This is a genomic window from Listeria grandensis FSL F6-0971 (assembly GCF_000525835.1).
In the GTDB taxonomy this organism is placed as follows: domain Bacteria; phylum Bacillota; class Bacilli; order Lactobacillales; family Listeriaceae; genus Listeria_A; species Listeria_A grandensis.
This window is the reverse complement of the sequence record NZ_AODD01000011.1, coordinates 1-57,671: the sequence shown is the minus strand read 5'-3', so window position 1 is coordinate 57,671 and position 57,671 is coordinate 1. Positions and strand designations below refer to the sequence as shown.

The 57,671-nt window shown below is 43.4% G+C and carries 46 protein-coding genes, 6 pseudogenes and 2 CRISPR repeat arrays; of the genes and pseudogenes, 44 read left to right on the top strand and 8 right to left on the bottom strand.

Going from position 1 to position 57,671, the window contains the following annotated elements; translation table 11 throughout:
- The first annotated feature begins 79 nt into the window (after positions 1-79).
- Positions 80-985, top strand: coding sequence for an acetamidase/formamidase family protein (locus PGRAN_RS07995; protein ID WP_036066340.1), 906 nt, complete (start codon positions 80-82; stop codon positions 983-985).
- A gap of 1 nt (position 986) precedes the next feature.
- Entirely contained in the window at positions 987-2,342 is a 1,356-nt protein-coding gene (locus PGRAN_RS07990; protein WP_036066339.1) for an APC family permease, read from the top strand.
- Between the two features lie 23 nt (positions 2,343-2,365).
- Here the strand turns inward: PGRAN_RS07990 and PGRAN_RS07985 are convergent.
- Together PGRAN_RS07985 and PGRAN_RS07980 are read right to left on the bottom strand one after the other, a co-directional pair.
- Positions 2,366-3,818 (bottom strand): annotated as a pseudogene (locus PGRAN_RS07985) (sodium:solute symporter family protein).
- On the bottom strand, positions 3,815-4,027 hold the full coding sequence (locus tag PGRAN_RS07980) for a DUF3311 domain-containing protein (protein ID WP_221644848.1): 213 nt from the start codon (positions 4,025-4,027) through the stop codon (positions 3,815-3,817). The pseudogene PGRAN_RS07985 and the gene PGRAN_RS07980 overlap by 4 nt, the downstream one beginning before the upstream one ends.
- Positions 4,028-4,158: 131 nt before the next feature.
- Here PGRAN_RS07980 and PGRAN_RS07975 point away from each other — a divergent pair, with 131 nt between their 5' ends.
- Complete coding sequence (locus PGRAN_RS07975) at positions 4,159-4,719, top strand: hypothetical protein (protein ID WP_036066337.1); 561 nt, start codon at positions 4,159-4,161, stop codon at positions 4,717-4,719.
- A 129-nt stretch (positions 4,720-4,848) separates the two neighbouring features.
- On the opposite strand, the gene PGRAN_RS07970 is transcribed toward PGRAN_RS07975, so the two are convergent.
- Positions 4,849-5,175, bottom strand: a complete 327-nt coding sequence (locus PGRAN_RS07970) for a DUF898 family protein (protein ID WP_036066335.1) — start codon at positions 5,173-5,175, stop codon at positions 4,849-4,851.
- A gap of 126 nt (positions 5,176-5,301) precedes the next feature.
- On the opposite strand from PGRAN_RS07970, the gene PGRAN_RS07965 reads away from it, so the two are divergent.
- From PGRAN_RS07965 to PGRAN_RS07905, 14 genes are all read left to right on the top strand, one after another.
- The gene (locus tag PGRAN_RS07965) at positions 5,302-5,778 is read left to right on the top strand and encodes a hypothetical protein (RefSeq protein ID WP_036066333.1); all 477 of its coding nucleotides are present in this window, start codon (positions 5,302-5,304) and stop codon (positions 5,776-5,778) included.
- Between the two features lie 75 nt (positions 5,779-5,853).
- Positions 5,854-6,279, top strand: coding sequence for an Ohr family peroxiredoxin (locus PGRAN_RS07960; RefSeq protein ID WP_036066332.1), 426 nt, complete (start codon positions 5,854-5,856; stop codon positions 6,277-6,279).
- A 167-nt stretch (positions 6,280-6,446) separates the two neighbouring features.
- Positions 6,447-7,214 carry an ABC transporter ATP-binding protein gene (locus PGRAN_RS07955; RefSeq protein ID WP_036066330.1) on the top strand — a complete coding sequence of 256 codons (768 nt, stop codon included), beginning with the start codon at positions 6,447-6,449 and terminating at the stop codon, positions 7,212-7,214.
- Positions 7,201-7,455 carry a hypothetical protein gene (locus PGRAN_RS16275; RefSeq protein WP_051998509.1) on the top strand — a complete coding sequence of 85 codons (255 nt, stop codon included), beginning with the start codon at positions 7,201-7,203 and terminating at the stop codon, positions 7,453-7,455. The genes PGRAN_RS07955 and PGRAN_RS16275 overlap by 14 nt, the downstream gene beginning before the upstream one ends.
- Positions 7,418-9,178, top strand: a complete 1,761-nt coding sequence (locus PGRAN_RS07950) for an FtsX-like permease family protein (protein WP_077914632.1) — start codon at positions 7,418-7,420, stop codon at positions 9,176-9,178. Before PGRAN_RS16275 ends, PGRAN_RS07950 begins: the two co-directional genes overlap by 38 nt.
- Positions 9,179-9,235: 57 nt before the next feature.
- Complete coding sequence (locus tag PGRAN_RS07945; protein ID WP_036066329.1) at positions 9,236-9,913, top strand: response regulator transcription factor; 678 nt, start codon at positions 9,236-9,238, stop codon at positions 9,911-9,913.
- Between the two features lie 13 nt (positions 9,914-9,926).
- A complete protein-coding gene (locus PGRAN_RS07940) occupies positions 9,927-10,805 on the top strand; it encodes an NAD-dependent epimerase/dehydratase family protein (protein ID WP_036066328.1) in 879 nt (292 codons plus the stop codon).
- A 201-nt stretch (positions 10,806-11,006) separates the two neighbouring features.
- Positions 11,007-11,477 carry a hypothetical protein gene (locus PGRAN_RS07935; protein WP_241433315.1) on the top strand — a complete coding sequence of 157 codons (471 nt, stop codon included), beginning with the start codon at positions 11,007-11,009 and terminating at the stop codon, positions 11,475-11,477.
- A gap of 38 nt (positions 11,478-11,515) precedes the next feature.
- Positions 11,516-13,246 carry an adenine deaminase gene (gene ade, locus PGRAN_RS07930; protein ID WP_036066327.1) on the top strand — a complete coding sequence of 577 codons (1,731 nt, stop codon included), beginning with the start codon at positions 11,516-11,518 and terminating at the stop codon, positions 13,244-13,246.
- Between the two features lies 1 nt (position 13,247).
- The gene (locus tag PGRAN_RS07925) at positions 13,248-14,291 is read left to right on the top strand and encodes a sensor histidine kinase (protein ID WP_036066326.1); all 1,044 of its coding nucleotides are present in this window, start codon (positions 13,248-13,250) and stop codon (positions 14,289-14,291) included.
- A 6-nt stretch (positions 14,292-14,297) separates the two neighbouring features.
- Positions 14,298-15,401: an iron-containing alcohol dehydrogenase family protein gene (locus PGRAN_RS07920; protein WP_036066325.1), complete on the top strand. Its 1,104-nt coding sequence runs from the start codon at positions 14,298-14,300 to the stop codon at positions 15,399-15,401.
- A gap of 2 nt (positions 15,402-15,403) precedes the next feature.
- Positions 15,404-15,901, top strand: coding sequence for a GNAT family N-acetyltransferase (locus PGRAN_RS07915; RefSeq protein ID WP_036066324.1), 498 nt, complete (start codon positions 15,404-15,406; stop codon positions 15,899-15,901).
- An 18-nt stretch (positions 15,902-15,919) separates the two neighbouring features.
- A complete protein-coding gene (locus PGRAN_RS07910) occupies positions 15,920-16,576 on the top strand; it encodes a DNA alkylation repair protein (RefSeq protein ID WP_036066323.1) in 657 nt (218 codons plus the stop codon).
- 275 nt (positions 16,577-16,851) lie between these two features.
- Positions 16,852-17,313 (top strand): VanZ family protein, encoded by a 462-nt coding sequence (locus PGRAN_RS07905; RefSeq protein WP_051998507.1) that lies wholly within the window; start codon positions 16,852-16,854, stop codon positions 17,311-17,313.
- 651 nt (positions 17,314-17,964) lie between these two features.
- Here the strand turns inward: PGRAN_RS07905 and PGRAN_RS07900 are convergent.
- Positions 17,965-18,354 (bottom strand): RloB domain-containing protein, encoded by a 390-nt coding sequence (locus tag PGRAN_RS07900; RefSeq protein WP_036066321.1) that lies wholly within the window; start codon positions 18,352-18,354, stop codon positions 17,965-17,967.
- Complete coding sequence (locus PGRAN_RS07895) at positions 18,355-19,692, bottom strand: AAA family ATPase (RefSeq protein WP_036066319.1); 1,338 nt, start codon at positions 19,690-19,692, stop codon at positions 18,355-18,357. It abuts the gene before it with no gap.
- 233 nt (positions 19,693-19,925) lie between these two features.
- Here PGRAN_RS07895 and PGRAN_RS07890 point away from each other — a divergent pair, with 233 nt between their 5' ends.
- From PGRAN_RS07890 to PGRAN_RS07835, 15 genes and pseudogenes are all read left to right on the top strand, one after another.
- Entirely contained in the window at positions 19,926-20,372 is a 447-nt protein-coding gene (locus PGRAN_RS07890) for a hypothetical protein (RefSeq protein WP_036066318.1), read from the top strand.
- Between the two features lie 19 nt (positions 20,373-20,391).
- Positions 20,392-28,797, top strand: coding sequence for an RHS repeat-associated core domain-containing protein (locus PGRAN_RS07885; protein ID WP_241433313.1), 8,406 nt, complete (start codon positions 20,392-20,394; stop codon positions 28,795-28,797).
- 168 nt (positions 28,798-28,965) lie between these two features.
- Positions 28,966-29,787, top strand: a complete 822-nt coding sequence (locus tag PGRAN_RS17285; protein WP_241433312.1) for a hypothetical protein — start codon at positions 28,966-28,968, stop codon at positions 29,785-29,787.
- A 120-nt stretch (positions 29,788-29,907) separates the two neighbouring features.
- On the top strand, positions 29,908-30,552 hold the full coding sequence (locus PGRAN_RS07880) for a hypothetical protein (protein WP_036066317.1): 645 nt from the start codon (positions 29,908-29,910) through the stop codon (positions 30,550-30,552).
- 181 nt (positions 30,553-30,733) lie between these two features.
- Positions 30,734-30,910, top strand: a pseudogene (locus PGRAN_RS17750) (RHS repeat-associated core domain-containing protein); the annotation flags it as partial.
- A gap of 135 nt (positions 30,911-31,045) precedes the next feature.
- Positions 31,046-31,492 carry a hypothetical protein gene (locus PGRAN_RS17280; RefSeq protein ID WP_241433311.1) on the top strand — a complete coding sequence of 149 codons (447 nt, stop codon included), beginning with the start codon at positions 31,046-31,048 and terminating at the stop codon, positions 31,490-31,492.
- Positions 31,493-31,661: 169 nt separating this feature from the next.
- Positions 31,662-32,168, top strand: coding sequence for a hypothetical protein (locus PGRAN_RS07870; protein WP_206537359.1), 507 nt, complete (start codon positions 31,662-31,664; stop codon positions 32,166-32,168).
- Positions 32,158-32,727 carry a hypothetical protein gene (locus PGRAN_RS07865; protein ID WP_036066315.1) on the top strand — a complete coding sequence of 190 codons (570 nt, stop codon included), beginning with the start codon at positions 32,158-32,160 and terminating at the stop codon, positions 32,725-32,727. The genes PGRAN_RS07870 and PGRAN_RS07865 overlap by 11 nt, the downstream gene beginning before the upstream one ends.
- Positions 32,728-32,858: 131 nt before the next feature.
- Positions 32,859-33,446, top strand: a complete 588-nt coding sequence (locus PGRAN_RS07860) for a hypothetical protein (RefSeq protein WP_036066314.1) — start codon at positions 32,859-32,861, stop codon at positions 33,444-33,446.
- Between the two features lie 17 nt (positions 33,447-33,463).
- Positions 33,464-33,817: a hypothetical protein gene (locus PGRAN_RS07855; protein WP_036066313.1), complete on the top strand. Its 354-nt coding sequence runs from the start codon at positions 33,464-33,466 to the stop codon at positions 33,815-33,817.
- Between the two features lie 258 nt (positions 33,818-34,075).
- Positions 34,076-34,624, top strand: a complete 549-nt coding sequence (locus PGRAN_RS17275; RefSeq protein ID WP_036066312.1) for a hypothetical protein — start codon at positions 34,076-34,078, stop codon at positions 34,622-34,624.
- Positions 34,625-34,669: 45 nt separating this feature from the next.
- Positions 34,670-34,894, top strand: coding sequence for a hypothetical protein (locus tag PGRAN_RS16780; protein ID WP_159101124.1), 225 nt, complete (start codon positions 34,670-34,672; stop codon positions 34,892-34,894).
- Positions 34,895-34,932: 38 nt separating this feature from the next.
- Positions 34,933-35,478, top strand: coding sequence for a hypothetical protein (locus tag PGRAN_RS07845; protein ID WP_036066310.1), 546 nt, complete (start codon positions 34,933-34,935; stop codon positions 35,476-35,478).
- Between the two features lie 57 nt (positions 35,479-35,535).
- Positions 35,536-35,994 carry a DUF2247 family protein gene (locus tag PGRAN_RS07840; protein ID WP_206537358.1) on the top strand — a complete coding sequence of 153 codons (459 nt, stop codon included), beginning with the start codon at positions 35,536-35,538 and terminating at the stop codon, positions 35,992-35,994.
- Between the two features lie 601 nt (positions 35,995-36,595).
- Positions 36,596-37,894: pseudogene (locus tag PGRAN_RS07835) on the top strand (type I restriction enzyme endonuclease domain-containing protein); the annotation flags it as partial.
- Positions 37,895-38,063: 169 nt separating this feature from the next.
- Here PGRAN_RS07835 and PGRAN_RS07830 read toward each other — a convergent pair.
- Positions 38,064-39,008 (bottom strand): amidohydrolase family protein, encoded by a 945-nt coding sequence (locus PGRAN_RS07830; protein WP_036066309.1) that lies wholly within the window; start codon positions 39,006-39,008, stop codon positions 38,064-38,066.
- Between the two features lie 15 nt (positions 39,009-39,023).
- On the bottom strand, positions 39,024-39,860 hold the full coding sequence (locus PGRAN_RS07825) for an alpha/beta hydrolase (protein WP_036066308.1): 837 nt from the start codon (positions 39,858-39,860) through the stop codon (positions 39,024-39,026).
- A gap of 135 nt (positions 39,861-39,995) precedes the next feature.
- Here PGRAN_RS07825 and PGRAN_RS15650 point away from each other — a divergent pair, with 135 nt between their 5' ends.
- The 3 genes from PGRAN_RS15650 (at position 39,996) to PGRAN_RS16265 (ending at position 41,398) form a co-directional block, all read left to right on the top strand.
- Entirely contained in the window at positions 39,996-40,556 is a 561-nt protein-coding gene (locus tag PGRAN_RS15650) for a TetR/AcrR family transcriptional regulator (RefSeq protein WP_051998503.1), read from the top strand.
- Positions 40,557-40,733: 177 nt separating this feature from the next.
- A complete protein-coding gene (locus PGRAN_RS16270; protein ID WP_051998502.1) occupies positions 40,734-41,123 on the top strand; it encodes a hypothetical protein in 390 nt (129 codons plus the stop codon).
- Entirely contained in the window at positions 41,120-41,398 is a 279-nt protein-coding gene (locus PGRAN_RS16265; protein ID WP_051998501.1) for a hypothetical protein, read from the top strand. Before PGRAN_RS16270 ends, PGRAN_RS16265 begins: the two co-directional genes overlap by 4 nt.
- A gap of 280 nt (positions 41,399-41,678) precedes the next feature.
- Here PGRAN_RS16265 and PGRAN_RS07810 read toward each other — a convergent pair whose 3' ends face one another.
- A complete protein-coding gene (locus PGRAN_RS07810) occupies positions 41,679-42,572 on the bottom strand; it encodes a LysR family transcriptional regulator (protein ID WP_036066306.1) in 894 nt (297 codons plus the stop codon).
- 224 nt (positions 42,573-42,796) lie between these two features.
- Between PGRAN_RS07810 and gltB the strand changes: the two are divergent.
- From gltB to PGRAN_RS07765, 9 genes and pseudogenes are all read left to right on the top strand, one after another.
- A pseudogene (gene gltB, locus PGRAN_RS07805) lies at positions 42,797-47,391 on the top strand (glutamate synthase large subunit).
- Between the two features lie 177 nt (positions 47,392-47,568).
- Positions 47,569-49,038, top strand: a complete 1,470-nt coding sequence (locus tag PGRAN_RS07800; RefSeq protein WP_036066304.1) for a glutamate synthase subunit beta — start codon at positions 47,569-47,571, stop codon at positions 49,036-49,038.
- Positions 49,039-49,248: 210 nt separating this feature from the next.
- Positions 49,249-49,598: direct repeats of the CRISPR family, unit length 29 nt.
- Positions 49,599-50,233: 635 nt separating this feature from the next.
- Positions 50,234-50,586: a CRISPR direct-repeat array (repeat unit 29 nt; unit sequence GTTTTATCTAAGTATTGTGTAATGTAAAT).
- A gap of 240 nt (positions 50,587-50,826) precedes the next feature.
- Entirely contained in the window at positions 50,827-51,129 is a 303-nt protein-coding gene (locus PGRAN_RS07795) for a carboxymuconolactone decarboxylase family protein (RefSeq protein ID WP_036066303.1), read from the top strand.
- A 1-nt stretch (position 51,130) separates the two neighbouring features.
- Positions 51,131-51,709 carry a histidine phosphatase family protein gene (locus PGRAN_RS07790; protein WP_036066302.1) on the top strand — a complete coding sequence of 193 codons (579 nt, stop codon included), beginning with the start codon at positions 51,131-51,133 and terminating at the stop codon, positions 51,707-51,709.
- 73 nt (positions 51,710-51,782) lie between these two features.
- Positions 51,783-52,766, top strand: coding sequence for a Gfo/Idh/MocA family protein (locus PGRAN_RS07785; RefSeq protein ID WP_036066378.1), 984 nt, complete (start codon positions 51,783-51,785; stop codon positions 52,764-52,766).
- A 98-nt stretch (positions 52,767-52,864) separates the two neighbouring features.
- Positions 52,865-54,002 (top strand): annotated as a pseudogene (locus PGRAN_RS07780) (DEAD/DEAH box helicase).
- Positions 54,003-54,207: 205 nt separating this feature from the next.
- Complete coding sequence (locus PGRAN_RS07775) at positions 54,208-56,889, top strand: sigma-54-dependent transcriptional regulator (RefSeq protein WP_036066300.1); 2,682 nt, start codon at positions 54,208-54,210, stop codon at positions 56,887-56,889.
- A 166-nt stretch (positions 56,890-57,055) separates the two neighbouring features.
- Positions 57,056-57,364, top strand: a complete 309-nt coding sequence (locus PGRAN_RS07770) for a PTS sugar transporter subunit IIB (protein WP_077914631.1) — start codon at positions 57,056-57,058, stop codon at positions 57,362-57,364.
- A gap of 77 nt (positions 57,365-57,441) precedes the next feature.
- Positions 57,442-57,671, top strand: a pseudogene (locus PGRAN_RS07765) (PTS sugar transporter subunit IIC); the annotation flags it as partial.

The following is a 57,671-nucleotide window of genomic DNA, read 5'->3' as shown; positions in this document are numbered from 1 at the left end:
AAATTGTCAAAAATCTACATTGACAAATGCGCCGTTTAGCTATAAGATAAATGCATCCAAAAAGAAAGGGTGAGGCAAAATGGTACATATTATAAAAAAAGGCGCGCCGATTTATGCCATGGATAAAAGGAATAAACCAGTGGCAACTGCAAAAGACGGAGATCGGCTTATTTTTGAGGCGTATGATTGTTTTGAGGATCAGATCACAGATGAAGCTGGTGCTTTTGAGAAGCTGGACTGGAATCGGATTAATCCGGCGACTGGGCCTGTTTTTGTGGAGGGCGCTGAGGTTGGTGATATTTTAGCGGTCACGATTGAGAAATTGGATATTGGGGATACAGCGACATTATTCACAGGTCCTGATGCTGGCGTGATGGGTGATGAGCTAACAGAAAATACAATTCGTCGTCTTCCTATCAAAAACGGAGCGATTAAATTTTCAGAAAAAATTGATTTGCCACTGAATAAGATGATTGGTGTGATTGGTACAGCGCCAGCAGGCGAGCCGGTTTCGTGTGGAACGCCCGATGCTCATGGTGGAAACATGGACTGCAAGGAAATAGGGGAGGGAACGACATTGTTTCTACCGGTGAACGTAGCTGGAGCCTTACTTGCGATGGGGGATTGTCACGCTGCAATGGGCGACGGGGAAGTCTCGGTTTGTGGAGCGGAAGTGCCATGTGATATCACCGTTACGATTAACGTTTTCAAAAATAAAGATTGGCCAACGCCGTTTTTAGTTCGTGATGGGAAGTTAAGTACGATTGCATCTGCAAAAACGTTAGATACAGCAAGCGTTATGGCAACGAAGCAAATGGTTCATTTTGTGGAGCGCTATACGGATTTGACAAAAGGTGAGGCGATTCATTTATTGTCGCTAACAGGTGATTTACGGGTGTGCCAAATTGTTGATCCAAATAAAACGGCACGGATGGAATTACCACTCACATACCTTACAAAATGGAGCACAGAGGAGCTGAATTAACATGGGTCAACCAGAAAAAGGGAGTTTGGAGTCATTTGGCTACAAACAAGAATTAAAGAGAACATTAACACTGAAGGATTTAGTCATTTACGGACTTATATTTATGGTTCCGATTGCTCCGTTTGGGATTTACGGGGAAGTGGTAACAGCATCGAAGGGAATGATCGTACTCACATATATGATTGGTATGGTCGCGATGCTGTTTACGGCGCTGAGTTACGGATCGATGTCACGGGCGTTTCCAATCGCAGGATCGGTATATGCTTATGCCCAGCGCGGAATTAACAAAACAGTCGGATTTTTAGCTGGTTGGATGATTTTGTTAGACTATGTCTTTGTGCCCGCTTTGCTTTATGTTGTGTCAGCAAACTCGTTAAAAGCGATTGTTCCTGATGTGCCAGTTTGGATTTGGCTCGTTATTTTCATTCTCGTGAACAGTTGGATTAACATTCGAGGTATTGCCTTTACGGCGCGCGCGAATATCATCTTCCTTGTCGGTGAATTGATCGTGTTGGCGATTTTTATTGCAGTTGGTGTCGTTGCGATTTCCAATGGCGTTGGTGATGGCGTGACGATCAAACCGATTTATAATGCGGTCGATTTCAATTTACCATTCGTGATGACGGCGGTTTCGGTGGCGGTGCTTAGTTTCCTAGGATTTGATGGCATTAGTACGCTGGCCGAGGAGACGAAAGGTGGAAATAAAACGGTCGGCAAAGCGATTTTATGGGCGCTGATGCTGGTCGGTTTCTTGTTCATTATTCAAACGTATATTGCCGCGTTGATTCATCCGGATTATCTAAACTTTGACAATATCGATACAGCTTTTTATCAAATTGCAGGTGAAGCTGGTGGTCCGTTCTTGAAAAATATAACGATCATCGCGACGATTCTTTCGTGGGGATTTGCCAATGCGCTCGCAGCTCAAGCGGCTATTTCACGAATTCTGTTCGGGATGGCCCGTGATCAAAACTTACCGCAGTTCCTTGCAAAAGTCCATCCGCGCTTTCAGACACCGTATTTGAGCACGCTCATGGTTGGCTTTGTATCGCTTGTTGTAGGGCTTGTGTTCGTGAACGATATCGGGATTTTGTCATCGATCGTAAATTGCGGTGCGTTAACGGCGTTCCTAGTCATACACGTTTCGGTCGTTTACCATTACATCATTAAAATGAAATCGAAAAATTATTTGCTACATCTTGTCGTACCAGTGATTGGATTCTTGATTATTCTGTACGTGATGATTAATTTAGATAATTTGGCGAAGATTATTGGGATTTCATGGCTTGCAGTCGGGGTTGTATATTATGTGATCCTACGCTTGACAAGAAGAAAAACGACGATTGATATGGATTGAAAATAAAAACTCAGACGCCTTTTTTAGGCCGCCTGAGTTTTTTTGCGTGTGATGAAACTGATGATGAATGTCACGATTATATTTGCGATTAATGGTAAGAAGCCGATATTGATATCGCTAATTGCAGTTGGAACGCCGGGTAGTAGCGTTGCGAGTGTCATACTATAGTTACTGATGAAAATCGTGATTAATATACCGACAACGATACCAGCCAGCGCGCCTTGTTTTGTGACAGGGTTGCGCTTCATCAAGCTGGCAAATAGGGATGGGCATAGTTGAACGATCAAGCTATAGCCGACTTGTAAAATCGCTGCGAGTGCATTTCCGCCTTGAAAAACGAACAAGCAGGAAATAATCGCGAGGATTGGGACGAAAAACTTAGAAAGATTCGCAATTTTTTGTTCTGGGGTGTCTGGCTTATAGCTGTAAATAATGTTTTTCGTCAGCAGTGTGGCTGCGCTCATGAGGAGCATCGAGCCGGGAACAAGGGCAGTTAGCATTCCTGCTGCGCCAATAATGCCAACGAACCATGGATCAAACGTCTTCATTGCGAGTTGCAAAAGCGCGAGATCGCTTGCGTCGCCTTCTAAGCCTGGAATTTGTAAAACAGCGGCAAGTCCAATAAAAATCACGAATAGGAGCATCAACGTGTAAATAGGGCTAATAATCGCGTTTTTACGGAAGGTCTTGGCGTTTTTCGCGGTGAATGTCGAGGCGAAAACTTGCGGCCACATGTAGAAGCCCAACACGTAAAATAGGACGGTGGAGATGAACCAGGTAACGGTGTATGTCGTGTGTGGAAATGTGAGTAGCTCTGGTTTTACCGCGGCGATTTGTTCGAACATCTGCCCGATGCCGCCATAATAATGAATGGGTAGGTAGATTCCCATAAAGACGATGACCGCGAGAATCATGAAATCTTTTAGAACGGCAATCCATGCAATGCCGCGAATCCCAGAAATAACGGAATAAATAATGATAGCGATGGTGCCAACCACGACGGCAACTTTCATCGGGATCGCGCCGTAAGATGTAAGTGAAACGATGATGCCGAGTCCTTTTAATTGGATGACAACGATTGGAATAATCGCGATCACACCAACGAGAGCCACCACAACACCGAGCAAGTTACTATCGTACTTTTTAGCGAAAAAGTCAGATTGGGAAACGAGACGATGTTCGTGCGCGTACTTCCAGATGAGTGGCAATAGGAAATAGGATGTAACGTAGGATAACGCGATATAGACCATGACGTAGACGGCGGATATTCCTTTGGAGTAGGCCCAACCGCTTCCGCCGAGAAAGGAGAAGGTGGTGTAGACTTCGCCTGCTGTGAGCAAGAATACGAAAACGGTATTGAAACTTCGTCCACCGACTGCCCAGTTCTCAAGGTTCATTTTTTTGCTTTTGACGGGCGCGAATTCCGATAGCTAACGTCAGCAGGAAAAAGGCGGTTAAGATGATGAGTGCGGTCATTGTTTTTCCTCCTTATTTTGCTTATCGAAATGGTAAACAATGGCTAGGATGCAAGTGGAGAGTAAGATGCCCGCAGCAACCCAGAATAAATTGAATGGCATGCCGAGTACCATTGGATGAATACGATTTGCGAAAGGCATTCCGGCCAATATAAATATAAATGGAACGATAAGCAACAGCTTGACCATGACAATCCCTCTTTTCTTCATTCGAAAGCTGCTTTCATCTTACAACACTGGGCAGTTTTTTTCAATCGGGAAAGAGCTTTTGTTTTCAAGTGAGGTTTGGTAGAATAGATTTGTGCATACAATCACAAATTTAAAGAAAAGGAGATAAACGAATGGCTATTGACATGTATTTTGATAATCAAGAAGTTGGACCGGATCGTAAGACGAGTCACCCACATTTTGTGTCACATTTTAAATCGGATTTTTATTTGGATTGTTCGGATGAGGAAGCTCCATTTGGAAGTGAGGAAGGTGCGGATACACTCGCGGCTTTGGAGGCGTTTTTTCAAGACAAGGCAGTAGAAGGGATTAGTTTGTCTAATTTTCCTCGACATATCGTGGAGGAGCAGTGGGACATGACGTATTTTCCACCGAAAGATATGGATGAGGTCTCGCTGGCGAAGCTTGTGGCGGATAGTGAGGAGGCTGTCTGGTTGTCGGATCAAGTCGTTTTGGCAACAGCATTTGGACAGATAAAGATTACGGGGTATATTATTCCGGAGCTACGGGATATGGCGCATGATGCACTGGGTCGGATGAAAGCGATGAATGATTTGCGGGGACGCGAGGATGAATTCGGGTATTATGACAAAATGTTATATGATTTGATGACGTTTGAGAAGACCTATATATCGGTGTTACCAGATTTTTGGTGTAAAAGGTGCCAAATGTAGCATAGCAATTGCTCAGTAAATAGGCAGGCTTAAAAAATCAACGAGCCTTATTCGTTTACGAGAAACAGTCGAGGTTTAAGAAGCCCTGTCTCTTTGTTATCCAACTAGAGATGGGCTTCCTATTTTTAATTAGCTTGCAAATGTTGTATTTCGTGCTTTCCAATCTTCTAGTTTAATAAACACCCAGAAGGAATAGATACCAAGCGTAATGATAATCAGTAGTAGCCATTTAATCCAATTTCCGAATAGGCCAAATGCGGATCCATGGAATTGCATGCGACGGCCTTCAATCACGGTATGGTTTATTTTCCAACCATAAATCATTGTCAGCGCCCACGGATAACAAATGCCTGCTGTTAATACGGTCACAAGAATTCCTAAAATACTCCAACCGATAAATTGTAATAAGCCACCATCAAAAAATGAAGTTCTGCCGTTTTTCATTTCATTAGTCATTGTTGAACCACCTTTCATTTGTTTCATTGTACCTTGAAAAATAATATATTGTCGAGAATGACCTATCTTTCTGCTTTTATTCAAGGTACAATAAAGGTAAGTCTAAATTTAAATGAGGTTTTTATAGTGACAGAAAATTTTGCAGAAAAGATTGAAAATGGTGAAAAGGCGCAGTTTAAAGTGAATCCGACGCTCGTGATTTCGAGTAGTTTGCTTTGGATTGCAATTGGGATATTGCTTTATGTTATGTTTGATCATATTAAAGCGGTTAATGGGACGGAAAAACTGATTTTATTGATTTTTATTGGATTTGTTGTGATCCGGCCATTATTCCGCTTGCTTAATTTGTCGCCAACATTGGAACTTTCCGCGGAGGGGATCGCTTATCGGGGGGACTTCCAAACTTGGGATAATATTGTAGAAGTGAAAATTACGGAACCTTCTTTCAAGCTTTTTTCACAAGGTCGGATGTTGGTGTATACAAAGATTAAGGATCAGCGCGAAATGGCGTGGGACATCGTGGCGGCGGATGTCAATTTACCGCTGGCTGATTTGGAAGAGCTGATGGCAGAATGTATGGAGCGTTATCAGACCGGAGATTAATGTTTTTAACTACTCTTTAAGGGAATAAAAGAAGGATAGCGAACTAGAAAAAATCTTTTTAAGGAGGTTATTTCTGTGGGAAAAACATTTTTTACGACGAGTGCAACGGGCGTTGGTGGTCGGACTGGAACGGTGAGTTCTAATGATAGTGATTTATCGTTTAAGCTGAGTCGACCGAAGTCTTTTAACGGTGAAGGTGGCAGTGGTACAAATCCAGAAGAATTGTTTGCGCTCGGCTATGCGGGCTGTTTTGGTAGCGCGTTTCAATCGGTGGCACGCAAAGAGAAGTCGGATGCGAAGGCTGCGATTACGGTTGCAGTTTCTATGAATGAGGATGATGCGCTTGGCGGCTACAAGCTTAGCATTGCCATTTTGGCAGAGGTTGCTGATGTCGGCCGTGATGAAGCGGAAAAAATAGTAGCATTAGCGCACGAAATGTGTCCGTATTCGAAGGCGACTCGTGATAATGTGAAGGTAACGCTTGATGTGAAAATAAAATAGTAATGCATAAGTGGGACGCGTTGCATTTTTTTGATGGTTTTTGAACTGTTAAGAAAATGCAACGGGTCTCCTTTTTGTTTTTCTAGGTCTCAAGGTCAGGTGGGCAGGCGCAGGCTTTTAGTGTACAATGGATGCAGTAGAGTGTTTTGGAGCGGAGGAATGGATAGATGAGTGTTATTTTAAAGGCAAAGAATGTGAGAAAAGTTTATGGCTCGAAAAGTACGCTGTTTCCTGCGCTAAATAGTGTGAGTTTAGAGGTACATAAGGGTGAATTTGTTGGTGTAATGGGGCCGAGTGGTGCTGGGAAATCCACATTATTGAATGTACTTTCGACGATTGATAAGGCAACGTCGGGAAGCATTGAGATCGATGGGAAACCATTTGAAGATATGCGAGCGAAGGAGATGGCGGTTTTCAGGCGGGATAAGTTAGGCTTTATTTTTCAGGATTATAATTTATTGGATACGATGACGATTAAGGATAACATCGCATTGCCATTATCGCTTTCTAAGGTGAAAACGGCGGATGTGGAGGCTCGTGTGGGGGAGGTTATGCGGCAGTTTGGGATTCTAGAGCTTGCAGATAAATACCCAAGTCAGATATCGGGCGGCCAGAAGCAACGCACGGCGGTGAGTCGGGCAATGGTTACCAATCCGGCATTGATTTTCGCAGATGAGCCGACGGGGGCGCTTGATTCGAAAGCGGCGACGAACCTGTTGGAGAGCTTGGTTCAAGCGCGCGAGGCACGGAATGCGACGATTATGATGGTAACGCATGACGCTTTTGCGGCGAGTTTTTGTGAGCGGATTTTATTTATCAAGGATGGGGAGTTGTTTACGGAAATATATCGCGGGACGGCGACTAGAAAACAGTTTTTTCAGAAGATTTTAGATGTGCTAGCAATGCTTGGTGGTGGAATGAATGACTCTATTTAAAATTGCTTTTACAAATGTTCGCAAAAATTTTGGCCAGTTTTCGATGTATTTAGGATCGCTGATTTTGAGTGTGTTGATTTATTTTACGTTCGTATCACTGGCTTATAATAAGAGTATTGGAACCATCTTTAAGAAATGGGAACTTGGTGCGCAAGGTGTCTTTTTAGCGGCTTCGATTGTGATTATTTTATTTGTAGCCTTTTTTGTTTTTTTATTCGAGCAATTATTTTACGCGAAGTAGGAAGCGAGAGCTGGGGCTCTATTCGTTGCTCGGTTTGCGCAAGGGGCAGATTGGACGCATTATTTTTTATGAGAATTTGATGATGCATGTGATGGCCGTGGTTTCGGGAATTCTGATTGGTATCTTTTTTTCGAAGTTCTTTTCGATGTTGCTGTTTCGAATTATGGACTTATCGATTCCAAGTGGCTTTACCTTTTCATGGTCAGCGATTGGTTCGACGATTTTCGTTTTTGGGATTATTTTGATCGTGACATCGGCAAATAGCTATTGGATCGTGTATCGGCATAATATGATTGAGTTGTTTAAAGCAGATGTACGGGAGAAGAATCCAGCGAAGGGTTCGCTTACGTTATCAATTATCGGAGTGCTTTTAATTGGATTTTGTTATTTTTTAGCGACTAGATCGGTCGAAAATTCAATGTTTTGGTCGAGTAATACTTTTTTTTGGTCGATGTTGTTTGTGTTGTTTGGTGTGATTTTAGGGACATGGTTGTTACTGCGATTCCTGTTTCCGTATGTTGTTTATAAACTGTTTTTGCGCAAGTCGTTTTTCTATCGTGGTACGAATATTTTGACGGTGACGTGGTTGCGTTATCGTATGAAGAAGACGGCGGGGACATTGACGATGATTGCTGTGTTAAGCGCGACGACATTGACGATTATCGGGACGCTTAGTTCTTTTTATACAAACATTATTTCGTTTGCGGAGAGTTCGAATCCGAATAGTTATCAGACGAGTTGGAGTACGCAGACGGAGCGAAATGAGATTTATGCGGCGATTCGTGATAGCAAGACGAATGCGCTGATTTACCATGAAGAGGCTGATGTATATACGGCAGAAGTGATCGACGAAGTAGATGAGAGCAATTCGTATTTGGAGCAAGGGATGGCTCGTTTCTCGGTGATTTCGATGTCGGATTATAATCGCTTGGCGCAAAAGCTGGGTGATAATTGGAAGCAAATAAAGAAGTTGGACAGGGATCAGGCGATTTTCATATCCCCCACGGATGCCTTTGAAAATAGTAACCGAAAGTATGCGTGGATGAAGGGACCGTATAAGCTCGCTTTTAAGAATAATTCGAGACATTACAAGGTGAAAATTATGGATGTGTATGATCATACCATTTTTAATACGGATATGGTCTCGTCGGTGCTTGTTGTTAATGATGCGCTTTATAAGGAAGTAGCACAAAAAACGATGCCGAATCATATTGATATTTTTCAGATAACGAATGAGGATAAGGCGGAGGCGCTTGATCAAAAAATCAAAAATGTGGTCGGAGGGTCAAATTATTGGTGGAACAAGAACATGTCGAGTTTTTATTCCAACTATCACATGCTTAGCACGCTTTTTGGTGTGTTGCTTTATATTGGTATGTTTATGGGCATCGTGTTTTTTGCGGCGACAGGAAGTATTATTTATTTCAAGCAGATCACGGAGGCGGTGGACGAGAAACCGCGCTTTGCTGTGTTGCAGAAAATGGGGATGAGCGAGAAGGAAGTACGCCGCGTCGTTGCCAAACAAGTATTACCTGTGTTTTTGATTCCACTTATTTTAGGGATTTCTCATAGCATTGCGGCAATGATTGGGCTAACGGTGAACTTGATGTATAGTGTAGGCGTGCCGGTGATGATTAGTACGACAGTTTACACGCTATTTTTCATTGTTTATTATTTGGTTTGTGTGTCTACCTATACAAAGATGGTGACGAACGAGGACTAACGATTGAATGGAGGCGTCATTTTCTGTACAATGGGGATGAGGCAAGGAGGTATGGAGATGGTAAAGGTATATATAGTAGAAGATGATATCGTCATTCGTGATACAATTCAAAAACATTTATCAAAATGGGGTTTTGAGGTCAAGGTAGTGGCTGACTATAACAATATTTTAAATGAGTTCTTAGAGGCGGAACCACAGTTGGTCATTTTGGATGTGAACTTGCCGTATTTCGATGGGTTTTATTGGTGTAATCAGATTCGTGAGGTTTCGAATGTACCGATTATTTTCTTGTCGTCGCGGGATTCACGTATGGATCAGATTATGGGGATGAATATGGGTGCGGATTATTATATTGAAAAACCGGTGGATCTCGATGTGTTAATGGCACGGATTAATGCGCTGATTCGTCGTACATATTCGTATGCGGATCTCGAGGAGCCGAATGTGATGGAGCATAAGAATGTTTTTTTGCACATTGATACGAATACACTCACCTATTTGGATGAAAAAATAGATCTGACGAAAAATGAGTTTTTGATTTTGTATGAATTGTTGAAGCAAAAAGGTCGGATTGTGAGTCGCGACGAGATTATGCGCGTGCTTTGGGAAGATGAGAGTTTTGTGGATGATAATACGCTCACGGTGAACGTGGTTCGAATTCGTAAAAAACTGACGGAAATCGGTTTGGCAGACTTTATTACGACTAAAAAAGGTCAGGGATACATGATCGAATAAGGGAGTGTTTGGTTTGAAAATTCTAGTTTTTGGTGGAACGCGATTTTTTGGAAAGAAATTGGTGGAGAGGTTGGTACGTGACGGGCATGATGTGACGATTGCGACGCGTGGTAAAACGGCAGATGATTTTGGCGATACCGTGAAGCGCGTGGTAATGAAACGAGAATCACGAGAAAATCTGTTTTGTTTGGCGCAGGAAAAATGGGATGTTATCTATGATAATATTTGTTTTTCGCCACAAGATGCGTTGAATACCGTCGCGGCTTTCCGTGATAAGGTCGGGAAATATGTGTATACGTCATCGCTTTCGGTGTATCGGATGCGAGATCGGGCATTGGCAGAGGCTGATTTTGATCCATTTCATTATGAGATTGTGACTGGAACGCGTGAGGATTTTGATTATGGAGAAGGGAAGCGTTTGGCAGAGGCTGTTTATTTTCAAAAGGCGGATTTTCCTGTTGTGGCGGTGCGCTTTCCGATTGTGCTGGGTGAGGATGATTATACGGGGCGCTTAGAGTTTCATATCGATCATGTGCTGGCGGGTGAGGAGATTGGTATGCCAAATCAGGATGCGGAAATTGGTTTTATTTCTTCGGATGAGGCGGCGGATTTTCTGAATTGGGTCGGTACGAGGTCGGATTTGGTCGGACCGGTGAACGCGGCGAGTGATTCCGTGTACAGGTTAGAAGAACTCATGGCGTTGATTGAAACGGCGGCGGGAAAAGAGGCGCTGGTGGAAGAAAATACGGACGACAATGACGATTCTCCGTTCGGCATCGAAAAAACGTATTATTTGGATAACACGAAGGCAAAAAAGGCTGGCTTTGTTTTTCAGGATTTAAGAACGTGGTTGCCGAAACTGATTAGATTTGGAATAGTGAAAAGGAATTAAGCAGTCATGCGTCAACTGCGATTGGTGACATAAGCATTAGTACATGAAAAGAAATGGCCTAACTCGTCAAAGTTGGATGGTCATTTCTTTTTGTCATTTTGCTGGTTGATAATGAGAATAACGAATAGCGATGAGGAGTAGTTGTTTTTATTTTTCGCCTTTCGCGGGGGATTTTAGTGTATAATGGAGCAGTGAAGCAAAATGAGAAAAGGATGTGACGAAGGAATGCTTTCCTTTGAAGAAAAGAAGAAAATTATCGATGAATATACAGAACTCGCGGCGCACCCCGTTTCGATGGGACGGATTAATTATCATTTCCCTGAAAGTGTACGTGAAAAAAGAATAGCTGTGAATCATTTACATCCGAATGGGAATGCGTTTGTTTATGCGCCTTATTTGGATGAGGCAGATAAGAATGGCTTTGTGAATATTCGTGAAGCGACTGAAAGTGAGATTAGAGAGTTAGTATCTGGTTCTATCGCATTTTTAAGTACGGATGGGGACGAGTTTGAAGAGGGTTACGAAGAAGCGTTTCGTGATGCGTACCGGACGGTTGTCATTTTACGCTATGAGAATAAGATGTGGGCGATTTATTCAGATGATCATTTGGAGGCCATTTTTCCTACGCGTGAAGCGGCGGATGGTTACTTGGCGGACGAAGGTTTTCAGTGATTGAAAGTTAATTTTTGCGTGAAGGAGGTAAGGTGTGGATGCGAAAGGTGAAGCAGTTACAGGAACGCGTGGCAGTAAGTGATTTGCGTGCTGCGGCAGATGTGATTATTAAGAATGGTCGGATTGTGAACGTGTTCTCTGGTGAGATTATGGAGGGGGACGTCGCGATTAAGAGTGGTTACATTGTTGGCATTGGTGAGTTTAGTGAGGCTGCGGAAATTATTGATGCAAGAAGGCAGTTTATTGTGCCGGGCTTTATCGATGCGCATGTCCACGTCGAAAGTGCGATGGTTCCACCTTCTGAGTTTGCGCGCGTATTGCTGCCAAACGGCGTGACGACGATTGTAACGGATCCTCATGAGATTGCGAATGTGGCAGGCGTAAAAGGGATCGAATTTATGCTAGATGATGCGGCAAAAACACCACTTGACATGTATGTGATGCTACCTTCTTCTGTTCCTGCGACACCGTTTGAACATAATGGTGCGACACTCACAGCAAGTGATTTGCGTGCGCTTTACCAACATGAAAAAGTGATTGGACTCGCAGAAGTGATGGATTTCCCGTCCGTTGCGAGCGGACAATCCGACATTTTGCAAAAGATTGTGGATGCAGAGAAGCACGGTGGCCGGATTGATGGGCATGGCGCTGGACTTTCCAAGGCGGACTTGAACAATTATTTGGCGGTCGGGATTCGGACGGATCATGAGAGCACGACAGCGGTTGAGGCGTTGGATCGTTTGCGTGCTGGTATGTATGTGATGCTTCGTGAAGGAACGGTTGGGCGCGATATGATTCATACGTTGCCTGCTGTGAATCCGAAGAATAGTCATCGTTTTTGCTTTTGCACGGATGATAAATTGATCGATGATTTGCTTGAGGAAGGATCGATTAATTACAATGTGCGGCTTGCGATCGCGAATGATATTGATCCTGTGATGGCGATTCAGATGGCAACAATCAATGCGGCAACGTGTCATAAGTTATCGCATATCGGTGCTGTTGCAGCGGGTTATCAAGCCGATATTTTATTTTTACGTGATTTGGAAACCGTGACGATTACAAAAGTAATGAAGCGTGGACAGGTGGTCGTGGAGGATGGCTTGCGGGATGAGGCGCTGTTTAAGAAAGCAGTGGGTTCTTTTGAATCACCGGCGATCAGACATTCGCTAAAGCGGGAAGATTTGAAGCTAGCAATGATGGGCAACATGGCAAACATTATCGGAATGCAGCCGAATAGTCTGTTTACGGAACATTTGGTGGAGTCGGTGACGGTACAAGATGGCGAATTTCAATCCGCAACAGAAAACGATCAGTTGAAGATGGTTGTCGTTGAACGGCATAAAGGTACGGGGTGCGTTGGTGTTGGGATTGTGAAAGGTTTTGGTATCCAGCATGGTGCAATTGCAACGACGGTGGCGCATGATTCACATAATATCGTTGCTGTCGGCGAATCGGATGAGGATATCTTGCTTGCCATCGCGCGTATTACAGAAATCGGTGGCGGTATCGCGGTCGTAAATAATGGCAAAGTCGCGTCCGAACTGGCATTACCGATCGCAGGCCTTTTGAGTGAAGCGCCGTATGAAGACATTCAGCAACAGCTGGATCATCTCAATGATGCCTTCCGTGGAGTTAGTACGAAGCAAGGTTTTGATCCATTTTTGACGCTATCCTTTTTGACATTGCCGGTGATTCCGAACCTGAAATTGACGGATCAAGGTTTGTTTGATTTTAATGCGTTTGGATTTATCGAAGTGGAGGTGTAAGATGACTTGGTGGAGCTATGTGCGCGATAAGAAATTTTTCTTGTTGTTTTTTGTGGTCGTGATGTTTTTTATTGGCATTTTGCTTGCGGTAGACCCGAATAGTCAGTTGACATTGGGCAATATTATTTACTTGTATGTATTTATGCTACTCTTTTTGATTGCGTATTTGGTGCTTGGTTATTCATTCAAGCGGACGTATTGGAACGCGATGCAGAAGTTGGTGGAGGGCGAGATTGAAGAGAATATTATCGAGTTATTGCCAAAACCACGAACACGTGAGCAGGCGTTTTTCAATGAGTTGATGCGTAAAAAGCACTTGGAGGAGCAACGCGAAATCACGAAATTGCGAGATAAGCAGCAGGAATATCATGATTTTATCTTGTATTGGGTGCATGAGGTGAAGACACCAATTGTGGCGAGCAAGATGTTGATTAATAATCCGGATTTGAATGACCCGACAACGATTTATCGCGGGGTGGAGGCTGAGCTTGATTCGATTGATCGCTTGGTGATGCAGGCGCTTTATTATTCGCGTCTCGACACGTTTGCAAAAGATTATTTCATTCAAGAACTGGCGCTTGGCCCGGTGATTCGTGACTGTGTGAAACGCCATTCGAAGCTCTTTATTTCGAAAAAAATGAAGCTTGATTTGGCAGAAATTAAGATCGAGGTTCGTAGTGATAGCAAGTGGCTTGGTTTTATTTTGGATCAGGTGATGACGAATGCACTGAAATACACCGATGCGGGTGGTGAAATCAAGATTTGGTGCGAGATAAGTGAGTCTGGTAGCAAAACGGAGCTACATATTCGAGATAATGGTATCGGTATTAAGGAAGAGGATTTACCGCGCGTATTTGAGCAAGGCTTTACGGGTATGATTGGACGAACAGAGAAGAAAGCTACCGGAATGGGACTTTATTTAGCCCGTCAAATGTCTGGGAAGTTGGGGCATAAGATTGAGATATCGTCTGAGGATGGCGTTGGCACCGAGATCGTGATGACCTTCCAGCAAAAAGAAGACTACTTATTAATAGCAAAGGATTGAGGGCTTTTGGAGAAAAATTTGATTGTTCGCGGTGCGCCGCAAGAATTTGAATGCAAAATCGGGGCTTGGCAAGCGTTAGGTGAGCATTTAGAGCGTCGCCAGATCCGTCGTGTTTTGGTGGTTCATGGTGATGCTTCATGGGTGAAAGCAAAACGATTTTTCCCAGAGCTTACGGGTGTGGATGTGACGTTTGAGGCGTATCGCGGGGCGTGTACTTTTGAAGAGCGTGACCGGGTATCGGTGATTGCTAAGACGGTCGGTGCTGAAGCGATTATCGGCGTTGGTGGCGGGAAGGTCGCGGATTTAGTGAAGGCGATCGCGGCACATGCGACGCTTGCAGTCGTTATTTTGCCAACGCTTGCGGCGACATGTGCTGCTTGGACGCCACTCAGCGTGATGTATGACGCGCGTGGTGAGATGTTGCAATATGATGTTTTTGCGCGGAGTAATGCACTGGTGTTACTTGATCCTGAGGTGATTCTGGACTCGCCAATCGAACTGATGATTGCCGGAATTGGTGACACACTCGCGAAATGGTATGAGGCGAACGTGATTATTTCACAGCTTGCGGAACGTTCCGTGGAGATCGAGATTTCACATTATACGGCAAAACTTTGTCGGGATATCTTGCTTGCGGCTAGCGAGGAAGCGCTTGATTCGATGCGTGATGGCAAGCTAAGTGAGGCGTTCGTGAAGGTGGTCGAGACGAATATTATGGTGGGCGGTATGGTCGGTGGATTCGGTGACGATTATGGCCGGACCTCAGGTGCGCATTCCATTCATGACGCACTCACGGTTTTGGACGCGACACATCATATATTGCATGGAAATAAGGTCGCGTATGGTGTTTTTGTTCAACTGATGATGGAAGGCCGCTGTGATGAGATCGCGAGCCTGATTCCTTTTTATGAAAAATTAGGGTTGCCGACTTGTTTGCATGATATGGGATTGTCTGATTTGTCTGATTCTGCACTGGGACGAGTCGCTACGCGAGCGACAGCACCAGATGAGACGATTCATTTGATGCCAGGCGTAATAACAGCACACACGGTTCTGGGTGCGATCAAAGATCTAGAAGCATTTATAGTAAAAACGCGAGCGGAGGTCTAGAAATGACGGTAACGATAGAGGTAGCGAAAAAAGAGGATAGAAAGGCCATTCGTGAGGTTTTAGAAGCCAGTTTTCCGACGATCGCGGAGGCTGATTTAGTAGATGCCATCACGGCGTCCAAAGAGTATTTACCGGACCTTGCCCTTGTTGCGCGAGTTCGTGAGGAAGTGGTTGGTTTTAGTTTGCTAAGTGAGTGTTTCGTGGGCAACGAGGTTATCCTTGTTCTTGCGCCAGTTGCTGTAAAACCAGAATGGCAATCGCGCGGTGTTGGTAAACAGTTGATGGAAGCTGGGATCACCAAGGCAAAAGACACGAATTACCGCTGTATCAGTGTTTTGGGACATGAGACATATTATCCGCGGTTTGGTTTTAAGCTAGCGAAAGACTACCAAATCACGGCGCCGTTTGACGTTCCAGATGTGAATTTTATGGTGTATCCGCTCAGGAAAGAGATGCCATCAGGAGTTGTACGTTATCCAGCGAGTTTTGATGTTGTCTGATAGAGGATTTGTATAAAAATGGATAGTAAAACAAACCGCTCTTCAAAAGCAGAAAGTATTTTAGCTCAGATTGACAATCAAACAAAGCTAGGTGATTTACGAAAAATCGCGAAGGACATAAAAAAAGATCATGAGCTAGCGATGGAACTTTGGTCAAGTGAAGCCCTTTTGCCGAGATTATTAGCCATCTTAATTATGGACAAAAAACTTCTCACGCAAGATATTTTAAATAAACTAGATAAAGCTATGCAGACGCACCCTTTCGATGAGCGAAATAATTTAATGGACTGGTTAATGGCGAATCAGCTCGCCAAAGATAAGAGAACAATCGTGTTGATGGAGTCATGGGAGAACAGTTCTTCTGCTCTTCAAAGGCGAACATTTTGGTATTATCAAGCACGGCTTAGATGGACGGGACAAACACCGCCGGATAACACGGAAGACTTGCTATCGGCATTGGAAACTACTATCATGCAGGAAGAGCCAGAAGTAAAATGGGCGATGAATTTTCTGGCTGGTTGGATAGGCGTTTATGATGAAGCGAATCGCGCACGCTGCATGAAATTAGGCGAGAAAACGGGACTGTATAAGGATGAAGTAGTGTCAAAAGGATGTACGCCTAACTATTTGCCGGAGTTTATTACGATGGAAGTTAATAAACGGCAGAATAAATAGGTTCGGCTACGCAAGGTAAGGGCGGAGCAAGTGTGACAGCTACACATCAATATTATGTGGGTAGTTCTTCATCTGATTTTTGTATTAAAGCTGAGAAAATAAGTACTAATTACACTACCAAAGGTGTAGGAACTATTAAAAATAAATAAGGTGGTTTTAGGCTATGTTAACTGCGAAAGATATACTTCTTATTGCACCCATTATTTATTTATTTTTTCTTATTTCAATGGATTAGGAAAAAAGAATCCATCGAGAAGATAGTTTTTAAATCGTTTATGTTTATTTATTTAACAGGTGTTGTTGGATATACTATGTTTCCAATTATGGCAAATAGCATGTTGATTGAAGATACACGTGCACTTAGAGAAGGTGTATCCGGTATTAATGTTGTCCCTTTTGCAACTATTTGGGAAATCTATATTTATAGTGGAGATATGGATGTAAGCCAAGGGATTTTTCAAGTAGTGGCTAATGCTATTATGTTTATACCCTTAGGCTGTTTGTATCCACTTTGCTCAAAATATAAAGTTGGTTGGAAAAGAATGTTTTTGATAGTTATTACATTATCGATGTCTATAGAATTATTGCAGCTGCTACAAAATATTCTTTACCAATCTGCTTTCAAATATGTAGATATAGATGATTTGATATGGAATGTGAGTGGTGGGATGATTGGTTATGGGTTATTTAGGCTCTGTAAACCGATATTTCAAAAGCTTAATGTTTATCATTTTTGATATAATTAAAGTCCAGTGAAATGGGGACTGTCATGCACCCCCTAAAGTTGGAATTAAAAAATCTAACTTTGGAGCGTTTAAGGCTTTATGTAAAATGTTGGGATGGAATAGCCCATGCTTTCTTTAGCCTACAGAAATAGCAAAATCTTTAATAAAATGTTGCGTGAGTATCTTGGCATGTTTTTTTTAGATTCAGAGTATCAAATAAATAGATTAATGGATCCTGAATCAGTAAAAGATTTTTGGTTACGAGTAGATGATTACTAAATAAATTAGATTTGACCACTTTTGGTGGACTCTTTCGCATAGGAGCAGTTTTATGCGAAAGAGTTTTTTTTTGTCACCGAGTAATCAATTGCTATATCTAACTTTATAAGGTTTCTTATCATCGACTCAAATTCTGCAATTCCTTCACCAGCAAATCCACATACGTGAAGGTTTCGCGGGCAATAAAGTAGTCGAGCAGGGCTTCGTCGGTGAAATTTGGGAGTTCTGTTACATAGCGTTTTTGGTCGCGCGAGGCACCGGACAGGATGATGCGCCGGGATTTTTTTGCGTTGGCGCTGGCTGATCGTAAATTGCTGTAGAGTCGTCCGCGTTCTTTGATGTACCAGCGCTCTTTTTTTGTGTAGTCTCGGGCGACGGTTTTGTTTAGGGTGGCTTGGGAGATGAAGGCTTGGTGTAGACGCCGTGATACATGCAAAGCCAGACTTCGAAGCTACGGCCAGAGACGAATAGTTGGGCGTTTTCTCCGAGGGCGGCGAGATTGCGAATTTTTTTCTTGACGTATCGGAGGTTGGAACGGTCTTCTGTGAAATCTAGATCGGTTACTATGAAAAATTTATCATCGGGATGGGCGCTGAATTTCAGCGCTTTTTTGAATTTGGTTTCTTGGGCGTGTGTGTAGATTTTTAATTGATAATTTTTCAGTCGGCGCTGGAAAAGTAGTTTGAAATAGTGGGCCTCGCAGCTGTTTGGTTTGATGCCACCGCTGTCTTCGGGGATGAAGAGGTGGATGATTTTGCGAATTTCGCGGCTCATTTAAAACACCTCCGGAACGGCTCCAAAACGACCGTCTAAATATAGATTCATCCAATTGTGGTTGTTATAGGTTATTTCATGGAATTCCGCCAAGCTAAACACGTCACTCGCCTGTGTATTGCGATCTTTTTGGACAAAAATGACTTGTTCTTTGGCAAAGCGATCGGGATTTAGCAGGAGCGGATTATGTGTGGCAATAATGAATTGGGCTTTTTTGTCGTTGTCTTGATGCACGAATTTGTTCAGTAGTCCTTCCTGGATTTTCGTATGGTATTTGTTATCGAATTCGTCGGTTAGGAATAAGGTCTCGTTCTGCAAAGCATCAAACAGGCGGATCGAACTTTCTAAAAATTTCTTCGTGCCATCGGATTCCATGCTGACGCTCAGCGGATAACTGACATCATCAACTATATGCGAGGTGTTAATTTCAAAGCGGCGGTTCTTCTTGGTGGTTTCGATTAATTGCGCTTTTACTTCATTGGAAAAAGTCGCCTGTTCGATGGATTCCACTAAGTTATCGGTCATATCGGTGACGGAAAAATCATGAATCGCAAAGTCAAAATCGTATAATGTTGCTAGTATTTGCTCTTTGAATGCCTTGTCGTGATCGATCTGTTTGGCGAATGCTTCTAATGAATCGCCTTCTAATTGTTCGCTTAAAAAGCCTTTTGTCACTTGATGGGCAAGGCATTCGACAACTTGATAGGCGGTCGTGCTAGTTTCTTTTTCGAAAAATTCTTTGTTGATGTCATGGATCAGCATGGCGAGTATGGATTTATAGGTGATGTTTTCTTGTTCGATTTTGTTGCACATGGTTTTTATTTGGGCGTTTTTCTCGTTAATTCGTCCTTTTAGGCGTCCGAAAACGGTGATTGGCTTGGATAATGTTGTTTTGAGTATTTTTTGGTAGGTTAGGGATTCTTCTTGTATTTCAAATGTGTAGGCGTCGATCGAGAGGGAATAGGTGTATTTGATGTCTAGGCCTTCTTGGATATTTGTTTCTATGAAGGAGATGGAAAAGGTGCTGATTCTGTTTTGTCGTGCGGAGAATTGGAAGGGGCTAGGCGTTATTTGAAAATCTGCTTTTTCGGTATAGGTGTGGCTTTTGGCTATGAGTTGGCGAAGGAACGTGAAGGCATACAGCAGGTTCGTTTTACCTGAAGCATTGGCGCCGTAAATAATAGCACCGTTTAAGATGCTTCTTTTTTTATTGTTATCGTAGTAGGAATAAAGCGTGTTTTGTTGGAAGGTTTCGGCTGTGCTGTAAGGTTGATCGAGCGATAAACTGATTTTGTCTTGAAATGAGAAAAAGTTGGTGAGGCTTATTTCGGAAAACATGAGATTCAACTCCTCGTTATTTTGCTTTATTATAGCATGGTTGAGGTTATTTATTCCAAGACGGAGAGTTGTGCATTTTTTGCGGTTGTATATATTTGAAGTTGGTTAGGCTAGCATGAGTCATAATTTCGCTCGAAATTGTGACGGAAAACCGACAATTTCCAGATGCTCCTAAAATCGTCCTGTTTTTATGGTATACTGGCCAAGATTGTGGAAAATAGGAGGGTTTATCGATGCAGGAATTGTTAAAAAATAAGAGGTTATGGGTCTTAATCGCCCTGTTCGTTGTGCTTATTGTTATTTTACTGATAGCGCTTCAACAGTGTTCGAAAGAGGCGGATAAGACGCAACCGGTGAAAGTGGCGCAGGATTTTAAGGAGGATTATGCGAAATGGTCGGATTTGAAGTTGAACTGGGACATTTGTCAATCGGCTTATTTGGCGGAGTTGCGGGAGATGGAGACGGGTTTTCGGGCGGTTTATGTGAAAGCCAAGAAGCCGGATGTTTGGGACGGATTGTCGGAGGCGGATCGGAAAATTTATTCGGCTTATGGGGATGTTGGAACGGAGCTGAAAGTCATGAATGATGCGATTGAGGCGCGGGACTATAAGAAGGCGCAGCGGGTCTTGACGGGGATTTTGGAGATAGAGAAGAACGTGAAGAAGGAAATGACATTATAAAGGGAGACGGGGATTACATATGAAAAAGGGATTGAAGATTTTATTGGTGACGCTTTTGCTATTTTCGATGATGCCGTGGCAGTTTGTGCAGGGCGCGATGAGTGTGGAGAGCGAGTTTGGGAATTATTATGGGAAACGGTTGGCGTCGCAGGATAAGGTGACGGTGGCGGATTTGGATAAGGATGCGCAGAAGCAGTTGAAGGATGGGGCGAAGACGGAAAGTGTGACGGTAGCGGAAAATTCGGATACTGTTAATGCGGATGCGTTGCGGTTGTTTGAGGCGGAGGCGCCGAGTGTGACGGAGGGTTTGACGGAGGACGCGAATGCTGCTGGGATGGATGAGGTGGTTGCGGATCGGACGGAGAATACGAAGACGTTTGTGAACAAGGATACTGGTGAGGGCAAGACGTATTATTTTACGGAGCCGGTGCATTTTAAGGATAGCGCGACGGGGAAATGGGAGGATTTTGATACGACGCTGGTGAAGGATGGCGTGAAGGCTTGGACGGCGAGTGAGACGGCACGCCCGATTGTGACACCGAAGACCGTGACGGAAGATGTGATGCCGACGCTTGGTTTGGATGGCGCGGATGTGGCGGTTCGACCGAGTGGGGACGCGGATTTGACGCAGGTCGCGACGCGGGATAACCGGATATTTTATGCGAGTGAGGATGCTAAAACGGATGCTTTTACGATGCAGGCGGATAGTTTTGGGATGGGGCTCGGGCAGTATGTGAAGACGGGAGATGAGACGGCGCAATCGGTGGCGTTTGATTTGACGGTTCCGGATGGCGTGACGCTAAAGGATGATGCGAAGCGTGCGGCGACGTTGATTTATCGTGGCAAAACGTTGATTGGCGCGATTGCGAGTCCTGTTTTGGAAGATGAGAATGGGTCTGTGATCGATACGTTGTCGGCGAAATCGGTGAAGACGGAGGACGGCTATAAGCTAGAGGTTGCGGCGTTTAGTACGGCGAATGTGACGGGAAGCCTTGCTAAAGTTGCGGTTTCGTTTGTGAGTACGAAGATTACGAACGGGATTGAGGCAACGAGTTTGCGCCAGTATCGGGATGATGTCGCGTATTCTTTTCAGCCGTACATGTATATTGGATATGACGATGGGAATAACTCGGGAACGCTTGGTGCCGCCCATTTTATCACGTATGGTGTTGTGAAGGTTCCGGATAGTGAGATTAAAAAAATTGGGACGAACCGCGAAATTGAGTCGGCGGAGCTTTCTCTTTTTAGAAGTGGAACGGAAGGTTTTTGGGGGGATCGTGCGAAGGATGGCAGCGGCAAAATTGTGAAGCGTCAATTCGAGGTGCACGGGATTACGAAGGACGTTGGGGCGATTGACGACCTGACGTATGGCAAATTCCAGAGCCTTGGTTTTCCGTATGGCCCACCGGCGAATCTAGATGGCAACGAGACGTATATTGGCGGGATTGATGATGCGAATCGTCGGGTTTCGTTTGATATTACGACGGTTGCGAAGGATTGGGTCAATGGCGGGAAAAATAATGGCGTGATCGTGAAAACGGCGAAGGTGAATGGGTTTGAATTGCCGTATTCGCAGGCCGATGTGTTTGCTGCGCCGAAATCTGGTGTGACGAGTGAGTCGCCGTATGTGGTGTTTAAGCATCGCGAGCGTCCGCCGATTGATGCGGATATGCCACTGAAGGATACGACGCTGTATTTGCGTCCTTTTGTGAGTGCGAATAATGATGGCATGCTTGATTTTACAGCGCTTGGGATGGACGGGGTTGGTCGTCCGGATGCGAAGATTCATTATAAAATTGTCGATACGTCGGATAAAAATAAGGTGACGTTTAGCGGGACGGATCCGTCGATTGGGCGGGATTATTTGTTCCCGGATTATCCGAAATTGAACAGTTTGACGCAGGAGTATCGCGAGTTGATGAGTAATTGGCAGACGAATACGCTGCTTTTGAAGGGTGCTCTCGCGGAGAATCATTTGTACCAAGTGGAGGCGGAGATTAAGGACGGGAACGAGTCGGCGAGTAAGAAGTATGATACGTTTCAGATTTATCGGGTGACGGGGATGGATTCGTTGCCGCGTTTGTTGAAATTTTACGGGATTTCGAACAAGCGGTCGCAGTTTATGTTGGATAATAATATGAAGGATGAGCTCTTGGTTCAGGGGAACTTGGTGTTTATTCGGAATCCGCAGCAGAATGCGGGGAAGGCGTATCAGACGGGGAATTATTCTTCGGCGGATAAGATGCGACTGGATGCTCTGGCTTTAGGGCGTGGGAAACACTGTACGTTCGGATATGAGCCGATTAATTTTGATAGTGGGAACTTGCTTTATGATATGGAGGACGCGAAGTGGTTTGATTTCGACGGCGAACGCACGATAACGCGGACGTATAACTCGATGGGGCAAGGCAAGGATAGTCCGATGGGGCGGAACTGGACGTTTAATTTGGCGGATCAGCTTGGTTTCCTTTCGGACGGAACGGTGATGTTGACGCGCGCGGATGGCGGAAGTGTGTTTTTTGACAAACAGACGAACGGGACTTTTGTGATTGCGGAGGATGAGCCGCTTGCTTTGACGAAAAAGTTGAGTAAGGATGGTGCGCGGGAGTTTGAGGTCGTGAACTCGGAAGACGGTAGTGTGTCGCTTTTTGCGGCGAATGGGCTGCTTTTGAAAACGACGGATCGTGCGGGTCATGTGACGGTGTATTCGTATAATGCGGATGGTGAGTTGACGAAGATGGTGACGGGCTCTGGGAAAGTGCTGACGTATGCGTGGGATTCGCAAGGGTATTTGAAGGAGATTACGTTACCGGATGGTGGCAAGTTGGCGTATTCGTATGACGCGGACGGGAATTTGACGAAACTTGTGGATCAGACGGGGAAAGTGGTGACGTATCAGTATGATGATGCGCATCACATGACGTCGTATAAGGATCATGACGGGAAACTGTTGATTGAGAACGTGTTTGATGCGGATGGTCGTGTGACGAAGCAGACGGATGGCGAGGGGAATGTCGCGACGCTTGCATACGAGGACGGCAAAACGACGACGACGGATTTTAACGGGAATAAGCAGGTGATTTATTTTAATGAGCGCTTGCAGACGACGAAAATCGAATACGCGGATGGATCGGTGACGGAGAACGTGTATGATGGGAAAAATCAGTTGGTTGCGTCTGTGGATCAGCTGGGAAATAAGACGACGTTTGTGAATGATGCGAACGGGAACGTGACGAAAACGGTTTATCCGGATGGATCGACGGAAACGGCGACTTTTGATGGGAAAAATCAGTTGGTTCGCGAAACGGATAGTCTTGGCGGGGTGACGACGTATGACTATGATGCGGCGGGCAATGTGGTTCGGTCTATTTTGCCGAATGGGGCTGTGGAGAAATACGCGTATAATGCGGATGGACAGCTGATTTCGGAGACGGACGGGAATGGTGTGACGACGAAAACGATGTATGATGCGGATGGAAATCCTGTGCGTGAAACGGATGGTCGTGGGAATGTGACGGTTTATGCGAATGATGCGTTGTCGATGCTCAGCGCGGTGACGGATGCGAATGGCGGTAAGGAGACGTATACGCGAAATGCGCGTGGGGAATTGACGCGGGAAGTGAATGCGCGCGGGGACGTGACGGCGTATGGCTATGACGCGAACGGGAACAAGGTTAGTGAAACGGACGCGAATGGGAATAAGACGGTGTATGTGTATGATGCTTTGGGACGCTTGACGGAAGAGACGAATCCGATGGGTGGCGTGACGAGCTACGCGTATGACGGGAACGGGAATAAAATTAGTGAGACGGATCCGCTTGGAAACAAGGAAAAATTTGCGTATGATACGCTGAACCGGGTTGTGAAAGCGACGGCTGCGGATGGTACGGTGATTCGTTACACGTACGATGCGCTAGGCCAGAAGTTGTCGGAAGAGACGGCGGATGGGCAGAAAACGACGTATGTGTATGACGCGAAATCGGGCTATATGACGACGGAAACGGATCCGAAAGGGAATGTGACGGCGTACGCGTATGATGCGGATGGGAATGTGACGCGGATTACGTATCCGGATGGCACGACGGAAGCCTTTACGTATGACAAAATGGGGAATATTACGCGTTTTGTCGATCAGGAAGGCCATGTGCAGGAGTACGAATTTGATGCGAATGGCAATACGACGAAGCTGAAAGAGGCTGGGCGTGTGTCGACGTATGATTATGATGCGAACGGCAGTGTGGTCGCGGAGCGTGATGCGGCTGGTGGCGTGAAGCAGTATGCGTTTGATAAGGTGGACCAGGTGCAGACGGAGACCGATGAAGTTGGCGCGAAAACTCGCTATGTGTATGATGCAGATGGTAATGTGACGCGGATTACGGATGGAAATGGGCATGCGGTGACGCTGGCTTATGACGGGGAAGCGAATGTGATTCGGGAGACGGATGCGGAAGGTAACGTGACGAAATATACGTATAACGCGCTCGGCTTGGTGGCGACGGAGGTTTCACCGACGGGGGATATTACGCAGTATCGCTATAATAAGAATGGCGATCTGACGGCGGAAATTGATCCTTATGGGAACGAGACGGCGTACGAGTATTCGAAAACGGGCGACGTGACGGCGATTGTGGATGCGCTTGGGAACAAGACGACGTACGCGTATGATGTGCGTGGAAATGTGACGGAGAGCGTGGACCCGATTGGCAGGAAAACAACATACGAATATGATTTGGCGGATAATGTGGTTAAACAGAAAAACGCCGATGGTACGGTTTCTACTTTTGCGTATGATAAAATGGATCGTTTGTTGGAACAAAAAGACAATACGGGACAAAAGGAAAGTTATGCGTACAATAAAATTGGCGATGTGACGCGCGTGGCGGATCGTAAAGGCCGGAGCGAGACGTATGACTATGATGCGTTTGGGAATGTCGTTAGTGAGACGGATGTGCGTGGGAATAAGACGGGTTATGCGTATGATGCGGCGGATCGATTGGTCGCGCAGCAACATCCGGAAGGCACGACGCAGAGCATGGCGTACAATAAACGTGGCGATGTGACGTCGGAAATTCTGCCGAATGGTGGGAAGTATGCGTACACGTATGACGCGGAAGGCAATATGCTGACGGAGACGAATCCGCTCGGCGAGACGACGCGCTATGGCTATAATGGCAACGACGACTTGGTGAAAACGACGGACGCGGCGGGCGCTGTATCGAGCGTGACGTACGACGCGAACGGGAATGTGATAAAAGTTGTCGATGAAAACGGCGGCGTGACCCAGCAGAAATTTGATGCGACGGGGCTTGTGACGAGCCAGACGGATGCGGAAGGAAACAAGACGCAGTTTGGCTATGATCCGCTGGGACGTTTGACGACGGAGATCGACGCGGCTGGCTTTAAATTGCTGAATCGCTATGATGCGGCTGGTCGTTTGACGGCGGAAACGGATAAACGCGGGAACACAACAGTTTACACGTACGACGATGCGGATCAAATTTTGACGGCAAAAGAACCTGCGGGAATTACGTCCAAATTTGAATATGATTTGCGTGGGAATGTGTTGAAAGAAATCGATGCGAATGGCAAGGCGACGAGATATGCGTACGATAAAGACGATTTACTGCTTTCGGAAACGGATGAAATTGGCTATAAGCAGAGTTATGCGTACAACCAGTTCGGCGATTTGACCGAGGAAAGCGACAATCAATCGAAGAAGGCGATCGTGAGCTATACGTACGATAAATTTGGCCAGCAGACGTCTGAAAAAGATGCAAAAGGCAGAATGACACGTTATTCGTATGATAAAACGCAGCGTTTGAAGGCGATTACGTACCCGAATAAACTCGCGGTCGGCTATTCGTATGATAAATTAGACCGCGTGACGGCGATGCGGGATGTCCGCGGCAACGAGTCGAAAGTGCAGTACGACAAGGTTGGCAACGTGACGTCGATGATTGACCCAGGAAATCAGGCGTATCAGTATGCGTATGATAAAAAGGGAAATGTGACGAAGGAAACGGATCCTTTGAAGGCGAGCACCGAGTATCGCTATAACAAAAACGACCAAGTGGTAAGCATGAAGGACCCGACGAATGCGGTGACGACGTATCATTATGACGCGCGCGGTTTGCTGGATTCCGTGAAAGATGCACGCGGCAACGAGTCGAAAATGAAGTATGATGGTAATGAGAACGTGACGGAAACCACCGATGCGAAAGGGCAGAAGGAACAGTTTAAATATGATGCGCTGGATCGGATGACGACGGCGAAAAATCGTTTGGGTCAGACCTCGACGTATACGTATGACAAAGTGGATAATCTGACGGAAATCAAAGATGCCAAAGGTTTCGTGACGAAATACAGCTACAACGACCGCAGCGATATGGTCAAAGAAGTGACACCAGAAGGCAAAACGGAGAAATACGCTTATAGCCTCGACGGTTCGCTCCAATCCGAAACCAAACCAGACGGCAGCAAGACGACGTACAAATACGATGAATTGAACAATCTGGTCGAGCAACAATTCGACGGAGGCGGCTACAAATATACGTATGACGAAAACGACGAAATCAAAACCGCGACATCCAAAGACGGCACAGCGACTTTCAGGTACAACAAATACGGTGATGTAACAGCGGTCAAAGATGCGAATGGCGAAACGTTGCAATACGAATACGATACCATCGGACGGAAAACAGCATTGGTGTATCCAGACGGCAAACGCGTGACCTACCGCTATGACGACACAAACCAGTTAACCGATGTCATCGAAGCAGACGGCAAGAAAACCACCTACGACTACGACGCCAACGGTTTACCACTCGCGATTCACTACAGCAACGGCACCAAAACAACGTACCGGTACTCCGCAATTGGCGAAACCGAACACGTCCAAACCATCAATAAAGCCGGCAAAGCGATCGCAACATTCGATTACGTCTACGATGAAAACGGCAATATCACCAAAGAAACGATCAATCAAAACGGCAGCCAACAAGTCAAAACCCACACCTACGACGCCGACGACCAAATCAAAGACACGACCATCCAAGCAGGCAAAAACACCGAAGTCATCACGTATATATACGACGCCAACGGAAACCGAACCAAACTAAAACGCGTCAAAAACGGCAAAAAAACCATCGAAGCCTACCACTACGATGACGATAATGTCCTCGCGATGATTCAAGCCGATGGAGACGCGGACACGACCTACACCCACGACAAAAACGGAAACATTACCAAAAAAGCACTAAGAAGTGGTAAAGTAGAAACATACACATACAACGGTGAAAACCAACTGATCCAATCCGCCGACAACGAAGGCCACGTAACGACCTACAGCTACGACGCATTCGGCAACCGGATTGGCAAAGAAACCATCACCGACAAAACCAAAGAAGTCACAGGCACACTCAGCGAATGGATCACAGACTACGACAAACAAGCCAAAGACAAACTCAAAGTGACACCAAGCAAAACAGCCACAGAAGGCACGACAACGAAGCAAACAGAATCCACGACTAAAACCGAGAGCCTAGCCAAACAACTCGAAAAACGCGCGTCTGGCGATTTTGAAGGCTGTTCTCCAATCGCCGAAGAAGGCACCGACGTTGTGACGAAAGACAACAGCACGAAAACAACGACATCCGAGGAAGCGACAACAACGAAAGTAAAAGATGGCATTCAGGGCAAAACCGAGCTGAAAGAAAGCGATGGCGGCAACTCGACAAGCACTGAACGCACGACAGAAACAACCAAATCCGTCGGGTATCAAGCCATCACCACGATTCGCTACATCAACGACTTAACCCAAGAATACACCCAAGTCGCACAACTAGACGAAACCACCGAAGACAACGATGAAACGACGGAAACCAGCACCGATTACCGCTTTGGCGAAGACGACCAAATCCTCGGAACCGAAGACGAAAGCTATCACGAAAACGGCTTGACAGACATCGCAACGACATCCGACGGCGAAGAAAGCACGGATTACGACTACACCGATTACGGTACCGCGATTGCAACCGCACCAATGGCAAATCAAATCGGCTACCGCGCCCAAATGCACGACACAAGCGACACACAAAATCTACGCGCACGGAATTACGACACCAACACCGGTCGCTTCCTACAAGCCGATAGCTATCGCGGCGCCCTAGACGATCCGCGGACGCAAAACCGTTACATTTATGGCGGCAATAATCCGAATTCCTATGGCGATCCGAGCGGTCACTTCATGAATTGGCTCAAGAAAAAAGCGAAGAAAGTCAAAAACAAAGCCAAAAAAGCGGCAAAGAAATTTGGCAATGGCATTAAAAAAGCCGTGAAAAAAGTCAAGAAAGCCATCAAGAAAACGGTGAAAAAGGTCAAGCGAGCCATCAAGAAAATCAAAAAAGCAGTAAAAAAAAGTCTATAAAAAAAATCAAACGTGCTGCAAAAAAAGCCATTACTAAAGTCAAACGCGCGGTAAGCAAGTTTAAAAAAGCCGCGAAGAAATCCATCAAACAAATCAAAAAAAGTGGCGAAAAAGGCTTATAAAAAGGCAAAAGTAATCCTGAAAAAAGTACAAAAAGTAGCCAAAAAAGTGAAACATATTGTAAAAACCATTAAGAAAGCAGGTATCAAACAAATACGAAAAGCTTTCAGTTATGTCAAAGCAACAGGAAAAGCAATCAAAGCAACGGTGAAAAAACAACTAGCAGCCAAGAAAAAAGCAAAACAAAAAGCAGAAGAAGCTAGAAAGAATAAAGCGTATCAAGCAGTGTGTAAGAATACGCAGCCAATCAGCTCATATAACTTCTCTGATTATCAGAAGAGCCCGCTAGATGACGGTACCTACTGGCTATCCAAACCAGGCAATACACCACAACAAAATGCAGCAGCAACGAAAGCCTATACAGCGGCCGTGAAAAATGGCACCGTGGCAACAAGTTCAGGTGGTGTGAGTAATGACTTAATGGACATCTACATGAAACAAATGTTAGCGGTCAAAACAGGTGTCAATCCATTCACAGGAAAAGTGCTAACAGAATGGGAGAAGAAGCAATTTGCATATGCTGGGGCTGTCGGTATGCTGAATTTAGGTTACCTAGGTGTTTGGGGTAGTGGTGTATATAAAGGGAGCATAGGAAATTCGGTTAATAAAGAACCTGTTAAAAATAGTAATCAAGCTAGTGATATTTTTGCTTATCAAAAGTATAAGGAATCGTTATTAAAAGGTGATATTGTTGAAAACTCTAAATCTATTATTTCAGGTGATAAATTAAAAGATCCTAAGCTTATAAACGAACTTACTAAGGATGGGAGTTCAATGTCTGATTGGGCTAAAATGGAATCCGAATTTTCTTATACAAGTAATTTTGGAACAGGAAAAGTACATTATTATAAAAAATTTGAAAACTGGTGAGGTGAGTTCCTATGATGCAAAAATAAAAGTTTCAAAACCTAAAGACTTACGGTCTGGTGTAGGCGACGATTTTTGGATTGTGGAGCTAGATAGTAACTTTATTCCGATAGGAGTGAGAAAATGATAGTCCAATGTATTAGTAATAAAAAAAATAAATATATAACTCTAGATAAATGCTATCCAATTTTTTCGGGAGAATATCAACTTATAGATAGTGAAAGTGTGTTTGAATCGTATAGAATTATTGATGACATGGGCAACCTATCGGTGTATGAGGCTACAGATTTTACTGTCATTCACAATGACTTTAGTAACTATGAGATAGTTGCGTATAATAATATAAATGAGTTTACACATAATGACATTAATTACGTTAATTTCTATGAAGACTACTATAATGACATACCCGATGCCGTAGTTAGATTAAAAAAAACAGCTGTTAGAATTTATCAATCAGATTGTTCAAAAGATGAGCTTGTTAAATTTATTTGTAATGAGACTTACTCAACTGATGAAAAATGTTTTGTATTAGAAGCCGTGTCTGAAAAGATTGTCGAATCGGATATAACTACTTTAATACTCTATTTCAGTGAGGAAAAGTTAAGTCAAGATATCGAGTTGGCAGAAGAATTTTTATGTTTACTGAGCAAGTATAAAAATGAAAATGTATATCAATATTTTTTGGATTATTTTTCAGTGCATGTTGGAGAAAATACAGAGATTGACCAAATTATTAGTACTTATTTTGATGAGTATTATTTGTGAGGTAGAAGAGTTTAGTTTAACTATAACTAAGATGATTCGCTAGATCGAGAGAGATTTTCTCTCTCAGATACATACAAAAATATGTTAGAAAACAGTACAATTAGAAAGTATGGATAGGGGTTAAAGGGCAAGGTTGATATATTGAGTTATCGCATCGCAACCCGTTCTAAGAACAAAGTAAATTGTTTACAGCGCTCAAATACATGACACCAATGACACACAAAACCTACGCGCACGGAATTACGACACCAACACCGGTCGCTTCCTACAAGCCGATACGTACCGAGGTGCCCTCGATGACCCAAGGAGTCAAAACCGCTACATTTATGGCGGTAACAACCCGAACTCCTATGCCGATCCGAGCGGTCATTTTATGAATTGGCTCAAGAAAAAAGCGAAGAAAGTCAAAAACAAAGCCAAAAAAGCAGCGAAGAAACTCGGCAATAGCATCAAAAAAGGCGTAAAGAAAGTCACGAAAGCCATCAAGAAAACGGTGAAAAAGGTCAAGCGAGCCATCAAGAAAATCAAAAAAGCAGTAAAAAAAGTCTACAAAAAAATCAAACGCGCCGTGAAAAAAGTAGCAACGAAAGTCAAACGCGCGGTGAAAAAATTCAAAAAAGCAGCCACGAAATCCATCAAACAGATTCACAGAACAGCGAAAAAAAGTGTATCAAAAAGCCAAAAAAAGTCGTACAGAAAAAGATACAAAAAAATCAAACGCAGTGTGAAGAAAAAAAATCACCACCATCAAAAAAGCGGGGCTAAACTTCCTAGCAAAAGCCAAAACAAAAATAAAAGTAGCTTCCATCGTCCGCAAAATCGCACGAGCCAAAGCAAAAGTCGTACTCAAAGCCAAACTGAACAAAGCAAGCAAAAAGTACGCAGAGAAGAAGATTGCGAATCAACTACGCGCACAGAAAAATTGGAAATCCGTATGTAGTGGAACCTCCGCTCTAAGCGCAGGCTTCGTAGATGGACTCGCCAGCAATGGCACATTTGGCATTGTCGGCACGCTCAATAAAAATGATCAAGCCTATGGCGACAATAACCTCTATCACATCGGAAAAATCCTAAGTGACATTGGCAGTATTGTTGTTGGTGGCGTGGGAATGGCAGGCGGTGGAGCTATCGCTGGAGTTGGTTTAGGCCTGGATGCAACCGGCGCAGGCGCTGTGATAGGCGTTCCAGCAAACATTGCAGGTGTAGCAATCGCATCAGGAAGCGCAGCCGTAGCTACAAGTGGTACACAAAACATCGTAAAAGATGCGAGTGACTTGATTTCTAATATAAGAAGTGGATCTAACAAGGAAGTTAAGTCTGGTGCAAACGGAAAATTTGAAAATGCACCATATCACGGGAAGGCTGATAATGGAAAGAAAAACAAAGCTCCTACAGAAGGTCAACAGGCTTTAGATAACTCTGTCTCTGTTTCTGAGGGAACCACAACAAGAAGGATAGGGGTTAGTAAGGGTGAGATTGTTGTTCTTGATGAAACAACTAAGGGTGTGTTTCATGGGCATGTAAGGTCAATAGATGAACTAACTCCAAAAATGAGATCAGCGTTACAGAAAGCTGGGCTAATTAATAAGAAAGGAAAGATTATCAATGATAAATAAATTGGTTTTTATGGTGAATAATCAGGATCGGATAGAATTGTGCATGCCTAGTAGAGAAGTGGATATTCGCAGATATGATGAAATAGAAATACTGTTAAACGTTCTGCAAGATACCTATAAACTGTATAGTGACGATTTCATCATTGAGGCTATAGTTGCTCTGAATAATCTTCTTGAGAAAGTAATAGATAATAAGCTTGGTATGCCAGATTCTTTACCAGAATTAGAGATTGGCAAGTTGAGTAATGATAGCTACCAAGATTTAGATGATGGACTAGTTTATGAAGAAGGGAATTGGATAGGTACAAAATACAATGTCTGGAGTTCTAACTACTATGAAACGTGGCTGTACAATAAAAACGGAGAAATATATCTTCAAGTGACACCAGTTTATAAATGGCATTTTAGTGAAGCAAAAAGTAAGGATAACTTTAGTAGCTATTCACAATTTGTAAAAGAATACAAGATTATATATAAAACTAAAATAGAAAGAGACAATGCAATTCAATGGTTAAACAAATGTAAAGAAATAATCAAGATTATCGATATGAATGATTGATACATCAATACCGAGAAATATTTTTTTCTCGGTTACATAATGATTCAATGAGAAATTAACCGAAGTTTCGTGGGACCTTCGCTCTAGGCGCAGGCTTTGTAGATGGACTCGCCAACAATGGCACATTTGGCATGGTTGGTACGCTCAATAAAAATGATGAAGCGTATGGCGACAACAACCTCTATCACATCGGAAAAATCCTAAGTGACATTGGCAGTATAGTTGTTGGTGGACTAGGAATGGCAGGCGGTGGTGCACTTGCAGGTGGCGGGCTAGTTCTGGATGGCACAGGAGTTGGAGCAATAGCAGGTGTCCCGGCAAACTTGGCGGGTGTAGCTATTGCGACAAGTAGCGGAGTCGTAGCAAAAAACGGCACACAAAACATCATTAAAGATGCGAGTGATTTGATTTCTAATATTAAATCTGGTAAAGACAGCAACACCCCCGAATTAATAAAAACAGGAGATAAAACATCGAGAGGTAGGTCATTCTCAGAACATGGTGCTGAGAGGGCTAATGAAAGAGATTTTTCTAAGGATACAATAGATTCTATTATTGATAATAATATGAAGACTAGGAAATCTAAGGTGGATGATTTAGGACGCAAGACTTGGGAATACACGGATGCTCGGGGAAATAAAGTGGTTACGAATGAGTCAGGTGGTATTATTTCAGTTCACTCACCATTACCAGGAGGGACTTATATTCCAAAGAAATAATAGGGAGGTATTTATGTATGGATAAGAATGATTTATTTAAACTGGCAAGATCAATTAATTGTGAATATGAGGTTGGTATATGGTCAGAAATAAATTCTTTTTTTGACTATCAGGAAGCTAGTATATCCAACTTTGATTTAAAATTCGAGAAAGAAGATAAAGTGATAAACAATTATTTTTCATTAGATGTGGAAATGAAGAACTTCGATTTTCAATCAGCGCATAGTATGTTTCATCTCTTGGTTCAATTCATTGAGTACAGGTCAGCAACTTTTTATGTGCAAGAGAAAAGTAATACCGAAGTTAGGATGTATTTATTATCGGCCACACCAGACAATAAAGGATTTCTTTTGCAAATGAAAATTCGATAGTATATAGGACATTTTATGAAGAATTTATTGAAAGGCTGCCAAGAGAAATTTATAAATTTCTCTTGGCTACATAAAAATATTTGAATTAATAAAGTAGTATTTAGGTTTTTATCTAATCAAAAATCAAAGCAGCCTCCACTGTCAGCAAAATCGCACGAGCCAAAGTCGTCCTAAAAGTCAAACTGAACAAAGCAAGCATAAGTACGCAGAGAAATTCAATATTTTAAATTTGATTGAGGTGAGAGGGGGATTTTACGAATGGAAGGGTTAGTCTTGGAAACAATAAATAGAATTTATCACAATAAAGATTATGATTTCTTTAAGCAGAAATGTGAAGCTGAATTAATTATTACAGACGATTTAGTTCGTTTAATCGAGCATAAAGGATTTAAAGTTATGATTCAAGATGTTGAGGTAGGGCCTTCAATCAGAATCACTATTGACTACCCAGAATTTGAGAAGGGTGAAATGAAGGTTTCCTACAGTACGATGATTGATGTTTCAAAGATTATTCCTATTTTTTATGTTCAGCATGAATTTGAGGTAGAGAATATTGATGAAAATCGTATGGGACCTGTGTTAGATGGATTTGGTGGACAGTCTTATACAATGAGTCAAGCTGATATATATGATAAAATCGTTACATTTTTGGAGAAGCAAGGCTATTCTGAGGTTTCATATACAGAAATGGATATTGCGATTCCAGATATAAAAATGCCAGAAGATGTTTGGCTATTTGGGCCTCAATTTACAGTCCGAACTTGTTTGTTTCATGATATTCTAGATATTTGTGAGCTTTATGATTAATCTTATGTGGAGTATCGATATTTATATGCATAAGAGTTAATATCCTTGTATCAAAATATAGAAGATTGCGCTAGTGTAAACAAAGAACAAACAGGAGAATTGTGTAGGTTATTGTTACGCGAAAATATTGGTGCTAATGTGTTTTATGAAGAACAGTTAGAAATTTTTATTGGTTATGATTATCTGATGGATGTCCATTGTCTGTACTCGATAGAAGAGATAATTCCGCAAATTGAAGCGATGGGGTTGTATGTAGAGATATCATTATAGATGGATAAAGGAAACTGCGAAGAAGAGGACTGATATACATGTTAGATGAGCAAGTGAGAAATATCATTGATACGTATTACAATGGTGAAAATGCAGATTTATATATAAGAAAGTCATCAGAAAAAATAGAGTTACCAGTAAATGTAGTTAGTTTTTGCGAGTCAAATAATGTTGAAGTGAAATGCATGACAGACTATGAAAATCCATCAGATCAGTGGTACTTTACCATGGGACAATATAAAGAAGATGGCTTTAAGATTGAGTATACGTCTATTCTAACCATTTCTAAACTAGCCAATATCTACGGATTAGATCATAGATTTAAAGTATTGAATAGAGACCCCGAAAAGATTGCTCCGGTGTTAATCGGGGACGCTGAGGAGACTTTTAGCTTTACACAGTTTGACTTTGAGGAAATAATCAAGCAATGTTTTGAGGAGATTGGCTATACGCGAATGTTCTGGAGAGACTCTGAAAGAAGAATTGAAGGCGTGAATTTTGCGGAAGGTGTGACTATATTTGGGCCGGATGTGACGCAAGGTGATATTTTATTTAGAGATGTGTTAGAAATCCTGCCTGATTAAAATTTGAGGTGAGCATAAATGAATTCATTCGACATAAAAATACAGTATGATTTTGCTGTGAAATTGGTAGTTTTAGATTGGAGTTTTATTCATTTCGGTATTAAAAATGGCTTCTTTGATGAAAGTGTTGCAATTGAATATGCAATATCGGAGGTAGAGGACGGAAAAGTAACATTTGATAAGGTTTTAGAAATCAGCTTTTTGCTCAAAGGGGAATCGGTTTTTCCTTTTATTGAGGAATTGGCGAGTAGCGAATGCGTTCATGAAGACGAATTGAAAGAAAAGCTGCTATTCATCATAATGCAATGGTTGTTTGATACAAGACAGGAATTTGAAGATCCATTGGGAATGGTAGAAGAAATATACGCGGATTTTGATTATCCAGAGAAGATCGCGACAATTGTTCGATATATGCCAGGTTCTGAGGGAGAAACAGGTTTTGGAGAGGATAATCTTGAATTAAGATGGATCGAATATTTGGCTGAGGCGTGCGTTGAATATGGAAGGGAAAAGTAGAGACATCATTTCTTAAAAAAACTAAAAGTTAGCCCAATATCCGAATTAATCTTGTTTGCAAGGAATAAATCTAAGTGAGAGTGCGGCAACGATTCTTCATACTCACTGTCATCGGTGTTTGATAAAAAAGAAAATCATATCATTGTATAAATCGGTGTAGACGGTAGAACTTCCGCTGAGTAAAAGATAATTATTTACGCGATCTATATCTAATTTTAGTGTTGCATCTTTATAGTAGTATTTGTCGTAAAAGACTTTTTCGGGTTCTAAAGTATAGTTCAGGCGAAATGATTCAGGCTTGATATACTTGACTTGGTTTAGCAGCTCTCTTAATTCTTTAAAACTGACTTGTTGTTTGCGATGCTTAATGATGATGTTCGTCGATTCCCAATCTTCTGGTGTTGAAATTAGTGGTGACTCCAGGTTTATGCCTTTTGGAGTTGGTATTATGAAGATTCCTGTTGTTGATGTGCTGAGATATTTTAATATACCGGCTAAATTGGCGTAAAACGATGCGGTTCCACTAATCCAACAATCTGTCTTTTTATTGAGATACCATTCTTGTTGAAGGAAATGCGGAATATATAGATAGGCGTTTAATGAGTGGCAGCCTTTTGTCGGAACAAAATCAAAGCGTGAAAAGCTAGCTAATAGGATGAAAGATGAGCTGGATCCTCTACAGATTGTTATAGTTGTAGATATGTGGTTGACTGGATTTGATGTTCCAAGTATGAACACGATGTATATTGATAAAACGATGGAAAGTCATAATTTAATGCAAGCGATTGCGCGAGTAAACCGAGTATTTAAGGATAAGACTGGTGGGCTTGTGGTTGACTACATTGGGATTGCTGATAATTTAAAAGAGGCGATGAAGGAGTATACACCAAGTGATAGGCAGCAAGCAGGTATTGATACAAATGCAGTTGTCAATCTGTTGTTGGAGAAATATACACTAATAACCGAGATGTTGCATGGTCATAATTATTCTCGATTTAACTCTAGCAAGGCTGCGGTTCGGGAAGTTACGAGGATTCAAGCAATGGATTTTATATTGGGTAAAGGCAAGGAAGAGACGAAGAGATTTAGAGATACCGTTCAAGAATTAGCACGAACTTTTTCGCTATGTGCAACGGAAGCAGAAGCAAGGAGAATTAATGCGGAAGTAGGTTTTTTTAAAGCTGTAAAAAAATCACTTGAGTCGATAAATGTCGCGGGTACTAGAAAATCAAGTAGACAAGTGGATGCTGAATTGAAGCAATTAGTTTCAAAATCGGTAATTTCTGAGGAAGTTGTGGATATTTACCAAACGCTGGGTGTAGAAAAACCAGATTTATCGATACTTTCGCCTGAATTTTTAGAAGAAGTTCGAATTTTGCCAGAGAAAAACGTTGCAATTGCTTTGTTAGACCGATTATTAGAAGGCAAAGTAAAAGCTATCAAGAGGACGAATATTGTACAAGCAAGAAAATTCTCAGAACTGCTTGAAGTAGCCATTGAAAAGTATAATCGGCGCTCAATCGAGACAGCGAAGGTTATTGAAGAGTTGATTGAGCTTGCGAAAGAGATGAATCAAGCGCAACAACGAGGAGAAGTTGGTTTGTCATTGGAAGAAACAGCTTTCTATGATGCTCTAACAGACCATAATACGGCAAAAGAGGTTCTAGGTGATGACACGCTTAAATTAATCGCACATGAGCTCACAAAGGCTATCAAGGCCAATATGAGCATTGACTGGAATTTAAAAGAATCCGCGAGAGCACAAATGAGAAAAGTGGTTAAACGGTTACTTCGGAAATATGGTTATCCGCCTGATATTCAAGAAGATGCAGTGAAGGTAGTAGTAAATCAAGCGGAGTTAATGGCAGGAAATATTGATTTGGATGGAGGATTCATATAAATCGAGTTATTTTTCTCTTCAAATAGACGAGGATGAGAAATCTGTTGGAGTGCTACAAATGGTGTAAGAAAGTGCAGCGTTTAGCACCATATCGCAAATATAGACGGTAAAGAGGAGCAAAGCAATTTAAAAACATTGCCTCGCTCCTTTTTAATTTATAATAATTCAATCAACGCCCTAAAAGTTTCTGCGCGTTCTCAAAAAACAATTTCTGCTTAAACTCCACAGAATACAAATCACTTTCCTCCAACACGCTAGCCAAGTGCAATACCGCAGGCGTTGGTGTGTAAGGCGTATCAGACGCATAAATAAGTTTTTCAGCATCTACAAAATCCATCAATGCCGGCAATTGTTGCGGCAATACAAATCCTGCCACATCAAAATATAAATTTTTCATAACACCCTTAAGGTTAACTTGCGCGTCTGTCAATGCAGGATTCAGCGCTTGTGCTAAACCAACACGTTCAACAAGTAGTGAGAGAACAGCGCCACCATGCGGAATAATGAATCGAATATCTGGGTAACGAGTGAAGATTTCATTTTGAAGCATATTCATTACTGTGCGTGTTGTATCAAAGAAGAACTCCATAATCGGTGTTGGAATCTCTCCAGCAACATTTTTGTCATGTGCCCACGGTTCGTTAGGGTGAATAGCAACGATGGCCGCCCGCTCATTCAATCGAGCCATAATCGCATCTAATCTAGCGTCGCCAAGATAGACACCATGAGCGTTTGTCGGAAGTGTAAAGCCAATGGCATGTTGCTCATCTAACGCCGTATCAATGGTTTCTAAGCTTGCTTGAATGTATGGAATAGGCAACGATGCAAAGAAGCCTATTCTTTCTGGGTAGGTTGCTTGTTGAAGCGCGCCGTAGCTGTTCACTTCATGAATCAATGCAATCGTACTTTCTTTTTCACCGGTATTAGGGTGGGGAGAAGAAATTGAAATAACGGAATAATCAATATTAGTTTGTGCCATAATATCGAGCGTTGTCTCCATTTCATATGCTGGCGTCTTTACACCATCACCCATGTCGTCAAAATAATCATACAGAAATTGTTTGTAACCAGGGGAAAGATAATGCGCATGTAAATCTATTTTTTTGTAAGTCATATTTTCAACCTCCTTTTAACGGAAAAGTGCCATTAGTGTTGTTGCAAAGCCTTCTGGTTTCTGAATGTAGCCCAAGTGTGCACCTGGTATATCGTAAATAGGTAAATCTAAATAATCACTGATAACGTGCATGACGTCTTGAGGGAACGAACCTTTTGAATCGGTACCATTCAATAAGCGAATTTTGTCGCGGTGTTGTTTGAAAGCATTAAAATCAATTTCACGACTCGTATATTGGCGAATTTCATAACGGAACCAATAATCTATACCTTGCACTTCTGGGTTATCCATATCGCTTAAATCAACGCCAGGTCGTGCCATCATTTTTTTGTCTAATTCTACAGTGCGCATGGCTGTCGCGAATTTTTCCATACCAAGAGCAAAGTTTTCCGTTAAAGCAGTTGTAGTAATTTCAGCGTTAATGTCTTGCCATTTCTTTGCAGCTGGTAAAAGTGTATTGATAGGTGATTCATGGAAGGCTATTTGCTTCACAATCTCGGGGAAATCCTGCAATGTTTCCATAGCTACAATAGAACCTGACGAGGAGCCCATAATGAATACTTGTTCCTCACCACTTACGGCTTGTGCTAATGCTGCAACATCAGCGGCATCTGTCTTCAAGCGGTATGTACTGTGGGTATCAGCTGCTTCCTGTGGCATATCTTCTGTTAATGTGCTTTGACCAAAACCGCGACGATCGTAAGTAATGACATTAAAATGCTCTTTCAGGAACATGCTAGCCGGCTTAAAAATGTCGCCAGTCCCATTAGCACCAGGGATTAAAATTAAAGTAGGTCCTTGTCCAGATATCTCATAAAATAAATTTGCTCCATCACATGTCAAAATTGCCATAACATATCGCTCCTTTAAGCTTTTTTGTAAATCAACATCAAAAACTCATGCCATGAGTTGAATGATTTATAAGCGTAGTATACACTCATGGTATGAGTTAGTCAACATATTGTATTTTAGGGGGCAGGGAATGGTATGAAACGTCGAGGACTGACGCGTGAAGTAGTTTTAGAAAAGGCGCTAGAAATCGCTTATGAAAAGGGGTTTCGCGAACTTACCTATAACGGACTAGCGCGTGAACTTTCTGTACAACCACAATCACTTTATCGATGGGTTAGTAATATTGCGGATGTTAAAAGCAGTGTTTTGACCAATTATTTGAGTAGTTTAGTAGGTGCGCTACAAGCAGAGCTCGAGAATTATTCTGGGAAAGAGGCGTTAGAAATTTTTGCAAAGCGCTTTTCTGAATTTGTAGAGGCTGATTCGATTGATCGGTTCAATGTGATGGATATATTAAGCGGCTTGACGGAATACGGGCACCTAGAAATGGTTAACGAAGTATTGCAGAACCTGCGAGAACTTGCGCTTAAACCGGTGAGGGAACTAACGAAGGATCCATCTAATACTCATTTGAACGAGTTACTTTTTCTGAATGTTGTCATTGGATATATCACATTGGCGAGCACCGGTTTACAACCAGCGGATTCCAAACGTGCTTTTCAAGAAAATATCCAACGCATTATCGCATTATTTTGATTCGCTAAAACTAGTTATTTTCTTCAAAATACCCCAACAAAAAATCACGGAACAGTGTCTCAGACGGGGACATGTTCCGTCTTTTTGTCGTGATTCTCCCAAACTTACAATATCGTCACTCAAAGAAAGCGTTTTCGTGATATAGTAAAGATATCTCAAAAGAGGAGATGTAAGGATATGAAAACAGAAAAAGTCATAAAATTATTAGCGCCTATTATGGCCGCCACAACAATCATCAGCCCACTGTTATCCACAACAACCACATTTGCTTCTGAAAACACAATGAGTCCCACTAATGAAACCAATAAGATAGTACTAGAAAAAGATAGTAATACAAGATATCATATTTTTGATAAAGAAATGGATCGTAGCGAAGTAATTGAATTTAATAAGGGTTTTACATCTGCAACCATCACCAACGAAGATGGAACGATTGATTGGCTAACAAAGTCTGAAAATGGGAACATATATTTAAATGGAGAACTATATGCAGAGAAAGTTTATGAGCCAGTACTTACGGAAAATAAAAAATTTACTAAAGAGCATCAAACGGTTATCAATACGTGACAACGTTTAAAACAAAACAATCTGTATATCGTAATACAGCAGCTCTAGCAGCCACGCTTGCTGGGTTCATGGGTGGTCCTGTGGGCTACTTTATGGGAGCCGCGGGTGTTATTGAGGGATTAAGAAATTATGGTGCAAAAGAAGTGTATATAAAGATGGTTCAATATTACAATCCGTATACGCATATGGTACAAAATAAGATGTATTTTTATAAAAACGCTAACTACACTAATTTAATCAAGAGCTATACGGAAACGCATCGATTATTTAGTTAATTTAGAAAAAGGATAGGTGATTAAAGTGAGCAAATGGTACGCATCAAAGCTAAGTTTAGTTGGTTTAACAATACTATGGTCAATCTTATTAATCATCACTTTAGTTAATTATTTTCATGATAAGTCAGTATTCCAACTTATTATGACAGTAGTGGTTATTCTCGTTATTATTGCTAACTTTGGGTATTATTTCAAGGCCAATAAAAATAGGTCGAATTGAAAAAAAGAGTTGTAGAACGAACTAGGGTATGAATAGCTCGTTCCTTTTTTATGGAATAAATCATTTCTCCTCTTCAAAATACCCCAACAAAAAATCACGGAACAGTGTCTCGGACGGCGACATGTTCCGTCTTTTTGTCGTGATGATCCCAACGGACCGCCGCAACTCCTGGTCCATCAACGCAATACTCCGCGTCTCTTTAAATATCGCCCCATCCAAAATCATCTCCGGCAAAATGCTGATGCCAAGTCCCGCGCCAACCAATCCCTGAATCGTATGGAAATCGCGGCTTTGAAAAATTGTCTCGAGCTCAATGCCTTTCATCCGCGCTGTATCTTCCACCAAATGATACAAATCGAAATCTTGCGGGTACAAAATAAATTTCTCGTCCGCCAAATCTTTAAGCGCAACCGAATGTTCCCCAGCCAATCGATGCCCACTTGGCACAATCAATCGCAATTTCTCATCAAAAAAACGATGCGGCATAATCTCGTCATCTTCTTCTGGAACCGGCGATAAAAACGTGACATCAAGCGCGCCAGTCACTAACATCTGCTTCAAATCGCGATTCGAACCTTCCATAAAACGATACGTAATTTGCGGATACTTTTCTCGAAACGCGGAAATAACGGCGGGCAGAACTTTTGTGGCAATCGAGTTTGGCAGTCCAATTCGAATTTCGCCAATCGTTGGGTCGGCGTATTCTTCCACGATCGCCTGGGCTTTTTGCAATTCTTGGAGGCCGATTTTGGCTTGGCGCAAGAAATCCTGACCTACTGCTGTCAGTTGCATGTTGCGGCCAATCCGGTCGAACAGCTTGATTCCGAGCTCTTCCTCGAGTTTTGTTATCTGTCTACTCACGGCAGATTGGGCGACGTGTAAATTCTCCGATGCTTGGGTCATATGTTCAACGCGCGCGACTTCGATAAAGTACTTTAATTGTCGTAATTCCATTGCTTGCCTCCGATCTATCTCGAAATGAGATTGTTTTATTCTATTATATATATTGTTTCGATAAATGAAAAGGATTAAAATAGACATTACACTAAAACGTTACAAACTAGAAATTAATGGGTAGAATATAGAACGGGATGGAAATACATAATTACGGTCAGTTAGTTGGGGATCGAATTATCTGAACTCTTAAAAAATAGATTGCGGTACGAGGAGGAATTAGGATGAAACAGACGAATATGCCTGAAAAACATGGATTGTACGATCCGAAAAATGAACATGATGCTTGTGGTATTGGTTTTGTAGCGAATATTAAAGGGCGTTCTTCGCATAAAATTGTCGAGCAGGGAATTCATATGCTTTGTCAGCTGAAACATCGTGGCGGCGAAGTTGGCGGCGATACGGGCGATGGTGCGGGGATTCTTCTGGAAATTTCGGACGACTTCTTCCGCGATGCTTGTGCGCACATTGATATTGTATTACCTGAAAAATATCATTATGCGGTGGGGATGTTTAATTTCCCACAAAACACGGCACAACGTAAAATTTTACAGGCGGCGACGGAGTGTTACATCGAACAAGAAGGGCAAACATTCTTAGGATGGCGCAAGTTGCCGACGGACGTGACGAAGGTTGGACTAGGTGCGCAAAAAACGGAACCCGCGGTGTATCAACTTTTTATCGCGAAGGATGAGGCGCTGGATGAGGAAGCTTTTGAGCGGAAATTATACTTAATTAGGAAACAAGTCGAGAATTTTGCGATGGGCGATGCGCGGATTACGGAAACGTTTTATGTGCCGAGTTTGTCGACGCGGACGGTTATTTTTAAAGGGATGTTGACGCCGGAACAGATTAATCAGTATTATTTGGACTTGGCGGATCCTGCTTATACGTCGGCTTACGCGCTGGTGCATTCACGTTTTAGTACGAATACGTTTCCGAGTTGGGAACGGGCGCATCCGTATCGTTATTTGATTCATAATGGGGAAATTAATACGCAGCGTGGGAATTTGAATTGGATGAAGGCTCGTGAGAAACGCGCGGAATCGGATTTATTTGGCGCGGATTTGGCGAAACTAATGCCTGTCATTGATGAGGATGGAAGTGACTCGGCGACGCTTGATAATGCGCTGGAATTCTTGGTGCAGACGGGGCGGACGTTGCCTCACGCGGCGATGATGTTGATTCCGGAGCCTTGGGATAAAAATAAGGCGATGACGGATCCAAAGCGGGCGTTCTATGAGTATCACAGTACGCTGATGGAGCCTTGGGATGGACCGACGTCGATTTCGTTTACGAACGGGCGCGTGATTGGGACCATTTTGGACCGGAATGGCTTGCGTCCTGCGCGTTATTATGAGACGAAAGACCACACGATTATTTATTCTTCGGAGACTGGCGTTGTGCCTGTTGCGCCGGAGGAAGTGATTCGCAAAGTGACGGTTGGCGCGGGTACGATGCTGTTAATTGATTTGGAAAAAGGCGAGATTATTTCGGATGATGTGATTAAATCGGAGTTGACGACGGAGCAGCCGTATCGCGAATGGCTGGACGCGGAGTTGACGGAGATTGGGACGTTGACGGACAAGGATCGTTTGGAATATATTTCATTGAATAAGAAGGACTGCTTCAAGTTGCAGCGGGCGTACGGTTATACACAGGATGAGCTGAGTAAAATCTTGATTCCGATGGTGACGGAGAAAAAGGATCCGATGGGGGCGATGGGTTACGATGCGCCGCTTGCTGTGCTTTCTTTCCGACCGCAGCTGTTGTTTAACTATTTCAAGCAGTTGTTTGCGCAAGTGACGAATCCGCCGATTGATGGTTTGCGTGAGGAGTCGGTTATTTCGACGATGACGTTGCTTGGAAATGAGGGCAATATTTTAAATCCGACGGCGCAAAATGCGAACCGAATCCGTTTGGAGACGCCGATCTTGTCTCGGAAACAGTATGCTTCGATTGCGCTTCAGAAGAAATTTGCGAAACCGACGGCGTTTATTAATGCATTATTTAGAGCGGAAGAAAAAGAGAATTTGGCGGAAGTGCTGGATCGACTTTTTGCGGAAGCTGATGCGAAAATTGAGGCTGGCGCGGAGTTGCTTGTGCTTACGGATGACGGCACGAACGATGAGTTTATTGGGATTCCGACGCTACTTATGACGAGTGGATTGCACCATCATTTGGTGAAACGGGGCACGCGGATGAAGATCAGCCTGATTGTGAAAACGGCGGAGGCTCGCGACGTGCATCATTGTGCGATGTTGGTTGGCTACGGTGCGGACGCGATTTTCCCGTACTTGGCGATCGATATGTTTGCGAATTTGATTAAAGATGGCCGGATTAAAGACTTTACGGTCGATGAGGCGGAGTCGCGTTACATTCAGGCGATTACGGACGGAATTTTGAAAGTCATGTCGAAAATTGGGATTTCTACCGTGCAAAGCTATCGGGGCGCGCAGATTTTTGAAGCGATTGGCATTGGCAACGATGTGATTGCGGATTACTTTCCAGGAACGGCGTCGCAACTCGGTGGGATTCCGCTTGAAGTCATTGCGCAGGAGTCATGGTTGCGTCATCGCGAGGCGTTTCACGATATCGGTTTCCAAGAGTTCACGCTGAACACGGGTGGCGAGTATCAATGGCGCTCGAACGGCGAATATCACGTTTTCAACCCGCTCGCGATCCATTCGTTGCAACAGGCGACGCGTGAAAATAATCGCGAAACGTACGATTTATACTCCGATTTAATGCAGAATCAAAATAACGCTTTCCTTCGTGGTTTGCTGACATTCAATTCACATGGTCGTAAGCCGATTCCGATTGATGAAGTCGAGCCTGCCGAAGCCATTTTCAAGCGGTTCAAGTCGGGCGCGATGTCTTACGGTTCGATCAGTCAAGAGGCGCACGAGTCGCTCGCGATTGCGATGAACCGAATTGGCGGGAAAAGCAACAGCGGGGAAGGTGGCGAAAATCCAGATCGGTTCGAGCGTGACGCAAACGGCGATTGGCGTCGGAGCGCGATCAAGCAAGTCGCATCTGGTCGGTTCGGCGTGACGAGTCACTATTTGGTAAACGCCGACGAGCTGCAAATCAAGATGGCGCAAGGCGCGAAACCAGGCGAGGGCGGTCATTTGCCAGGCGAGAAAGTATATCCGTGGATTTCGAAAACCCGCGGATCAACGACGGGCGTTGGGCTCATCTCTCCACCACCACATCACGATATCTATTCCATCGAGGATTTATCCCAACTTATTTTTGACTTGAAAAATGCCAACAAAGACGCGCGGATTAACGTGAAGCTCGTATCGAAAACGGGAATTGGCACGATCGCAGCGGGTGTTGCGAAAGGATTTGCCGACGTGATCTTGGTCAGCGGTTATGAAGGCGGAACGGGTGCAGCGGCGAGGAGCAGTATTCGCCATACAGGTGTTCCGTGGGAAATCGGCTTGGCGGAGACGCATCAAACGTTGCTGCTGAACGGTTTGCGCAATCAAGTGGTCGTGGAAACGGACGGCAAACTGATGACAGGCAAAGACGTACTAGTTGCCGCTATGCTCGGCGCGGAAGAATACGGATTTGCGACGGCACCGCTTGTGACGCTAGGTTGCGTGATGATGCGCGTGTGCCATATGGATACGTGTCCCGTCGGAGTGGCGACGCAGAACCCAGAACTTCGTAAAAAATTCGGTGGTTCCGCAGATTACGTCGTGAATTTTTTCAACTTCATTGTTGCTGAAATGCGCGAAACGATGGCTGAACTTGGTTTCCGTAGCCTTGAAGAAATTATCGGGCACAAAGAATATTTGGAGACCCATGAACGCAAGGAATCGCATTGGAAAGCGAAACATCTCGACTTTTCCAATATGCTATACACGGACGAATTTTACCAAAATCAAGTCCAGTTCTGCACGAAAGAACAAGACCATAAAATCGACCAAACGCTTGATATGCGCGAGTTGAAAGCCGTTGTGGCGCCTGCGATTGAACGCGGTGAGAAAGTCACAGGACGCTTCCCAGTTCGCAATATTGACCGCGCGATTGGCACGATTACCGGTTCTTATATCAGCAAGAAATACGGCGCGGCTGGCCTCCCAGAAGACACGATCGACCTAACCTTCACGGGAGCGGCTGGTCAAAGCTTCGGTGCCTTCGCTCCAAAAGGCATGACGCTGCGCATTGAAGGCGACGCGAACGATTACTTCGGAAAAGGGCTATCCGGCGCGAAACTCATCGTATCACCAGACGCGAAAACCCCGATTGTAGCGCATGATTCCGCGATTGTCGGAAATGTAACGCTTTACGGCGCAACAGACGGTGAAGCGTACATTCATGGAAAAGCCGGCGCACGATTTGCCGTTCGTAACAGTGGCGCAGACGTGGTTGTCGAAGGAATTGGCGATAACGGCTGTGAATATATGACTGGCGGAACCGTGGTTATCCTCGGCGAAACCGGTGAGAATTTTGCAGCAGGGATGTCCGGCGGGGTGGCTTACGTTTACGCCCCAGACCAAGCCCATTTCAATGCAAAAGTGAATCCAGAACTCGTGACGTGTCGAGGGATTACGACACCGCGCGAAGAACGGAAACTACGCGAACTTGTGGAAAATCACGTGCGCTATACTGACAGCGAATTTGCCCGCAAACTACTTGCAAACTGGGAACGCGAAATCACGAATTTCGTCTACGTTATCCCGAACGAATTTGAAATCATGCTAACCCGCATCGAAAAACTAGAAGCGAAGGCCAAACCCACGATGCCGCAGAGTTACAGGCTTTCTATGAGCACAAAGACGGACTTTTAGTTGAGGTAAGCAAATAGGAAGCAGAATCCGCTCGTTCAGCTCTGAAAAAAACTGGAGCGGCCGCAGTGAAAATCCTCTTTTGATTTTTGCGGAGGGCGTGAAGTTTTCGAAGAGCTAGCGGATGAAGCTAGACTGCGAACACTTGAAAGAGGCGCAGAGCTCAGAATAATTTCAAAATAAGGAGCTGAAAAACAATGGGAAAACCGACAGGATTTATCGAATATGACCGAATTCCAAGCCCGGTACGCGATCCACTCACACGGACGCGCGACTGGAACGAATACAGTTTACCAATGCCCGTAGTCGATTTACAAATACAAGCCGCGCGTTGCATGGACTGCGGCGTACCATTTTGCCACACAGGCGAAGAAATCAAAAACGGCGTGTCTGGATGCCCGCTACACAACCTGATTCCCGAGTGGAACGACGCCGTGTACCGCGGAGAATGGCGCGAAGCCTTAGATCTCCTTTTAAAAACAAATAACTTCCCAGAGTTCACCGGCCGCGTTTGCCCAGCACCATGCGAAGGCTCCTGCACCGTCGCGATTTCCGAACCAGCAGTCGGCATCAAATCGATCGAAAAAGCGATTATCGACCGCGGTTTTGAAGAAGGCTGGATCCAAGCCCAAGCACCGCAAAAAAGAACCGGGAAACGCATCGCCATTATCGGCTCCGGCCCAGCAGGACTCGCGTGCGCTGACCAACTAAACAAAGCCGCCCACAACGTCACCGTTTTCGAAAAAAGCGACCGAATCGGAGGCTTGCTCATGTACGGCATCCCGACAATGAAGCTCGAAAAAGACTCGATTAACCGTCGCGTCAACCTGATGGCCGAAGAAGGCGTCGAGTTCGTGACCAACATCGAAGCCGGAAAAGACATCCCAATGGCGCAACTAAAAGCCGAATACGATTCCGTCGTGCTAGCAACAGGTGCTGGAAATGCCCGCGACGTTAAGCTTCCAGGCCGCGACGCAAAAGGCATCCATTTCGCTGTTGACTACCTCACACAAAGCATCAAAGACAACCTCGACAATGGTGGCGTCCAAACCCTGTCCGCAGAAGGCAAAAACGTCATTGTGATCGGCGGCGGCGACACAGGCGCCGATTGCGTAGCCACAGCATTGAGACAAGGCGCGAAAAGCATCTACCAATTCGGCCTACGCGACAAACTTCCAGATTTGCGAGCCATTCAAAACCCGTGGCCACAATATCCAAAAGTGTTCCAAATGGATTACGCCCACAGCGAAGCAGAAGCAGTCTACGGCGCTGATCCACGTCAATACTTAGTAAACAGTACCGAATTCATCAAAAATGAAAAAGGAGAACTCACAGGATTGCGCACTATTGACGTTGACCACGTTGACGCCGAGCGAAACCTTGTTGAAGTTCCCAATTCCGAGAAAATTTGGGATGCCGAAATCGTGCTAATCGCAATTGGATTCGCCGGTGCGACCCCATCCATTTTCAAAGATTTCAAAGTGGCCAAAACAAACCGCCACACCATCGAGGCCGCCAAAGGATTTTACCGTACCGACGTCGAAGGCATCTTCGCATGCGGCGACGCAAGATATGGCCAAAGCCTCGTCGTAACCGCGATCAACGAAGGACGCGAAGCCGCCCGAGAAGTCGATTTCTACCTAATGGGCGAAACATTCCTACCATAAAAAAACAAGAAGGCTCAAAAATCTGTCGACCCCCAGTAGCGCAAAAACTACCGGTGATCGACAGATTTTCTTTATCGGTTGGTATGAATAGGATTAGACCGGTTTTGCAAAGAACGAGAGCAAGGTTAAGCTAACGAAAAAACGATTTTGTTGTCGATCGACAGATTAGGGCTCTTGAGGTATGATGGGAGTAGGACTAAAAAGGCACGGGTTTTATCTAAGTAATGTGAAATGTAAATCATTTGAGCTTGTCTATGTGACACTGCACGTTTAGTTTTATCTAAGTAATGTGAAATGTAAATATCGTTAAATCTTGTATTAACCCTTAATTTTTCAGTTTTATCTAAGTAATGTGAAATGTAAATACCACAACGGCAAGGCATTCTCCCGCTCTGCGAGGAGTTTTATCTAAGTAATGTGAAATGTAAATTGCCTTCTTTTGTGATCACAAACACAGAACCGAATTGTTTTATCTAAGTAATGTGAAATGTAAATTATGCAACTAAAACGCCTTTATCAACACCTGCGCCCGTTTTATCTAAGTAATCTGTAATGTAAATCCTATACGAGTTAGCAGAAGGTATAGCGCTACCATTAGGCTTTCTTAGCTATCGGGTTCATTCAACGTAAACCGAGAAGATACAAATGATACTATAACATACAAATAAGAATAAAATACCTATAATCTTTTTGTTGCGTTTTCCGCAAGTATTGTGTAGTCTAAGAAAGGAAGCAAAATAGCATCAATTTGGTAATCTAAATGGTGGGATAGTTATCAAAAAAATGCAAACATAGTCAAAGGTGGGATCGATATGAAAAAAGGGACGCCGGCTTGAACAGATCTGTTTACAATCCTAATTTATAAAATAGTACTATTTTCCTAGCGATCATCTCATGTATTATTTTTGTATTTTCAAGAAAAAAAGGCAAATAAAGTCGTAAAAATTGGCACGAATCAATATAAAAATAATAGAATCCATAAAGGGATAAATAGGCTCATCGAAATCTGTCGACCTCTAGTAGCGTAAAAACTACAGGAGATCGACAGATTTTGTTTAACTACTGGTATAAATGAGGTTAGGAAGGTTTTTTCGAATATTTCTACAGACTGAGACTGCTAAAAATTATGGCTTTGTTGTCGATCGACAGATTAGCCCCTTTGAGGTATGATGGGAGTAGGGCTGAAATGGGTATGGGTTTTATCTAAGTATTGTGTAATGTAAATGTATTTAATTTCATCAAGAAAATTGCAGATTTAACAGTTTTATCTAAGTATTGTGTAATGTAAATAAAATAGAATCAGGTGCATTGCGGAACTCTAAACTAGTTTTATCTAAGTATTGTGTAATGTAAATGTGGATACAGCAAGGAACATTATTAAAAGACTCATGTTTTATCTAAGTATTGTGTAATGTAAATATACGTGTATATAGCTTGCTTACATCGCTTCTCAAGTTTTATCTAAGTATTGTGTAATGTAAATATCGCTGAACTAGATTCAACGATGATTGCGATGTATGTTTTATCTAAGTATTGTGTAATGTAAATCTACTTGGCTGTAAGTTTGCCAATCCCTCTGCAATCGTTTTATCTAAGCAATTTATGATCCAGATATCCTCAAAACCGCGATTTTTCACAACAACAATCTTCATCAACCAAAATTCTGTCGCTCTCAGTAACTCAATCGTTACCGCAGAACGGCAGATTTTTTTATACCTGCTCCTCGCATAAAATTTGACTTGGAGTGCACTCCAATCTTTATACTGTTAGATAAAGGAGGAGGTAGGAATGACTGCTAGTAATGTGGCACAAGATAATCAAGATTACTTATTTCCAAATCAACAAATGAAACTAAGACTGACGGCGCTAATCATGAGGCGACGCGTGAGTGAATACAAAAGGATGCTAAACATGGCGCTTCAGATCGGCATAAAACCGGAAGAGGTGAAAGAACTTATCTATCAGGCGGCACCACATATTGGTCTAGAGCGGGTTTTCGATTTTTCGCAAATAACAAATGATATACTGGTAGCAAACGGTTTACTACGAGTGAGCCAGTGCACACTTGAAAATGGATACGGGGGAAAGTAAATTGAAGAAAACACTATATTTAATGAGACATGGCCAAACATTATTTAACGTACGTAAAAAAATTCAAGGATTTTGCGATGCACCGCTGACCGAATTAGGAATCCAACAAGCTAACATCGCGAGCAGTTATTTCAAAGATAATGGTATTGTATTTACGAAAGCCTACAGCTCCACATCCGAGCGGGCTTGCGACACGCTAGAACGGATCACGAATATGGACTATACACGACTAAAAGGACTGAAAGAATGGAATTTCGGCACGTTCGAGGGTGAGAGTGAGGACTTGAACCCGCCGCTCCCATATGGCGACTTTTTCGCAGGATTTGGTGGCGAACGAGAAATGGATTTCCGCGCGCGGCTTGTCGAAACGATGGAGTCCATCATGAGCCAAGAGAATCATGACGTCGTTTTGGCAATTTCACATGGCGCAGCTTGTGCCCAGTTCGCGCGGAATTGGGAAGCGACTAGCCAAATTGGGCCAATAAGTGGACTCAAAAACTGTTGTATTTTGAAATTTGAATATGAAAATAGTGCATTTACATTAGTGGACTTTATAAATCACGATTTTGCTAACGCCTAACCAATCTCTTCGCAAATTTTCCGGTTTTCCGCTATACTAAAGAGGAGAACACATGAAGAAGGGAAGTTTTGTGATGAAGCTTGGTATTATGGGAACGAATTGGATTACAGACGCATTTGTAGAAGGCGCGATTAACTCGGGAGATTGGGAGCTTTCAGCGGTTTATTCTCGCACGCTCGAAAAAGCATATGCCTTTGGTGAGAAATATAAAGTGGAAAACTATTTTGATGATATTGAATTGATGGCGGCATCGGATGTCGTGGACGCGGTTTATATTGCTTCGCCGAACGCGATGCATTACGAACATGCCCTACATTTCTTGCGTCACAAAAAACATGTCATCGTCGAAAAACCGATTTTCTCGACGGTTGCAGAATTAGAAGATGCGCATAAAATAGCAAAAGAAAATGGCGTTTTTCTTTTCGAAGCGGCGCGTCATATTCAAGAACCAAACTTCAAGATTCTCCAAGATAGCATCCAAAAAGTAGGGAAACTGCACGGTGCGACGCTTGCTTATATGAACTATTCGTCACGTTACGATAACGTGCTTGCAGGTGAAGAACCGAACATTTTTTCACTCCAATTTTCAGGTGGTTCGCTCGTGGACTTAGGTGTCTATCCGATGTACACGGCGGTTGCGCTGTTCGGAGTTCCTGAAAAAGCGACTTATTTTGCGACGAAATTGCGGACAGGTGTCGATGGTGGCGGTCCGGTTATTTTTGAATATCCAGACTTTACGGTGACAATTTTGCAAGCGAAGATGTCTCAATCTTTCTTACCAAGCGAAATATATGGCGAAAAAGGTACGCTTGTCATCGACCCGTTGACCGGCATCCAAAGCATTCAATACACCGATAACCACACGAAAGAAATAGAGGAGCTCGCGATGTCAACGATTCCAAACGACATGGAATTCGAAGCGACCGAGTTTGCCAGAATCATCACCGAAAAGGACACATTGGCGTACGAGGACTTAGAAGATCTAAGTAAAGCTGTACTCCAAATTTCGAATGACCTGCGCCATCAAAATGGTATTTGGTATAAAGTCGAAAAATAATAAGTTGAAACCAGATGATGCGAATTGTCTGGTTTTGTTGATTCTGCGAAAACATGGTATGATGGTACTACCTAATTTAGAGGAAAAAGGAGTTTACTATGAATATAAATGAAGTACCTGAAATCTGGGCCGAGCAGTGGAAAGCCCATAACTATGAAGCGATGACGGAGATTCAGCAGCAGTTATATACGCCGATTAAAGAGGGCCAAGACGTGATCGCGGTTTCGCCAACGGGAACGGGAAAAACGGTCGCATACACATTGCCGGCTATTGAGAAATTGGAAGTAAAACCACATACGCAATGGCTTATTTTAGCACCTTCGCATGAACTCGTGATGCAGATCGCCGATGTGGTACGTTCGTGGTTACCGGTTGGACTGAAAGTAGTCGGGATCATCGGTAGCGCCAACATCAAGCGCCAAATCGACAACCTCAAAAAGAAACCACAAGTCATTGTGGGATCGCCTGGTCGTGTTTTGGAGCTGATTAAACAGAAGAAAATCAAAATGCATGAAGTGAAAATGATTACGCTGGATGAGTGTGACCAGTTGCTCATTCGTGAAAATGTTCCGACTGTGCTTGAGATTGTGAACAGCGCCATGCGTGATCGTCAATTAGTGATGGCTTCAGCGACGAAATTGGACGATCCGATGATGTTTTACCGCAACAGTGAGATCGAGCCAGTCATGATTGAAGCGAAGGCTGAGGAAAGCAACGCCAATGTGAACCATCTTTACATGGATGTGGAGCAGCCGCGTGATAAAGCGATTTTACTGCGCCGGATATCTAATGTAGAAGGAATGCATGCGCTTGTTTTCGTGAAGGACAAGGTTCGGATGGACATCATTTTGGAGAAACTGCAATATGATGGTGTTGCAGCAGCTGGAATACACGGAGAAGTGGACAAAGAAAAGACGTAAAAAATACTTAGCGGCCTTCAAAAAAGCAGAATTGACGTACTTGATTGTTACCGATGTCGCCGCGCGCGGTTTGGACATTCCAGATTTACCGTTCGTCATCCACTGTGACGTGGCGATGGACGCGAAACAATACACACATCGCTCGGGGCGTACCGGTCGAATGGGTAAAGCAGGAACCGTCGTCTCATTTGCTAACGAGCGCGAAGCCCGCACACTGCGCCAATATTTGAAAGAACTGAACAAAGATCCGATTAAAGTTCGCTATTACGAAGGTGTTTTGACGGATGATTTTGAAACGAAGGCGAAACGTAAATAAAAAGAAACCCATGGAACCGAGTTTGCCAATGTGATGCGCTTTGTTTCATGTTTTTTTTGCTTATAATACCATTCATGAAGCTTCTTTCCTGAAACTGCAAATGTGGCAGTATATTTTACAGGCTATTGATTTTTTAGTTTGCCGAATCACCCTGATTACAGGTATAATGAGAAGTATAGAGCTTTTTAGTAAGGAGTCGGAACGCATGCTTAGTAGAAAAGATGAAGTTTTTAAGCTTCTTAATAGTGTGAATGGTAAGTTGACAGCAAATGATGTTGCTGAAAAATTACAAATGGATCGTGCTAATGCAAGTCGTTATTTAAATGAGCTTTTTAAAGAAGAGCAGATCGAAAAACTCCCTGGCAAGCCGGTTCTTTATCAAGCGTTTACACAAGCGGACGTAAAGTCGGGGATTGGGGGGACTCACTCCGCTTTTGATCGTTTAATTGGTTCTGCGCAAAGTTTGAAAGTGAGTATTCAACAAGCGAAAGCTGCTATTCTTTATCCGCCAAATGGTTTACATACACTGATTCTTGGGAAAACAGGTACAGGGAAGTCCTTATTTGCAGAATGCATGTATAAGTTTGCTCGGGAATCCGAGATGGTGGGCAAAAAAGCGCCGTTTGTATCATTTAACTGTGCGGACTATGCGCAAAATCCACAACTGCTTTTTGGTCACATTTTTGGGGTGATTAAAGGGGCTTATACCGGCGCGGAGCAAACACGTGAGGGCTTGCTTGCCAAGGCAGATGGCGGAATTTTATTCTTAGATGAGATTCACCGCTTACCACCGGAAGGCCAGGAAATGCTATTTACGTTTATCGATAAAGGCGAATATCGGCCGCTCGGGGAAAGTCAGGCAGTGCATACCGCGCAAGTACAAATCATTGGAGCAACGACGGAATCGCCAGACAATTTCTTGTTGGAAACTTTTACAAGGCGGATTCCAATGACGATCACGTTACCGCCACTCGCGGAACGGCAGTTAGAAGAACGCTACCAGTTAATCGAGTTTTTCTTAGGGCAAGAAGCGACGCGGTTGCACCAAACGATTCGAGTGCATCGTCAGGCGTTGATGGCATTTTTACTCTATCATGCTAGCGCCAATGTTGGTCAGCTACAACGCGATTTGAAACTGGCTTGTGCGAAGGCATTTCTGCATTATAAGACGAAGGCGACGAACTACATTTTAATTGAGCAGGATGATTTGCCGATCTATGTGCAAAAAGGTTTGCTTCATTTGAAAGACGAGCCGGAGAAGATGAACCGGTTGATTGATGTGAACAAGACGATTTTTAAATTTTATGATACGAGTGAAGCGAATGATATCGCGATTGAAGATGTGGATGATGTGTATCAAGCGATTCAGACGAAGGCCGATCAGCTGATGAAAGAGGGAAAAGATCAGTCGGAGCTTGAGGAAGCGCTCTACATGGATGTTGATCAATATTTTCACGAATATATGGGACAACTTCCAACGCAACAATCGGCCAAGGACATTATTGGTCCTGAGGTTTGGGAGCTCACCGATCAAGTTTATCATTTGGCCGAGGAACGACTAGACCGTAAATACAATGAAAAAATGCGATTCGCGTTTGCACTTCATTTACAGAGTACGATTGAGCGGATTCGGGAACAAAAACATATTGTCCATCCTGATTTGAATAATATCCGTAAGAAATACTCGAAGGAATTCCAGGCTGCGATTGATATTTCGGGATTACTTGAGCAAGCCCTAGGCATCGAGATTCCCTTTGATGAAATTGGTTTTTTGACGATGTTCTTAACAGAAGAGGTCGTGGAATCGATTTTTACACAGGAGGCGCAAGTTGAGGTTATCGTGATGATGCATGGCCGATCTACAGCCACAAGTATGGTCGAAACGGTGCAGGAACTTCTGAATATCGAAACAGGCACCGCGATGGATATGCCGCTATCGATGGAAGTAAAAGTGATGTACGAGAAAGTAAAGGCAAAAGTGAAGCAACTAAATCCGACGAAAGGCGTCCTCATTTTATCAGATATGGGTTCGCTGACATCGTTTGGGAATATGATGACCGAAGAACTCGGGATTCGCACGAAGACGGTCAGCATGACGAGCACACCAGTTGTGCTTGAAGCGATCCGCAAAGCCTCACTTGGACGTGGGCTCGAAGATATCTATCAGAGCTGCCAACAACTTTTTGAAAATAAATATAAGGCGCAAATTTTGCGAACAAAACCGACGAAGAATGCCGTTATCTTTACTTGTTTTACAGGAGAAGGTGTCGCAGAGCAATTGCGAGCCCGTGTGGCGCCAGTGATTGATGAATCGAAAGTCGAAATCATTGTTTTGCAGTTTTTGCATAAAGAAGCTTTCCGCGAACGCATCGACCAATTGATGGAGGAATACAACATCTTGGCGATCATGGGTTCCGTTGCGTTCCAATATCGCGATATTCCGTATTTCAGCGCGTTGGAAGTATTTTCTGATGGCGGGTTGGACATCGTGAAACGCATTATCAACGATGAAGTGCCGTACGAACAACTGATTTCTTCATTAGAAGGCAACCTAAAAGAAGTGGATTCCCCAGAACAACTCGTGTACTTCTTGCGCAAAATCATTTCGGAATTACAAGTCCAAATGAACTTAGTGCTCGAACCGGGTGTTGATATCGGCATCATCTTACATTTAGCGTTCCTGGTGGAGCGAATGAAGCTCGGTGGCGTGGATCGTGAATTCCCGAATATTGATGAATTCACGAAGAAACACATGATTGAAATGCAGATTACCCAACAGATGATGGAAAATATAAATATTGAGTATAGTATTATTGTCCCTCAGTCAGAAATCGCTTATTTGACGCAAATGATGACGGCGAACAAAGTGATCACAAAAGAACAGTGACGCAACAAGAGCAAGTGTGTACATATTTTACACACTTGCTCTTTATGCATGTGTAAGCAACAAAACCGCGATTTGACGCATTTTCTGCCTAATTTAAAGTTGGCACGGAACTTGCATTTATAGATAGTGAGGTTTAAGAAATAGCGTTTAGGGAGGATGAATCGAAGTGAAAACAATCATGTTAGTTTGTTCCGCGGGAATGTCAACCAGTTTACTCGTCACAAAAATGGAGAAGGCGGCCGAGGATAGAAATCTCGAAGCTACGATTTTTGCAGTATCTGAAGCGGAGGCGCCAGATAATATTGACAAGATCGACGTCTTATTACTTGGGCCACAAGTGAGGTTTTTAGAAAGCAAGTTCAAGAAAAAACTAGAGCCGTTTGGAAAACCAGTTGCAGTCATCAACAGTATTGATTATGGTATGATGAATGGTGGCAAAGTATTAGATCAAGCTTTACAATTACTTGGGGAATAAGCGGTACATCGTGACTGCTTAAATATAGGAGGGGACGATTGTCTCATCCAAATTAAAAATTATTGGGGGAATTACAAATGAATGGTTTTATCGCATTTATGGAAAAATATTTTATTCCGTATGCAGCCAAAGTTGGAGGGCAGCGCCACTTAGTCGCTATCCGTGATGGTTTCATCTCAACTATGCCATTAATGATCTTGGGGTCATTAGGGACATTGATCAACAACTTACCAATCCAAGCTTACCAAGACTTTATGAATAATTTATTCGGGGAAGCACTTTGGAAATCTTTTGGGGGAATATTTGG

Bases quoted from the DNA above. Each gene is read 5' to 3' on its own strand.
- PGRAN_RS07795 (WP_036066303.1), top strand. From the start codon at position 50,827: ATGACTGCTAGTAATGTGGCACAAGATAATCAAGATTACTTATTTCCA.
- PGRAN_RS07885 (WP_241433313.1), top strand. From the start codon at position 20,392: ATGAAAAAGGGATTGAAGATTTTATTGGTGACGCTTTTGCTATTTTCG.
- PGRAN_RS07775 (WP_036066300.1), top strand. From the start codon at position 54,208: ATGCTTAGTAGAAAAGATGAAGTTTTTAAGCTTCTTAATAGTGTGAAT.
- PGRAN_RS07785 (WP_036066378.1), top strand. From the start codon at position 51,783: ATGAAGCTTGGTATTATGGGAACGAATTGGATTACAGACGCATTTGTA.
- PGRAN_RS07975 (WP_036066337.1), top strand. From the start codon at position 4,159: ATGGCTATTGACATGTATTTTGATAATCAAGAAGTTGGACCGGATCGT.
- PGRAN_RS07905 (WP_051998507.1), top strand. From the start codon at position 16,852: ATGTTTATTTATTTAACAGGTGTTGTTGGATATACTATGTTTCCAATT.
- PGRAN_RS07800 (WP_036066304.1), top strand. From the start codon at position 47,569: ATGGGAAAACCGACAGGATTTATCGAATATGACCGAATTCCAAGCCCG.
- PGRAN_RS17275 (WP_036066312.1), top strand. From the start codon at position 34,076: ATGGAAGGGTTAGTCTTGGAAACAATAAATAGAATTTATCACAATAAA.
- PGRAN_RS07865 (WP_036066315.1), top strand. From the start codon at position 32,158: ATGATAAATAAATTGGTTTTTATGGTGAATAATCAGGATCGGATAGAA.
- PGRAN_RS07995 (WP_036066340.1), top strand. From the start codon at position 80: ATGGTACATATTATAAAAAAAGGCGCGCCGATTTATGCCATGGATAAA.
- PGRAN_RS07990 (WP_036066339.1), top strand. From the start codon at position 987: ATGGGTCAACCAGAAAAAGGGAGTTTGGAGTCATTTGGCTACAAACAA.
- PGRAN_RS07845 (WP_036066310.1), top strand. From the start codon at position 34,933: ATGTTAGATGAGCAAGTGAGAAATATCATTGATACGTATTACAATGGT.
- PGRAN_RS07880 (WP_036066317.1), top strand. From the start codon at position 29,908: ATGATAGTCCAATGTATTAGTAATAAAAAAAATAAATATATAACTCTA.
- PGRAN_RS16275 (WP_051998509.1), top strand. From the start codon at position 7,201: ATGACTCTATTTAAAATTGCTTTTACAAATGTTCGCAAAAATTTTGGC.
- PGRAN_RS07945 (WP_036066329.1), top strand. From the start codon at position 9,236: ATGGTAAAGGTATATATAGTAGAAGATGATATCGTCATTCGTGATACA.
- PGRAN_RS07855 (WP_036066313.1), top strand. From the start codon at position 33,464: ATGGATAAGAATGATTTATTTAAACTGGCAAGATCAATTAATTGTGAA.
- PGRAN_RS07900 (WP_036066321.1), bottom strand. From the start codon at position 18,354: ATGAGCCGCGAAATTCGCAAAATCATCCACCTCTTCATCCCCGAAGAC.
- PGRAN_RS07910 (WP_036066323.1), top strand. From the start codon at position 15,920: ATGGATAGTAAAACAAACCGCTCTTCAAAAGCAGAAAGTATTTTAGCT.
- PGRAN_RS07870 (WP_206537359.1), top strand. From the start codon at position 31,662: ATGGCAGGCGGTGGAGCTATCGCTGGAGTTGGTTTAGGCCTGGATGCA.
- PGRAN_RS15650 (WP_051998503.1), top strand. From the start codon at position 39,996: ATGAAACGTCGAGGACTGACGCGTGAAGTAGTTTTAGAAAAGGCGCTA.
- PGRAN_RS07825 (WP_036066308.1), bottom strand. From the start codon at position 39,860: ATGGCAATTTTGACATGTGATGGAGCAAATTTATTTTATGAGATATCT.
- PGRAN_RS07980 (WP_221644848.1), bottom strand. From the start codon at position 4,027: ATGAAGAAAAGAGGGATTGTCATGGTCAAGCTGTTGCTTATCGTTCCA.
- PGRAN_RS07895 (WP_036066319.1), bottom strand. From the start codon at position 19,692: ATGTTTTCCGAAATAAGCCTCACCAACTTTTTCTCATTTCAAGACAAA.
- PGRAN_RS07970 (WP_036066335.1), bottom strand. From the start codon at position 5,175: ATGACTAATGAAATGAAAAACGGCAGAACTTCATTTTTTGATGGTGGC.
- PGRAN_RS07915 (WP_036066324.1), top strand. From the start codon at position 15,404: ATGACGGTAACGATAGAGGTAGCGAAAAAAGAGGATAGAAAGGCCATT.
- PGRAN_RS07890 (WP_036066318.1), top strand. From the start codon at position 19,926: ATGCAGGAATTGTTAAAAAATAAGAGGTTATGGGTCTTAATCGCCCTG.
- PGRAN_RS07860 (WP_036066314.1), top strand. From the start codon at position 32,859: ATGGTTGGTACGCTCAATAAAAATGATGAAGCGTATGGCGACAACAAC.
- PGRAN_RS07810 (WP_036066306.1), bottom strand. From the start codon at position 42,572: ATGGAATTACGACAATTAAAGTACTTTATCGAAGTCGCGCGCGTTGAA.
- ade (WP_036066327.1), top strand. From the start codon at position 11,516: ATGCGAAAGGTGAAGCAGTTACAGGAACGCGTGGCAGTAAGTGATTTG.
- PGRAN_RS07935 (WP_241433315.1), top strand. From the start codon at position 11,007: ATGAGAAAAGGATGTGACGAAGGAATGCTTTCCTTTGAAGAAAAGAAG.
- PGRAN_RS07925 (WP_036066326.1), top strand. From the start codon at position 13,248: ATGACTTGGTGGAGCTATGTGCGCGATAAGAAATTTTTCTTGTTGTTT.
- PGRAN_RS16270 (WP_051998502.1), top strand. From the start codon at position 40,734: ATGAAAACAGAAAAAGTCATAAAATTATTAGCGCCTATTATGGCCGCC.
- PGRAN_RS07830 (WP_036066309.1), bottom strand. From the start codon at position 39,008: ATGACTTACAAAAAAATAGATTTACATGCGCATTATCTTTCCCCTGGT.
- PGRAN_RS07955 (WP_036066330.1), top strand. From the start codon at position 6,447: ATGAGTGTTATTTTAAAGGCAAAGAATGTGAGAAAAGTTTATGGCTCG.